The organism is Rhodopseudomonas sp. P1, assembly GCF_039642825.1.
In the GTDB taxonomy this organism is placed as follows: Bacteria; Pseudomonadota; Alphaproteobacteria; order Rhizobiales; family Xanthobacteraceae; genus Rhodopseudomonas; species Rhodopseudomonas palustris_H.
In genome coordinates this window covers 1026577-1081338 of the sequence record NZ_CP088006.1, presented here as the reverse complement: position 1 = coordinate 1081338, position 54762 = coordinate 1026577, and the positions used below count along the sequence as shown (strand labels likewise).

The following is a 54762-nucleotide window of genomic DNA, read 5'->3' as shown; positions in this document are numbered from 1 at the left end:
GATTTTCAGCGAGCCCGAGCAGCTGCGGCTCCTGGCCCGGCTCGCAGGCCATTCGGTATTGCCGGCCATTGATGGTGACGCTGACATGGTTGGCGGACCCAGCGGAGTCGCTCGAGCTCATGACTCCTCCTCGGCCGGCTGTGGATCGCCCGCTTCCGTGTCGAGCACGTGGCGAATGGTGTCGATGGCGGAGTCGAGCCGCTGCGCGATCTCGCGATTGACCCGCTCCAGCTTGCGGCTGCGGACCAGCGCACCGTCGAGTTCGTCGGCGAGGCGCGACCGATCGGCGCCGAGCGCCTGGATTCGCGATGCCAGCTCGTCCTCGTCGCGGTCGGCCTCGGCACGCCGTTCCACCGCGCTTTCCAACGCTTCGAGCGCCGCCGCAAGGCGGCGAGCCGCCGCGACGATCTCGGCCGGTGCCTGATCGGCAGCGATGGAACCGTGGGCAGGACGATCCGTCATGCTCGTTGCGCGACCCCTCGCAAGCTCCCACACCCGAGGTCTCTGGGGACCCCCACAAAAGCCACGATTGAACAAGCCTTTAGAGCATGAAATTTACGTGGCGCAGAAGCCCAGCGCAACGCTGCCGCTGCACTATGCACTGCAAAGCACCCGCCAAAGCGCCGGTTCCGGGTCAAAATGTTGGCCATAGCGGTATCGGGTGCTATGCCGAACTGGCTTCCCCGGCTGTCCAGCCCCATCTGTTCTGTTCATCGCCCTGCCATGGAGGCAGGGCACGTTCCGATTCTACCGGAACAACCGCAACCCTCATTTTCAGGCGAGATCCAGCATGGCGCAGGTCGATCATTCCCGTATGGCAAACGCAATCCGGGCGCTGGCGATGGATGCGGTGGAGAAGGCCAAATCCGGCCATCCCGGGCTGCCGATGGGGGCCGCCGATGTCGCGACCGTGCTGTGGTCGCAGTTTCTGAAATTCGATGCCGCCGATCCGCACTGGCCGGACCGCGACCGCTTTATCCTGTCGGCCGGCCACGGCTCGATGCTGCTCTATGCGCTGCTGTATCTGACCGGCAACGAGGAACTGACGCTCGATCAGATCAAGAATTTCCGCCAGCTCGACTCCAAGACGCCCGGCCATCCGGAGAACTGCATCACCTCGTCGGTCGAGACCACCACCGGCCCGCTCGGCCAGGGCGTCGCCTCGTCGGTCGGCACGGCGCTGGCGGAGCGGCTGCTGCAGGCGGAATTCGGCGACATCGTCGATCACTACACCTACGTGCTGTGCTCGGACGGCGACCTGATGGAAGGCGTCAGCCACGAGGCGATCGCGCTCGCCGGGCACCTCAAGCTGTCGAAGCTGATCTTCCTGTACGACGACAACGGCATCTCGATCGACGGGCCGCTGTCGCTCACCGACAATGTCGACCAGGTCGCGCGCTTCCAGGCGCATGGCTGGAATTCGTTCCGGATCGACGGTCACGACCACAAGGCGATCGCCGACGCGATCCGCAAAGCCCAGGCCTCCGACCGGCCGACCATGATCGCCTGCAAGACCACCATCGGCTTCGGCGCGCCGCATAAGGCCGGCACCTCGAAGGCGCATGGCGAACCGCTCGGAGCCGAAGAGCTTGCCGGCGCCAAGAAGGCGCTCGGCTGGGATTACGGCCCGTTCGAGATTCCGGACGACGTGCTCGGTGCCTGGCGCAATGTCGGCAAGCAGGGCGCCTCCGCCCGCGCCGACTGGCTGGCCCGGTTCGACGCGCTGCCGGCGGACAAGCGCGACGATTTCAAACGCCGGGTGATCGACCGTAAGCGGCCGGCGGCGATTGCGGATGCGATCCGTGTGCTCAAGGATAAACTAGTCGCCGAACCGCAGACCATCGCCACCCGCAAGGCCAGCGAACTGGCGCTGGAAGCGCTGACGCCGGTGGTGCCAGAACTGCTGCTCGGCTCCGCCGACCTGACGCCCTCCAACAACACCCGCGTCAAGCAGGCCAAGGACGTGACCCCGGACGATTTCTCCGGCCGCTACATCCACTACGGCATCCGCGAGATGGGCATGGCGGCGGCGATGAACGGCCTTGCGCTGCACGGCGGGTTCGCGCCCGCTGGCGGCACCTTCCTGTGCTTCACCGACTATGCGCGCCCGTCGATGCGGGTCGCGGCGCTGTCGCATGTGCCGGTCGTCTACATCATGACCCACGATTCGATCGGGCTCGGCGAAGACGGCCCGACGCATCAGCCGGTCGAACACCTTGCTGCGTTGCGGGCGATGCCAAACATGCGGGTATTCCGCCCGGCCGACGCGGTGGAAACCGCCGAGTGCTGGCAGCTCGCGCTGGAGAACACCAACGGGCCGACCGTGCTGGCGCTGTCGCGGCAGAACCTCGCTCAGGTCCGCACCGCAACCTCCGAGGCCAACCTCTGCGCCACCGGCGGCTATGAGCTGATCCCGGCGCCGGGCAAGGCGCAGGTGTCGATCTTCGCCACCGGCTCCGAGGTCGAGATCGCGGTCGCGGCGCAGAAGCTGCTCGAGGTGCAGGGCGTCGCCGCCCGCGTCGTCTCGGTGCCGTCGCTCGATCTGCTGCTGGCGCAGGACGACGCCACCCGCGCCGCGATCATCGGCGATGCGCCGGTCAAGGTCGCGGTCGAAGCCGCGGTGCGGTTCGGCTGGGACGCGGTGATCGGTCCGGACGGCGGCTTCGTCGGCATGACCGGGTTCGGCGCCAGCGCGCCGGCCAAGGAGCTCTACAAGCACTTCGGAATTACCGCCGAGGCCGTGGCGGACGCCGCTAAGCGTCGGCTCGCCGCCTAATATCGCGGCGCCCGCACGCGGACGATTAAGGATCGCGCAATTATTCGGGCGCGGCAGTTCACCGCATCAGGTGGGCCGCGCCTGCGGTAAGTCTTTGATCTGAATCATGAACGAGCGGATTGCAACCGCTCGGTATTTTGGGCATGAAACCGCGCAAGAGTACGGGGATTGCCCCGTCGTAGAATTGAAAATCATCTGCAGCGAGGAGAAGTTGGATGGCAGTTCGGGTCGCGATCAATGGGTTTGGCCGCATCGGCCGCAACGTTATGCGGGCGATCTACGAGTCCGGTCGTAAGGATATCGAAGTCGTTGCGATCAACGATCTCGGCCCGGTCGAGACCAACGCCCATCTGCTGCGCTTCGATTCCGTCCACGGCCGCTTCCCGCACGAAGTCAAGGTCGACGGTGACACCATCGATGCCGGCCGCGGCAAGATCAAGGTGACGGCGATCAAGGATCCGTCGGCGCTGCCGTACAAGGAAGTCGGCGTCGATATCGCGCTGGAATGCACCGGCATCTTCACCGCGCGCGACAAGGCCGCGGCGCTGCTGACCGCCGGCGCCAAGCGCGTCCTGGTCTCGGCTCCGTCGGACGGCGCTGACGCGACCATCGTGTACGGCGTCAACCACGCCACCCTGTCGAAGGACCACATGGTCGTTTCGAACGGCTCGTGCACCACGAACTGCCTGGCTCCGGTCGCCAAGGTGCTCAACGACACCGTCGGCATCGAAACCGGCTTCATGACCACGATCCATGCCTACACCGGCGACCAGCCGACGCTGGACACCATGCACAAGGATCTCTACCGCGGCCGCGCTGCAGCGATGTCGATGATCCCGACCTCGACCGGCGCCGCCAAGGCGATCGGCCTGGTGCTGCCCGAGCTGAAGGGCAAGCTGGACGGCGTCGCGATCCGCGTGCCGACCCCGAACGTCTCGGTGGTCGACCTCAAGATCATCGCCAAGAAGGCCACCACCAAGGAAGAGATCAACGAAGCGATCAAGCGTGCCGCCGAGCAGGAGCTGAAGGGCATCCTCGGCTACACCAACGCGCCGAACGTCTCGATCGACTTCAACCACGATCCGCACTCGTCCACCTTCCACATGGACCAGACCAAGGTGCAGAACGGCACGCTGGTGCGCGTGATGTCGTGGTACGATAACGAGTGGGGCTTCTCCAACCGCATGGCCGACACCGCCGTCGCGATGGGCAAGCTGATCTAATCGACCAAGTCTCGATCTAATCGACTGAGCCGCTCAGCGGCGAAGTCGACGACGACACGGCGCCTCATGGACCAAGCTCGGGTTATCACCCTCTTCTGCCATGAGGCGCCGCATTCGACGCGCCGAAGCTGTTCTTCGTGCGCCCATCATCCTCCCTCATCCTGAGGAGCCGAGCGCAGCGAGGCGTCTCGAAGGATGACACCCAAGGCACCGGGTTCATCATGACAAAGACATTCCGCACCCTCGACGACGTCGATGTGAAGGGCAAGCGCGTGCTGCTGCGCGTCGATCTCAACGTGCCGATGGACGCCGGCAAGGTGACCGACACCACCCGGCTCGAGCGCGTGATGCCGACCATCACCGAGCTGTCGAGCAAGGGCGCCAAGGTGATCCTGCTGGCGCATTTCGGCCGGCCCAAGGGCCGCGACGACAAGAACTCGCTCAAGCCGGTCGCAGCCGCGCTGGCCGACGTCATCAAGAAGCCGGTCGGCTTTGCTGATGACTGCATCGGCGAGCCCGCCGCCAAGGCGATCGCCGCGATGAACGACGGCGACATCCTGTGCCTGGAAAACACCCGCTTCCATCCCGAGGAAGAGAAGAACGATCCGGCGTTTGTCGACAAGCTCGCCGAGCTCGGCGACATCTGGGTCAACGACGCGTTCTCGGCCGCGCACCGCGCCCACGCCACCACCGAAGGCCTCGGCCACAAGCTGCCGGCCTATGCGGGCCGCACCATGCAGGCCGAGCTGGTGGCGCTGAACAAGGCGCTGGAAGCGCCGGTGAAGCCGGTGATCGCGATCGTCGGCGGCGCCAAGGTCTCGACCAAGATCGACCTGCTCGAAAACCTGGTCACCAAGGTGCAGGCGCTGGTGATCGGCGGCGGCATGGCCAACACCTTCCTGCACGCCCAGGGCGTCAAGGTCGGCAAGTCGCTGTGCGAGAAGGACCTGGCCCCGACCGCGCTGCGCATCCTCGATAAGGCCGAAGCCGCCAACTGCGCTATCATCCTCCCGGTCGACGCCACCGTGGCCTATCACTTCGAGGCCAACGCACCGTCGTTCGCCTACGGCCTCGACGCGATCCCGCCGGACAGCATGATCCTCGACGTCGGCCCGCGTTCGATTGAGCGGATCCACGCCGCGATCGACGACGCCGCCACCCTGGTGTGGAACGGCCCGGTCGGCGCGTTCGAGCTGACGCCATTCGACAAGGGCACCGTCGAAGCCGCCAAGCATGCCGCCAAGCGCACCAAGGCCGGCAAGCTGGTGTCGGTGGCGGGCGGCGGCGACACCGTCGCAGCCCTCAACCACGCCGGCGTGGCCGACGACTTCACCTACATCTCGACCGCCGGCGGCGCCTTCCTGGAATGGATGGAAGGCAAGCCGCTGCCGGGCGTGGAAGTGCTCCAGGTCAAGTGAGCCTTATGGCCGGCGCCCCCGCGGCGCCGGCTTGCGACCGCCTCCACCGGAGCCTATCTTGCGTTACATGTAACGCTCCGGTCGGAGGAGGCCTGCGATGGACCAGCCGGTCGACAAGCCCGCGAAGGGCAAGCGCGCTGCCGCCGCCGGCGGAGCCTCGAAGCCGCGCAGCGCCAGCGCGGAACGGGTCCGCCGTCACCGCGACAAGATGAAGGCCATGGGCCTGAAGCCGGTCACTCTCTGGGTTCCGGAGAACTACAACTCGCAGGAATACAAGGCCGAGATCAGGCGGCAGTGCCTGCAGCTCAAGAACGATCCCCACGAACAACAGATTCTTGCCGAAACTGAAGACTGGTTCGATTCAGAAGGCTGGAAGTGACCCGAGGCGACGTCGTTCTGGTCGCGATGCAGGGCGACTACGGCAAGCCGAGGCCTGCCGTCGTCGTGCAGGTCGACGACTTCGAGGAGGTCCCCTCCCTCGCAGTTTTGCCCCTCACAACTGAATTGCGCGATATCCCGGCGATCCGCCTTGTCGTCGAGCCGACCCCGGACAATGGCCTGCTGCAACGGTCGCAGATCATGGTGGACAAGATCACGGCGGTCGCGCGGCGCCGGGTTGGCCAACGGATCGGTTCCCTCTCCACTGGCGACATGGCCGCGGTCAATCGCGCCCTCGCCATCTTCCTCGGCATTGTCTAAGACCCTGTCCGAACGGCTTCCCACCTCAACAAGAACAGCCAAAGGAGAGACGCGATGAACCTCGCTGACTTGAACCAGATCGCTCGCGCCATGGTGGCGCCCGGCAAGGGCATTCTCGCTGCCGACGAGTCGTCGGGGACGATCAAGAAGCGGTTCGACGTCATCGGGGTGGAGTCGACCGAGACCAACCGCCGCGACTATCGCGAGATGCTGTTCCGCTCCAAGGAGGCGATGAGCGACTACGTCTCCGGCGTGATCCTGTACGACGAGACGATCTGGCAGAACGCCGCCGACGGCACTCCGCTGGTGAAGCTGATCGAGCAGGCCGGCAGCATCCCCGGCATCAAGGTCGACGAAGGCACCCAGCCGCTGCCGAACTGCCCGGGCGAGACCATCACGGTCGGCCTCGACAAGCTCGCCGAGCGGCTCGCCAAGTACTACAAGCAGGGCGCCCGCTTCGCGAAGTGGCGCGCGGTGATCGACATCGACACCGCCCGCGGCGTGCCGACCCACACCGCGATCATGACCAACGCCCATGCGCTGGCGCGCTACGCTGCGCTATGCCAGCAGGCCCAGATCGTGCCGATCGTCGAGCCCGAAGTCCTGATGGACGGCGCCCACGACATCGACACCTGCTACAACGTCACCGAATGGGTGCTGAAGGAAACCTTCCAGCAACTCTACTTCCAGCGCGTCGCCCTCGAAGGCATGATCCTGAAGCCGAACATGGCGGTCCCCGGCAAGAAATCGGCTAAGAAGGCATCGGTGCAGGAAGTCGCCGAGAAGACCGTGAAGCTGCTGAAGGCCTGCGTGCCGTCGGCGGTGCCGGGCATCGCCTTCCTGTCCGGCGGCCAGTCGGACGAAGAAGCGACGGCGCATCTCGATGCCATGAACAAGATCGGCGGCCTGCCCTGGGGCCTCACCTTCTCGTACGGCCGTGCCCTGCAGGCCGCGCCGCAGAAGGCGTGGTCGGGCAAGGCCGAAAACGTCGCGGCCGGTCAGGCCGCGTTCACGCACCGGGCCCGGATGAACTCGCTCGCCGCCAAGGGCGAGTGGAGCGCCGAGCTCGAAACCAAGAAGGCCGCCTGAGCCGTATGAACGCCAAGCCTGCTCCATCGCGTCCGGCGCCGCGCCTGTATCTGGCGACGCCGGTGACTGCCGATCCCGCCGCCCTGGTCGCGGCTCTGCCGAAGCTGCTCGCCGCCGCCGATATCGCGGCGGTGCTGCTGCGGTTGGAGCCGTCCGATCCGCGGACCCTGACGTCGCGGATCAAGGCGGTGGCGCCGGTGGTGCAGGCAGGCGGCGCGGCGCTCCTGGTCGACGGCCACGCCGACCTGGTGGCGCGCGGCGGCGCCGATGGAGCGCATCTGTCCGGCCTCAAGGCGATGCAGGAATGGCTGCCGCAATTGCAGCCATCCCGGATCGCCGGCGTCGGCGGGCTCGAAACCCGGCATGATTCGATGATCGCCGGCGAAGCCGGCGCCGATTACGTGCTGTTCGGCGAGCCCGGCACCGACGGCACCCGGCCTTCGGCCGAGGCGATTGCCGAGCGTTTGGACTGGTGGGCCGAGTTGTTCGAGCCCCCTTGCGTCGGCTATGCGACCAGCCGCGATGAAGTCCATCAATTCGCCACAGCAGGTGCCGATTTCGTGCTGGTGGGCGACTTCATCTGGAGCGCCGACGTTCCCACGGCCGCGCTGGCGGACGCCGGCGAAGCGCTGCGCCAAGGCTTCGCTGCCGCCCCCCGGCAATAACACATTGGATTCCAAGATGAAGGCGCTGCGCGCGTTCGCGATTGTTGCGGCTTCGTTGCTGCTTGCCACCGGCGCAGCGGCGCAAGTCTCGCTGTCGCCGCCGTCCGGCCCCAACCCGTTCCCGAAGCCGCTGGAGCCGGAAAAGCCGAAGCCCCGGCCGCCGGCCCCGGCCAAGGCCCCCGCCACCGAGGCGAAGGACAAAGCCAAGAAGCCGGCCGACAAACCCGACGCCAAGGCTGCCCCCGAGGGCGGCGGCGCGGCCGCGGCCGAAGATCCCAATGTCGACCTGGTGTACGGCGCCTATCAGCGCGGTTTCTACAAGACGGCGTTCGAGCTGGCTCAGAAGCGCGCCGCGGATAACGACGCCAAAGCCATGACCATGCTGGGCGAGCTTTACGCCAACGCCCTTGGCGTCAAGCGCGACTACAAGAAGGCGGTCGAGTGGTATTCGAAAGCGGCCGACCTCGGCGACCGCGAGGCGATGTTTGCGCTCGCCATGGCCCGGATGGGCGGCCGCGGCGGCCCGCCGAACCGTGAGGAAGCTGCCAAATGGCTGGCGCAGGCCGCCAAGCTCGGCGAGCCGAAGGCTGCCTATAATCTGGCGCTGCTCTACCTCGACGGCCAGACCTTCCCGCAGGACGTCAAGCGCGCCGCCGAACTGCTGCGGATGGCGGCCGACGCCGGCAACCCGGAAGCCCAATACGCGCTGGCGACCTTCTACAAAGAAGGTACCGGGGTAACAAAGAACATCGAGCAGTCGGTGCGGCTGCTGCAGGCCGCCGCGCTCGCCGGCAACGTCCCGGCCCAGGTCGAATACGCCATCGCTCTGTATAACGGCACCGGCACTCCGAAAAATGAGCCGGCCGCCGTAGCCCTGCTGCGCAAGGCGGCGCGCGCCAATAACCCGATCGCTCAGAATCGCCTCGCCCACGTGCTGGTCTCCGGCCAGGGCGCGCCGCGCGACATCAACGAAGCGATGAAATGGCACTTGGTCGCCAAGACCGCCGGCAAGGGCGATCTGCAGCTCGACCAGACGCTGGCGCAGATGTCGGCCGAGGATCGCGCCAAGGCCGAAGAGGCGGCGCGGACCTGGATCGGCGGCGGCAAATGATCCGGGTTGACGCCGCCCGCCGCACAGGGCACCCCTTGCGGCCGCAAACCCGACACATTCCCTTCCCGACCAGACCGTTCGCAGGTCGTCACGAGACCAGACCATGATCCATTCCGCTCTCATCAACGTCATGGTCAAGGCGGCGCGCCGCGCCGGCCGCAGCCTCAAGCGCGACTTCGGCGAGATCGAAAATCTCCAGGTGTCGCTGAAGGGTCCGGCCAACTTCGTGTCCCGCGCCGACAAGCGCGCCGAAGAGATGCTGTACGAGGACCTGTCGAAGGCGCGCCCGGGCTACGGCTTCCTCGGCGAGGAAGGCGGCACCCGCGAAGGCGCCGACAAGACCCATCGCTGGATCGTCGATCCGCTCGACGGCACCACCAACTTCCTGCACGGCATCCCGCATTTCGCGATCTCGATCGGCCTCGAACGCGAAGGCACGATGATCGCCGGCGTGATCTACAATCCGGCCAATGAGGAGCTGTACATCGCCGAGCGCGGCAAGGGTGCGTTCCTCAACGACACCCGGCTGCGCGTCGCCAACCGCCGCGAACTCCACGACTGCGTCATCGGCTGCGGCCTGCCGCATCTCGGCCGCGGTGACTTCGCGCAGAACCAGCGCGAGATGGCCGCGCTGCAGCCCAAGGTCGCCGGCCTGCGCCGGTTCGGCACCGCTTCGCTCGACCTCGGCGCGGTCGCGGCCGGCCGCTTCGACGGCTTCTGGGAACGCAATCTGTCGCCGTGGGACATCGCGGCCGGCATCGTGATGATCCGCGAAGCCGGCGGCACCGTCGGCGACATCAACGGCGGCGACGTGCTCAAGACCGGCGACATCGTCTGCGGCAACGAAACCATTCATGCCGAACTCGCGCGTATCCTGAAGCCGCTGACCTGAAGCGCTGAGCAGACGCTGATCGTAAACGGCTCCCCCTAAACAGTCGTCATCGCCGGGCTCGACCCGGCGATCCATCTTCTTCAATTGATGTTGTGAACACGCGCTCACGCGCGGGATGGATGCGCGGGCCTTCGCCGCGCCGAAGGAGCTTCGGCCCCGCAGGCGGGTCAAGCCCGCGCATGACGGACCGAGTGCTGGTCCGCAGTGCACACGACGAGTGCTGGTCCGCCGTGCCACAGCATCGGCCGTCATCGCCCGCGCAGGCGGGCGACCCAGTATTCCAGAGCTTTGCTTCAAGAATCAGCGCACCGCCGTACTGGATCCTCCGCATACGCGGAGGATGACGGTTGGTGATGTGGAGACGGCGCCGAACTTCAAATAATCGCCGCGCTCACGCCGCCGGCACGATCCGCCGCACGTCGCCGGAGTCGGTGACGAACGCCGCACCCGGCTTGGAAAACAGGAAGCCGTTCGACTTCTTCAGCGAATAAAGTTGGTCGAGCTTCTGCGCACCTTCGGCCACCGCGGTCTTGCCGTCGATGACGTCACGATACAGCTTGGCGACCGCCACCATGTCGCACTGCTGCGGTGACAGCCGCATCGAGGAAACGCCGGCGTCCTTCAGCTTGTCGATGTCGCCGAGCAGGCTGGCGCAGGTGTAGGACAGCGTCTGCACGCCGTTCATCGCCAGGAACGGCTCGTCATCGAGCGTGGTCACGGCGAGACCGTCCGGGTCCTGCTCGCAGACGAATTTGCAATTGTCCTTCGCCAGCTTGTTGAGCCGGGCGTGGTAGCAGCGCGCCGAGATCGCCAGCGGCACCCGGCCGAACGAGAACACCTCGAACGACACGTTGGGCAGCGACTTGGCGATGCTGCGGATCGCCGACAGCGGCAGCTCCGGCGGCAGGCAGATGCGGCTGGCGCCGCGCGAGGCGAAATACGCCGCGGTCGCCTCGTTGTAGATGTTGACGAACGGACCGATCGCGTGGGCCTTGCCGCCGAGCATGCCGAGGCAGGAGAGGTCGTTGACCTCCATCATGAAGCCGTCGTCGGCGGCGAGCTCGGCCATCGCTTTGCGCTCGCGCGGCAGCGACATCAGCACCAGCGAGCCCATCAGGACCTTCTTGCCGGCGCCGGCGAGGCGCTCGACCACCGCCGGGATGTGCTCCTCGAGGAACGGCTGGCGCTTCGAGCACACCACCTCGCCGACCACGACGGTGTCGACCGGCGCTTCGTCGGCGATGCGGAAATAGAAGTCGCGCCACTCTTCCGGCTTCCAGTTGAACAGCACCGGTCCAAGCGTGAGTTGCATGGGAGTCGCCTTGCTTTGCAGAAGCCGCTGACGCTCGGAGATCACCGACGCATCAGCGCGAGAATTCGGTCAGCGCCAGGTCTTCTTGTAGGCGCCGGTGGTGGTCGACTGGCCTTCGGTCAGGCCGCGCAGTGCGTCGACCGGCAGCGGCCGGCCGTCGTCGAGCGCGGCGAGCACGTCCTTGAAGGTCTTCACCACCCGCTCGATATAGGCCCGGCCGCGCTGGCGGCCTTCGATCTTGAGCGCCGCAACGCCGGCGGCGCGGAGGTCCGGCAGCATCGTGGTGGCATCGAGGCTGGCCGGGTCTTCGAACAGATAGCCGCAGCCTTCGTCGGTCTGGTAGCGGCCCTTGCACAGCGTCGGATACGCCGCAGCCTCGCCCTTGGCGAATTTGTTGATGGTGAACTCACCGAGCCGCGACACCAGCGAGCCGTTCTGCTCACGATACTGGATCGAGGCTGCCGGCGAACACACGCCGTCCATATTGGGCGACTTCCCGGTGGCGTAGGACGACAGCGAGCAGCGACCCTCTTCCATCACGCACAGGCCGCCGAAGATGAAGACCTCGGTCTCGACCTTCACCTCTTTGGTGATCGCGGCGATTTCCTGGACGCTGAGCACGCGCGGCAGCACCACGCGCTGCGCGTTGAAGCTGTCGACATAGAACCGGATCGAATCCGGATTGGCGGCGGCCGCCTGCACCGAGACGTGCAGCCGCTGCTCCGGATGGGTCTTGGCGCAGTAATCCATCACGCCGACGTCGGCGAGGATCAGCGCATCGGCCTCGGCTTCGACCGCGTCGTCGACCGCGCGCTGCCACAGCTCGACATTGCCGGCACGCGCGAAGGTGTTGATCGCCACCAGCACCTTGGTGCCATAGCGATGCGCGTGCGCGATCGACTCCCGCATCTCGTCGCGGCTGAAGTTCAGCCCCGGGAAGTTGCGCGCGTTGGTTTCGTCATTGAAGCCGCAATAGATCGCGTCGGCGCCTGCGGCGACGGCATCGTGCAGCGCTGCCGGCGTACCAGCGGGACAGATCAGTTCCATGCTCTAACCTCCGCCTCCGACACCCAGCTCTTCGCGATAGCCGGGCTGCGCGCCGACCAGGCTGCGCAAGATCCGTTCGATCGGCGCCGCCAGCGGGCCGAACCACGCCACCGACTCTTTCAGGAAGTCGACGCGGGAATCGTCGATCGCATTACGCAGCGCGACCACCGCTTCCATGTCGCCGTCGATTTCGATGTCGCGCGAGAAGAACAGCGCGTCGCCATCATAGGAGCCGTCGGTCATGCCGATCAGCGCCGACAGCGGCCCCGCGATCCGCGCGTGGATGTTGGTGGGCAGCGTGCGCACCACCGTGACCCGCGGACTCATCCGACGCGGCTCGAGCACGAACGCAATCGGCAGGTCGGTCGGCGCGAGGCCGTAGCGCTTGCCGGTGTGCGGACCGAGGCGATCGAAGATCCGGGGATGGCGCGCGCGAATTTCGCGCAAGCAGATTCCGAGCAACACCTGCAGCGGCAACAGCGGCAACACCCGCGTCGCAAGGGCAAGCGGCGCGGGCATCCTGGAGACGGACGAATTGGATACCGACATGGGCCACCTTATCGTGAACAGTTCGCGTAGCCCGGCCCCGACGGTACTTCTTTGCGCCTGATCAAAGACAGGGTCGATGGCAAGTGCTGACCAATGTTGTCCGCAGGGAGACACCATGCTGAGCCGCGTCAAACCGCCCTTCCCTGATCTGCGTGCATTTAGTGGCTATCTCGAATCACGCGGACAGTTGCACCGCATCCGCAAGCCGGTGTCGGTGGTCCACGACCTCACCGAAATCCATCGCCGCGTGCTGCATGCAGGTGGCCCGGCACTCCTGATCGAAAACCCGATCAAGGCCGACGGCAGGCCGTCGGAGATGCCGATCCTGGTCAATCTGTTCGGCACGGTCGAACGGGTGGCCTGGGGCCTCGGCATCCTGCCGGAAAACCTGTCGCGGCTCGGCGAGGCGCTCGCCGAAATGCGCGAGCCAGCGCCGCCGCAGAGCCTGACCGACGCTTTGAGCAAGCTGCCGATGGCCAAGGCCGCGCTGGCGATGCGGCCCAAGATGGCGAAATCGGCGCCGGTGCAGGAAGTGGTGCTGACCGGCGACGCGGTCGATCTCGGCCGGCTGCCGGTGCAGATCCCCTGGCCGGGAGAGCCGGCGCCGCTGATCACCTGGGGCCTCGTCTTCACCAAGCCGCCGCCCGGCGCGCACGGCACCGACAATGTCGGCGTCTATCGGATGCAGGTGCTGGGCAAGGATCGCCTGATCATGCGCTGGCTGGCGCATCGCGGTGGCGCCAAGCACCACCACCAGTGGAAGGCCGACAAGCGCGAGATGCCGGTGGCGATCGTGATCGGCGCCGATCCTTCGATGATTCTCTCGGCGGTGCTGCCGCTGCCGGAGACGGTGTCGGAAATCAAATTCGCCGGCCTGCTCGGTGGCGAGCGGCCGAGCCTGACGCCGTGCCAGACCATTCCGATCAGCGTGCCGGCTGATGCCGAGATCGTGCTCGAAGGCTTCGTGTCGCCGACCGAGACCGCGCCGGAGGGGCCGTATGGCGACCACACCGGCTATTACAATGCGGTCGAAGAATTCCCGGTGATGCGGATCACCGCCATCACCATGCGCCGGCATCCGATTTATCTGTCGACCTACACGGGCCGGCCGCCGGACGAACCGTCGCGGCTCGGCGAAGCGTTCAACGACGTGTTTCTCCCGGTCGCGCGGCGACAATTCCCCGAGATCGTCGATCTGTGGCTGCCGCCGGAGGCGTGCTCCTATCGGATCGCGGTCGCCTCGATCAAGAAGCGCTATCCCGGCCAAGCGCGCCGGCTGATGATGGGGCTGTGGTCGATGCTGCCGCAGTTCAGCTACACCAAGCTGCTGATCATCGTCGACGACGACGTCGATGTCCGCGACTGGGCCGACGTGATGTGGGCGGTGTCGACACGCTGCGACACCTCGCGCGACATGGTGTCGATCAGCGACACCCCGATCGATTATCTCGACTTCGCCTCGCCGAAATCCGGACTCGGCGGTAAGCTCGGCATCGACGCCACCAACAAGATCGGCACCGAGACCGAGCGCGAGTGGGGCAAGGTGCTGGAGATGGACAAGGACGTGATCGCACGGGTCGATGCGATGTGGACCAGCCTCGGACTGTCGCCGGAACATCAACCGGCGGCCGGGCAACGCCGGCTGATCCGATGAGCACGCAGCACCGCATCGTGGTCGGCATCAGCGGCGCCTCGGGCGCCGCGGTGGGGCTGCGGGTGGTCGAACTGCTGGCCTCAGTCGATTGCGAAGTTCATCTGGTGGTGTCGAAAGCCGCCCGGCGGACCATCGCCTATGAGGTCGGACCAAACGCGCTCGATCACGCCGCCGACCTGGTGCATCGCTTTCACAAGATCGACGACGTTGGCGCCTGTATCGCCTCCGGCTCGTTCCGCACCTCGGGCATGATCGTGGCGCCGTGTTCGATCCGCACCCTGTCGGCGATCGCCCACGGCGATCTCGACAATCTGCTGGTGCGCTCCGCCGACGTGCAGCTCAAGGAGCGGCGCCGGCTGGTGCTTATGCTGCGTGAGACCCCGCTGCATCTCGGCCATATCCGTAGCATGGCGCAGGCGACCGAGATCGGCGCAATCGTGGCACCGCTGTCGCCGGCGTTCTATCAGCGGCCGCGCTCGATCTCGGAAATGGTCGACCACATGGCACTGCGCGCGATCGGTTTGCTCGGCCTAAACGATCTGGAGTTGTCGGCTCCAGAATGGTCCGACGAGACCCCGCCGACCTGTCCGAAGCCCTGAGCCGTTCCTTCGCTGCACGGCCTGCTCCTTATCCCCGCGCGTAGGGAGAATTGAAGAACTTCCCGCTTTAGGTGCACAGCGGAATGCGGTCGGGCACAGCCTCTTTCGGCACGTCCTTGCGGAGGTCGACGTCGCGCGTCAGCGGGAAGAAGTCGCCGGCGCGCTCGGTCTTCAGATAGGTCGTGACCAGAGTCTTGGCCGGCAGCGTGCCGGTGCGGCAGGCTTCGGCGCCGACCCCGATCGTCAGCGAGCCGCGCTCGCCCTTTGCCTTGTGAGCCGCCATTTGATCGCGGACCGCGAGCAGCCGCGGCACATCCTCGGGTGCGATCCGGAAGGCGTAGATCATGGTGTCGTTCGTCACTTCGTCCTTCAGCGACAACAGTTCGCCGGGATCGTCGAGATCGGCCAGCACGAACGCCTGCTCGCGTTTATCCGCGCCCACCGCCACGGTGACGCGCAGGGTGACCCGGCGCGGCCGCAGCCCTTGCGGCAACCGCACGGCAATGCGCAGCGCGGCCGGATCGGTTGCAGCCAGATCGGTACGCACCAGCTTGACCATCGAGGTGATCGGAACGGAGCTGCAGGCGGTCAGGGCACCGAGCGCCATGGCGGCGGCAGCAAATCTGAACGAGGCGGAGAAACGCATGGATCTCATCCTGTCTTGACGATGATAAATTATCGTTTTACGATAATTTCATCTCGAAATAGATGATGGAGCCTTGCAATGCAAGCACGACTATCCGGCACCTCGATCGGACTGACCGGTCCGGCGGCCACCAAGCTGGTCCGGCTGTCGCGCGCGATGGAATGGATGAGCACGATCGGGATCGTACTGATCGTGGGGCTGATCGGCGCCGTCTTCCTGGTCCCGAGCTGGACCCGCAATCTGCTGCTGACCAAGCTCGGCGAGATCGGCACACGGCTGCCGCTCGACGCCGGCAATCAGGCACTCGCGGCTGTCATCATCACCGTGCCGGTTGCCGTGATGCTGTGGGGGCTGCTCAATGTCCGAGCGCTGTTCGCCGAGTTCGCGCGCGGCCAGGTCTTCACCACGGCAGCGGCCACCCACCTGCAGCGCTTCGGCATCGCCGTGCTGGCGCAGGGCCTGCTTGGCCCCGTTACCGCGACCGCTCTGGCGCTCGCGCTGTCGCTGAGCAATCCTCCCGGCCAACGTCTGCTGGTGCTGACGTTCTCCAGCAACGACTATGTTTCGGTGATCGTCGGCGGCGTGCTGGTGGCGGTCGCGGCGGTGATGCGCGAGGCGGCGCGGTTGGCCGACGAGAATGCGAGCTTCGTGTAGGCGATGGCGATTGTGGTCAATCTCGACGTGATGCTGGCGCGGCGCAAGATGCGCTCGAAGGAGCTCGCCGAGCAGATCGGCATCACCGAGCAGAATGTCTCGCTGCTGAAATCCGGCAAGGTGAAGGGTATTCGTTTCGAGACGCTGTCACGGATCTGCGCGGTGCTGGAGTGTCAGCCCGGCGACATTCTCGAATACGTCGAGGACAAGTAGCACCGAACAACAAAAGGCCGGCAGCTGCGAGGCGCAGATGCCGGCCTTCGAATTTTCAAGTTGGCGCCGCGATCGGCGCGGGCGGATCGACGTCCGATCAGGCCGTCGCGGGCCGCGAGGCGTGTTCGTGCGGCCGCCAGTCTTCCGCCGCTTCGTCCCAGTAATGGGCTTCGTCGAAGCGCTTCCAGTGCGCGTTCTGCGCCACGACCTCACGGCCGCCGATGATCAAGGCCACCAGACCGATCAGGCCGACCAGCCCGTAGATCGCTGCGATCAATGCAACAATGGTCAAGGCTCTTTCCTCACTGTTTGCGATGAGCACCCTGGAAGCTCGACGGCGGGTGCGCCCGTCTTGAACTCGTAGCTTAGTTCACCGAACTCAGTTCGCCCACGCGAACCAGCCGAAGCGCCGCTCGGGTGCCTGCTTGGCGGTCACCACCGGAGCCGGGGGCTGCGGTTGCGCACGCTGAGTTGCCTTACGCCACAGATCGTCGACGACGAGATACGCAATCAACGCAGGGCCGACGGCGCACGTCAGGAACAACACGAGCGATCCGACAGAATCTAGAAACACGTCACACCTCCTGCTTTCGTCGAAGGCAAAACTAGGGAAAGTACCGCTGCCCGCATTGCGCCGGATCAATTTTGCCGACCGGGTTCAGGAACCAAGAAGTGATTAGTTCCATGTAGTTAGCTGTTTATTAAGCGGGATTTTTGGACCCAGAACCGCTTGAAAACACTACTGCTCACTGTGTTGTGAATTGGCCGCGAGAGCGGCGCCACAACGAGTGCGCGCATCGTCGAGCTTTGCAGCACACGCAGAGCGACAACACGTCGCGCCCCGTTGCACGAGCAATCAGGCCGGCTTCAGGCGGTAATGACTCACGCCCCATTCGTCGCCGTCGGAGTAGCCGAACAGGCCGGAGGTTGCGAGGAAGAACCAGCGCCAGCGACGCATCCACAGCGCGGTGTCGTCGCCATAGACCGGGCGCAGGATGGTTTCGATCTCCGCGCGGTGACGATCGAAATTGACCAGCCAGTCTTCGGCCGTGCGCTGGTAGTGACGCCCGCTCCAACGCCACTGCTCATCGATTTCGAACAGATCGGCATATTGCCGGATCAGCCGGTGGCTCGGCATCACTCCGCCGGTGAAGAAATGCTGCGCGATCCAGTCGGATGGGTCGGTGCGGTCGAACAAGTAAGTGCCACGGCGGTGACTAAAGACGTGCATGAAGAACAACCCGCCCGGCTTCAGCCAGCCGCGGACCCAAGTCATCAGCTTGCGCCAGTTCATCATGTGCTCGAACATCTCGACCGAGACCACGCGGTCGAATTTATCGTGGGGTTCGAACGCATTCATGTCGCAGGTGACGACGCGCAGGTTCATCAGCCGCCGCGCGGCGGCCTGAGCCTCGATGTACTGCCGCTGCGACGCCGAGTTCGAGACCGACAGGATCCGCGCATAGGGAAACCGCTCGGCCATCGCCAGCGACAGCGAACCCCAGCCGCAGCCGAGTTCGAGGATCGCCTGGCCGTCGCGCAGGTCGGCGTGCTCTATCGTCAGCCGCAGCGCCTCCGCTTCGGCCTGCGCCAGCGTAGTCTCGGCGTCGCGATAGAAGCAGGACGAGTATTTGCGGTGCGGCCCGAGCACCTTGCCGAAGAATGCCGCCGGCACCTCGTAGTGCTGGGCGTTCGCCGCGTCGGGATGCTCGGCGACCTCGCGCGCCGCCATCGCGTGGGCGAATGCCGCGTCGCTGGCCTCATTGCCGAGCGCCATCTTGGCGGCGGTGCGGGCGCACAGCATGCGGATGCCGGCGCGGATCACCGCGTCCGGCAGCGGCACCCGCTCGGCGATGTCGATCAGCGAGGCGAGCCCGCTCATGGCGTGGCGGAGCGCCGGGGTGGCAGCGGGAAGAACATCGAGGTCCTGGCCTGGTAGTCGCGATAGCGGTCGCCGCGCGATTTCAGCATCTGCTCCTCGAGCGGCGGAATGCCGGTGACGTACACCAGGATCCAGTACATGAACAGCGGCGCTGCCACCGCCGCATAGCCCCAAAGGTAAGACAGCGGCTCGGCGAACGGAATCGCGATCACCGGATAGGCCAGCCAGCCGAACCACTGGAAGAAGTAGTTCGGATGCCGCGACCATCGCCACAGCCCGGCGTCGCACACCTTGCCCTTGTTGGCGGGATCTTCACGGAACGCCTTGAGCTGGGAGTCGGCCAGCCCTTCGCCGGCGATGCCGACGATCAGGATCAGCACGCCGAGATAGTCCTGCAGCCGCAAACTGCCGGCCGGCGCATGCGCCGCGACGAAGATCGCAAACACCAGCGGAATGGTGGCGTAGGCCTGGTTCTGCAGGAAGAAGAACATCTTCTTCGGTGCATCGGCGCCCCATTCCGCCGCGTAGGCGGCGTAGCGCGGATCGTCGCTGATGTGCTGGGTGCGGGCGGCGATGTGCGAGCCGAGCCGCAGCGACCACGCCGCGACCAGCACCGCCACCAGCCATTGCCGCGCATCCGGCGCCGCGCCATCGATCGACCACAGCGACGACACCGCGCCGGTCAGCCCGAGCGAAAACGTCCAGATGGTATCGACCCAGCCGGAGTTGCCGGTCCGCTGCTGCACCACCCAGGCGCCTGCCATCAGCACCGCCAGCGCCACCGCGATTCCCGCCAGCGCTCCGAGATACACACCCGTCATCATCCACCCGTCGTTCGACTGCCATGCTGAGACGGCAGATACGTTCAGCGCCACGTCGGAGTTTCGATTCGAGTTCCCCCGCGACGCGGTGGCGGATAACCGCCGCAACGGCTTTCTTCCGCGCCGTGCTGTGCCATATTGGGTGAAACAGCCGCTTCCGGCAAACCGGAGACCAAACCGACGATGGCTTCAGGCCCTTCCCCGCGCCACGCGATGGAGATCGAACTCGACAAGCTGTCGTCGCCGCGAATCTTCCTGGTGCGGATGCTGGTGTTCCTGGTGCTGTGCGCGCTGATCGTGGTGGTGCTGTACAAGCAGGTGCTGGCCGCGTTCATGGCCAATCCTGGCCTCAACGGCCTGATCGGCGCGGTGCTGGTGATCGGCATCGTGCTGGCCTTCCGCCAGGTGATCCGGCTGTATCCCGAGGTCGCCTGGGTCAATAACTTCCGCATCAACGATCCGGGGCTGGCGCTCGACCGGCGGCCGAGCCTGCTGGCGCCGATGGCCGCGATCCTCGGCGGCGAGCGCTCCGGGCGGATCGCGATCTCGCCGCAGACAATGCGCCACCTGCTCGACTCGATCGCCACAAGGCTCGACGAAGCGCGCGACATCTCGCGCTACATGACCGGGCTTTTGGTCTTCCTCGGCCTGCTCGGCACGTTCTGGGGCCTGATCGAGACCGTCGGCTCGATCGGCGGGGTGATCGGCAGCCTGAAGGTGACCGGCGACGCCGGCTCGCTGTTCGACACGCTGAAGGAAGGCCTCGCCGCCCCGCTCGGCGGCATGGGGATTTCGTTCTCGTCGTCGCTGTTCGGTCTCGCCGGCTCGCTGATCCTCGGCTTCCTCGATCTGCAGTCCAGCCAGGCGCAGAACCGGTTCTACACCGACCTCGAAGACTGGCTGGCCTCGACGGTGCGCAGCTCGGCCGGCGATGGCGCGCTTGCCGGCAGCGCCGACCTGCAGGCCGCGCTGGAGCGCCTGCGGCTGACGCTGGAGGACGGCGGCGCCAACCGCGCCACCACCGCCGCGATGGCCAATCTTGCCAATGCGATCCAGAGCCTGGTCGCGCACATGCGCAACGAGCAGCAGATGATCCGCGAATGGGCCGACGCTCAGGGCGAGCAGAACCGCGAGATCAAGGAGCTGTTGTCCGCCCTGGTGCAGCGGCCGGAGAAAAGCCTGCGCGAGCCGGAGAAGAGCTGATGGCGCTGGCCCGCGGCCGCCGGCAGGAGTCCGGCTTCAATTACTGGCCCGGCTTCGTCGATGCGCTGTCGACGCTGATCCTCGGCATCGTGTTCCTGCTCACCGTATTCCTGGTGGTGCAGTTCTTCCTGTCGCAGGAGGTCACCGGCAAGGACAAGGCACTGGCCGAGCTGAACGCCAAGATCGCCCAGCTCAACGACATCCTGTCGCTGGAAAAGCTCGGCAAGCTCAATCTGGAGGAGCAGCTCGCGCAGATGCGCGCCGGGCTGTCGGCCGCCGAGAGCGAGCGCGACCGGGTCAAGGGCCTGTACGACGGCCTCGCCGGCGCCGGCAACGACGCTGCCGGCCGCGCCACCGAGCTCAACAAGGCGCTGGATTCGGAAAAGCAGATCTCGGCCCGCGCGCTGGCGCAGGTCGAGGTGCTGAACCAGCAGATCGCCGCGCTGCGCCGCCAGCTCGCCGCGCTGGAAGAAGCGCTCGACGCATCCGAAAAGCGCGGCAAGGAATCCCAGAACAAGATCGCCGATCTCGGCCAGCGACTGAACGTCGCGCTGGCGCAGCGGGTGCAGGAGCTGTCGCGCTACCGCTCGGAGTTCTTCGGCCGCCTGCGCGCCATCCTGGGCGACCGGCCCGACATCCGCATCGTCGGCGACCGCTTCGTCTTCCAGTCCGAGGTGTTCTTCGACACCGGCCAGGCGCTGTTGCTGCCGGAAGGCCGCGCCGAGCTCGACAAGGTCGCCGAGGCGCTAAAGGAGCTCGACAAGAAGATCCCGGCCGAGCTGCCCTGGGTGGTGCGTGTCGACGGCCACACCGACAAGCGGCCGATCACCGGCGCCTTCAAGTCGAACTGGGAGCTGTCGAGCGCCCGCGCCATCTCGGTGGTGCAGTATCTGATGTCGCTCGGCGTCCCGGCGCAGCGCCTCGTCGCCGCCGGCTTCGCCGAATTCCAGCCACTCGACACCGCCGACACCGACGATGCCTACAAGCGCAACCGCCGAATCGAACTGAAGCTGACGGAGCGGTGAGGTTGTTGTTGTTGTCGACCTGTCTTTGGTCATTCCGGGGCGCCGCGAAGCGGCGAACCCGGAATCTCGATCGGTGCGCGTGTCAGATTCCGGATTCGCGCGCAGCTGCGCTGCGCCAGCCCCGGAATGACGGTTCATGGTACGTGCGATGACATCACCCACCTTCTCTCTCCGCCCCTACACCAAAGCCGACGAAGACCCCGCGATCGCGCTGTGGCTGCGGACCTGGCAACTCGCTTATCCGGCGATCGACTTCACCAAGCGGGTCGATTGGTGGCGCGAGCGCTGGCGCAGCGAGCTGGTGCCGCAAGCCGCCATCATCGTCGCCGAACAGGGCGCCGCGCTGATCGGCTTCGTCACCATCGACGTAGCCGGTTATCTCGACCAGTTGGTGGTCGAACCCGAACACTGGGGATGGGGTGTCGCCGAAGCGCTGGTCGACGAGGCCAAGCGCCGCTCACCGACCGAGGTCACCCTCAAGGTCAACGCCGACAACTACCGCGCCATCAAGTTCTATCGCCGCAACGGCTTCGCGGTGACCAGCGAGGAGCTCAATAGCTCCGGCCGGCCGGTGCTGAACATGTTGTGGCGGCCCTGAGCTTCCGCAAGCCGCCGCGAATTGCTAGTCTCATGCGATGACCAAGCTGCTCGATCAAGCGCTGGAAGTGGCCCGCAGTCTTCCTGCCGAACTGCAGGATGATATTGCGCGGGTGGTGCTGCAGCTCACCGGCGATGATGACGTCGTCGTCGGTTTGTCGGACGACGAGCGGGCCGCCATTGAACGCTCGAAAGATGCGGCCAAGCGCGGAGCCTTCGCATCTGACGAGGATGTCCGCGCGCTCTGGGCCAAGTACGACCTGTGAAGGTCCGCTTCACCGAGCCGGCCCTCGCCGATCTCAGTGCCGTCCTTGCTTATATTGCCGAATACTCGCCGCAAGGCGCAAAGCGTGTCCAAGCGCGGATTCGAACCGCGATCGAACTCCTTCGAACGCATCCGAGAGTCGGCACGCGAACAAGCGATGCCACGGTCCGACGTTTGGTCACGACACCCTATCCGTATCTGATCTTCTACGAGGTCGGCACCGAGGAGATCGTCATCCATGCCGTCCGCCATGCGGCGCGAGATCCGAATCTACCCGGCCGATCGAAGTAGAGGCGAATTACGCCGCCTCGAACTGCAGCTTGGCGAGGCGGGCGTAGAGGCCGCCGCGGGCCACGAGCTGGGCGTGGGTGCCTTGCTCCACGATGCGGCCGTGCTCCATCACCACGATGCGGTCGCACGACAGCACGGTGGCGAGGCGATGGGCGATCACCAGCGTGGTGCGGTCGCGCATCAGTTGCTGCAGCGCGGTCTGCACCAGCACTTCGCTTTCAGCGTCGAGTGACGAGGTCGCTTCGTCGAGCAGCAGCAGCGGCGCGTCACGCAGGATCGCGCGAGCGATGGCGATGCGCTGGCGCTGGCCGCCGGATAGCGTCACGCCGCGCTCGCCGAGCCGGGTGTCGAAGCCCTCCGGCAGGCGAGAGATGAATTCGGTCGCATGGGCCTGCTGCGCGGCGCGCTCGACGTCGAGCTCGCTGGCGTCATCGCGACCGAACCGGATGTTGTCGCGCGCGGTCGCGGCGAACACCACCGAGTCCTGCGGCACCAGGGCGATCCGCTCGCGCACCGCCTGCGGATCGGCGGCGTTGATGGCGACGCCGTCGAGCGAAACCGTGCCGGAGGTCGGATCGTAGAACCGCAGCAGCAGGTGAAACAGCGTGCTCTTGCCGGCGCCGGAGGGGCCGACGATCGCGACCTTCTCGCCTGCGCGAATGCTCAGCGACAGGCCGTCGAGCGCCAGGAAGTCCGGCCGGGTCGGATAGGAGAAGCTGACATTGTCGAACACCACGTCGCCGCGCACCGGCATCGGCAGCGCCTTCGGCTGCGCCGGGGCCGCGATCTCCGGCTTGACCCGCAGGATTTCGAACAGCCGTTCGGCTGCACCCGAGGCTGCCGACACTTCGCCCCAGACTTCGCTGAGCTGGCCGAGGCTGGAAGCCGCGAACACCGCGTACAGAATGAACTGACCGAGCCGGCCCGGCGACATGGCGCCGATGGCGACGTCGTGGGAGCCGACCCACAGGATCGCCACCACGCTGGCGAACACGATGAAGATGATGATCGCGGTGAGCAGCGCCCGCGCCCCGGTCGAGCTGCGCGCCGCCTCGTAGGACTCTTCGACCGCGCCGCCGAACCGCGCATTGGCGACGCGTTCGTTGGTGTAAGCCTGCACGGTACGGATCGCGCCGACCAATTCGGCCGCATAGGCCGACGCGTCCGCCAGCGTGTCCTGCGCGTTGCGCGACAGCCGCCGCACCCACCGCCCGAACGCCACCAGCGGAATCACGATCAGCGGAATCGCCGCCAGCACGAAGCCGGACAGCCGCGGGCTCGAGATCACCATCATCGAGATCGCGCCGACGAACAGCAGCATGTTGCGCAGCGCGATCGACACCGAGGCGCCGACGGCGGATTTGATCTGGGTGGTGTCGGCGGTCAGGCGCGAGATCAGCTCGCCGCTGCGGGCGGAATCGAAGAACGCCGGCGACAGTGCCGTCAGATGCCGGAACACGTCGCGCCGGACGTCGGCGACGATCCGCTCGCCGATCGTCATCACCAGGTAATACCGGGCCGCACTGGCGGCCGCGAGCACCACCACGACACCAAGCATGACACTGAAATAGCCGTTGATCAGCTCGACACCTTCGGCGCTGAAGCCGAAATCGATCAGCCGACGCACCGCGACAGGAACCACCAGGGTCGTGGCAGCCGCAACGATCAGGGCGATCAGCGCCAGCGTGGCGCGGCCGCGGTAGCGGGCCACATACGGCATCAGCGAGAGCAGCGGCTTCAGCCGGCTGCGCTTGGCGACGGCCGCGACCTCCTCGACCTGGCTCGGATCGGCATCGGCCCGCAAGGTGCCGGTGCGCGGCCCGACATTCTCGGTCGCCGCGATCGCATCCAGCGACAAACTGATCGCCGACGCGTCGGAGTTGGAGCTCTGCGGTTTATTCGGTGCCGTCATTCGGAACTGCCAAATCGATGAAAACGCTTTAGCCGGCACCACATAGGCCGCAATGCCCGCGGCTGGCAAATCCGGGACAACCCGGTCACCGGATCGTGTGCTGTGCCTTGTGCATGCGGCGCGCCTGGGATATAGAGCCCGGCAAATTCGCCCGAAATCATCGCGATGCAGGCGCCGGCGAGCGCAAGGGATCACCCATGAAGACCGAAATTCACCCGGACTATCATACCATTACCGTCGTCATGACTGACGGGACCGAGTACCAGACGCGGTCGACCTGGGGCAAAGAGGGCGACAAGCTGAACCTCGACATCGACCCGAAGTCGCATCCGGCGTGGACCGGCGGCACCCAGCAGGTGCTGGACCGCGGCGGCCGCGTGTCGCGCTTCCAGAAGAAGTTCTCGGGCTTCCTCAAGAAGGATTGAGCCGGCGCCGGCTTTTCGCCGGCGGCTCGCCGCTTCTTTCGAGACCCAATACGACAAACGCCCCGCTCGCGCGGGGCGTTTTCGTTGGCGGATCAAATGGCTGCGGGCCTTGGGGCGCTGGGGATAACCGGCCGGTCCCCCAAAAATGCCAATGGCCGGGACGAGCCCGGCCATTGCGACTTTAATCTGATCGACGACCAGAAACGTCAGTTCTCGAACGCGGCCTTCAGCATATTGAGCTGCGGCACCAGCGGGTTGCCGAGTGCCGGCGGCTCCGGCGGGGTGTGCATGGTGGAGTCGAGCCGGCGGATCCGGCTTTGCAGGCTCATCGACCGCGCGATCAGCGACTGCAGCTGTTCCGGCAAGCGCTCCAGCACATCAGGCGCGCCCGGATCGGCGGCTGACAGCTTGACCTTGGTCTTTTCGCGGTTGGCCTGGATCAGCGTCATCTCGCCTTCCTTCACGGCGCGGTGCAGCAGCAGCCAGGAGGCGAGCTGCATCAGCCGGGTGGTCAGGCGCATGCTCTCGGTGGCGTAAGTCAGGCTCACGGCGCGGTCGAGCAGCTTGGCCTCCGCGCGGCCGGAGCCGTCGAGATAGGCGGCGGTCTCTTCGACCAGATCCATGCCCTCCCGAAATAGAGCCGTGAACGCTGCCGAACTGGTCAGCCGTTCGCTGAGCACCACCAAGGCGGATTCGCCCTGCGCGACATCAGACATGGTCAACGCCTCACACTACCGAATACTTGTACCGGCTCGCGAAGCTGCGCACCGGCTTATGATGAACAAATCATTACGCCGCCCATGCGTGGAGTCCAGCGGACCCGCGCGCAAAGGTTAACGCAGCTTCAGAGACAGCATTGTGGCGGTCAATGACCAAAGCGTGACGCCGGCACTGCGGACGATACCGAGGCCAAAAAAGAGCCGCCGTTTCCGGCGGCTTTTAAGTTGATAACAGGGAGGCGTCAAAACAGAGTGGACAGGAGCCACTCGGTCCAAAGATGGACATCCACAGTAATAGGCGGGAAAGCTTAATCGCGCGTAAATGAGTGAATTTGTTTACGGTCGATTTGCCATACCGCGGGCGCTAGCAAATGTCCCAGCATGAGACAGCGGCGCGCCCTGCTATCAACTTTTCGTTCAAGATTTGAAGATGCGATCCGCTGCTTCGCGGGTGGCGCGCTTCATCGTCAGCGCGGTTTCGAGCCGGGCAATTTCGGCTTGCAGCAGAGCGATCCGCCCGCTGAGTTCTTCGACCGACAGCAGCGACAAATCCTGACCGATGTCGTGGCTGATCTTGGTCCTCGGCTTGTCATCTTCTTCAAGCGCCATGTCGTCCTCGCCCGTTCGTGATCTGCTGCGGTTGCCAGCCGCCCTCCGGCTGTCTAATCACAACCTACTCCGCCAGATGACACCCACCCGCCTCGCCAGCCAAGGAAAAATCATGGAACCGATCCCTTCGCAAATGACCGTGGTTGGGATCAGCAAGCCCGGCGGTCCCGAAGTTCTGCTGCCCGAGACGCGCGACGTGCCGAAGCCCGGCCCCGGGGAAATCCTGGTCAAAGTTACGGCCGCCGGCGTCAACCGTCCCGATGTGGCACAGCGCTCCGGCAGCTACCCGCCGCCGCCCGGCGCCAGCGACCTGCCGGGCCTCGAAATCGCCGGCGAAGTGGCGGCGCTCGGCGATGGCGCCTCCCGGCACAAGCTCGGCGACAAGGTGATGTCGCTGGTAGCTGGTGGCGGCTACGCGGAATATTGCATCGCCCAGGACGCGCAGGCGATGAAGGTGCCGGCCGCCTATTCGATGATCGAAGCCGGCGCCACGCCCGAGACGCTGATGACGGTGTGGCACAACGTGTTAGAGCGCGGCGGCTTGCAGCCCGGCGAAACGTTGCTGGTGCACGGCGGCTCGTCCGGCATTGGTACGATGGCGATCCAGCTCGCGGTCGCGCTCGGATCGAAAGTGATCACCACCGTCGGCTCGCAGGATAAAGCCGACGCCTGCCTCAAGCTCGGCGCCAGCCGCGCCATCAACTACAAGACCGAGGACTTCGTTGCGGCGGTGAAGGAAACCACCGGCGGCAAGGGCGTCGAAGTGATCCTCGACATGGTCGGCGGCGATTACATCGAGCGCAATTACGACGCCGCCGCGATGGACGGCCGGATCGTGCAGATCGCGTTCCTCGGCGGCGCCAAGGCCAACGTCAACTTCGTCAAGCTGATGACCAAGCGGCTGCACCACACCGGCTCGACGCTGCGGCCGCGCTCCAACGCCGACAAGGCCGCGATGGTCGCGGCGATCGAAGCCAAGGTGCTACCTCTACTCGAGCAGGGCCGGATCAAGCCGCTGATCGACGGCACCTTCGCGCTGCGGGACGCCGCCGATGCTCACCGGCGGATGGAAACCAGCCAACATATTGGCAAAATTGTGTTGACTGTGTGAGTGGGGCTACCCCGGGGGCCGGCGAGAGAGTCTATGTTTTCACTCGCTTTCATGGCATCTATCCGGGGCTCGTGGCGCGCGGGGCCGCGCCATTTGGACTGGTGTGAACGCGGAGAACCGACTTGCGTCTGATCAGATGCCTCGCGCTGCTGGCGCTGGGCGTGATGATGGTTGCGGCTGTCCCGCAGGCACACGCCCTCGATGCCGTCAGCGTCCGCAGCGACGCGCCGGCGATCGATCTCACCGGTGTGCTGGAGCATCTGCACAGCGATAATGATCGCGTTCAGATTTCCACCGCCCCCGGCAATGACGGCATCGTGCGCCGCGTCGAGGTGCGCGCCCGCGAGGGCGGCCAGAACTGGGTGGTGTTCGCGCTCGCCAACAATTCCGACGACCAGCTCGATCGTTTGATCGTGGCGCCGCACTATCGGATGGTCGGCTCGGGGCTGCTGTGGCCCGACCTCGGCATGTCGCGCATCGCCACCATCACGCCGTCGACCGGCGACCGCCCCGAGCGGCAGGACAGCGCGACCGCCGACATCTTCCGCGTCACGCTCGATCCCGGCTCGGTGATCACCTTCGTGGCCGAACTGCGCACCGACAAGCTGCCGCAGCTCTATCTGTGGGAGCCGGAAGCCTACAAGGACAAGGTCAACTCGTTCACGCTGTACCAAGGCATCGTGATCGGCATCTCCGGCCTGTTGGCGCTGGTGCTGACCATCCTGTTCGTCGTCAAAGGCAGCATCATGTTTCCGGCCGCGGCGGCGCTGGCCTGGGCGGTGCTGGTCTATATCGGCATTGATTTCGGCTTCTGGGGCAAAGTGCTCGACATGTCGTCGGGCGCCGAGCGGGTGTGGCGCGCTTCGGGCGAAGCGATCCTGGCCGCGACGCTGCTCGTCTTCCTGTTCGCCTATCTCAATCTTAGTCGCTGGCACGTCCGCTATTCGCACATCACGCTGGGATGGCTCGCCTTCCTCGGCTCGCTGGTGGCGCTGGCGCTGTTCGATCCTGCGGTGGCGTCCGGCATCGCACGTATCTCGCTGGTGCTGATCGCCTTCGCGGGCTTCGCGCTGATCGTCTATCTGTCGACCCACGGCTTCGACCGCGCGGTGCTGTTGATCCCGACCTGGTTCCTGCTGGTGGTGTGGGTGGTGGCCTCCGGCATGGCGGTGGCCGGCACCGTCACCAACGACATCGTCGGCCCGGCGCTGCTCGGCGGCCTGGTGCTGATCGTGATGCTGATCGGCTTCACCGTGATGCAGCACGCGTTCTCGGGCGGCGGCGCCACCGGCGGGGTGATCTCCGACGTCGAACGCCGCGCGCTGGCGCTGATCGGCTCCGGCGACCTGATCTGGGACTGGGACGTCTCGGCCGACAAGGTGTTCACCAGCCCTGAGACCGAAGCGCTGCTCGGCCTGAAGCGCGGCGCGCTGGAAGGCTCCGCCGCAAGCTGGCTCGAAGTGCTGCATCCGCTCGACCAGGACCGTTTCCGCGCCGCGCTCGACAGCGTGCTCGACCAGCGCCGCGGCCGGCTGACCCAGGACTTCCGGCTCCGCACCCCGGACGGCCACTTCATGTGGTTCTCGCTGAAGGCGCGCCCGGTGGTCGGCACCGACGGCGAAGTCACCCGCGTGGTCGGCACCCTGACCGACGTCACCGAGATCAAGATCGCCGAAGAGCGGATGCTGCACGACAGCGTGCACGACAATCTCACCGGCCTGCCCAACCGCAAGCTGTTCATCGACCGCCTCGGTGCGGTGGCGAACTTCGCCAAGACCATGCCGGCGCTGCGGCCGACCCTGATGGTGATCGACCTCGACCGCTTCAAGCAGGTCAACGATTCCGTCGGCATCGCGGTCGGCGACTCGATCCTGCTGACGCTGGCGCGGCGGCTGAGCCGCATCCTCAAGCCGCAGGATACGCTGGCGCGGATCGCAGGCGATCAGTTCGGACTGATCCTGCTGTCCGAGCAGGACCCGGCCAAGATCACTGCCTTCGCCGAGACCATCCGCAAGACCATCAAGGCACCGATCGCGTTCAACGATCGCGAGATCTTCCTCACCGCCTCGATCGGCCTCGCGCTCTCCGACCCGCAGACCCAGCTGTCCGACGAGATCATCAAGGACGCCGAGCTGGCGATGTATCACTCCAAGCGGATCGGCGGCGACCGCATCGACGTGTACAAGCCGGCGATGCGGGCGCGGAAATCGGACCGGCTGACGCTGGAATCCGAACTGCGCCGGGCGATCGAGCGCAAGGAAATCACCATCCTGTATCAGCCGATCGTGCGGCTCGAAGACCGTTCGATCGCCGGCTTCGAGGCGCTGGCGCGCTGGGATCATCCCAAGCTCGGCCGGATGTCGCCGAGCGAGTTCATCTCGATCGCCGAAGAGATCGGGCTGATCGTCGAACTCGGCACCTTCGTGCTCGACCAGACCGCCAAGCAGCTCTCGATCTGGCAGCGCGCGATGCGCGCCCGCGAACCGATCTTCGCCTCGGTCAATGTGTCGTCGCGGCAGCTGCTGCGCCACGATCTGCTGCACGACATCCGCACCGTGACGTCGCGCTCGTCGGTGGCGCGCGGCACGCTGAAGCTCGAACTCACTGAATCGCTGGTGATGGAGAATCCGGAGCACGCCGCCCAAATGCTGCAGCGGATCCGCGAGCTCGGCATCGGGCTGTCGCTCGACGATTTCGGTACCGGGCATTCGTCGCTGAGCTACCTGCAGCGCTTCCCGTTCGACACCATCAAGATCGATCAGTCGTTCGTCCGCACCACCAGCCGCGGCACCCGCCCGGTGATCCTGAAGTCGATCATCGCGCTGGCGCACGACCTCGGCATGGACGTGGTGGCGGAAGGCGCCGAAACGGATTCGGATGCGGTGGAGCTGTATCAGCTCGGCTGCGAATACGCCCAGGGCTTCGCCTTCGGCGAACCTATGGATGCCGATGCGGCGATGAAGCTGCTGACCGAAGAACAGCGCCTGGAAGCGGCGAGCTGAGAGATCAAGCCGGCAGCCGCTTGTGCAGCAGCGCCTCTCCCCAATAATCCGTCATCCCCCGCGCATGCGGGGGATCCAGTACTGCGGTGCGTTCGTAATTTACAACAGATGCCCTGGAATACTGGGTCGCCCGCATTCGCGGGCGATGACGTTTATGCGTGGGGCGGCCTTGGCGCACGACCCGACGTGCCGACGGCTGGGGCGCTACGCGTGCCCCGCCTCGGCGGACAGCATCCCCGGCTCGATGCCGAGCTTGTGCAGGGCGCGATCGTATTTGTCTTCGATGTCGTCGCCGAAGATCAGGTCGGCATCGGCGTCGCAGTGTAGCCAGCCGTTTTCCTGGATTTCGTTTTCGAGCTGGCCGGGCGCCCAGCCGGCATAGCCGAGCGCCAGGATGGCGTGCTTCGGCCCGGTGCCGCCGGCGATCGCCTTGAGGATGTCCACGGTGGCGGTCAGACAAATGCCGTCATCGATCGGCAATGTGGCGTCCTTGATAAAGAAGTCGCTCGAATGCAGCACGAATCCGCGGCCGGTCTCGACCGGTCCGCCCCTCAGCACCTTCATGGACTCGGCGTGATCAGGAAGCTTGATCTGCTCGGCCTTCTCGACGATGTCGAGCTGCACCAGCAGTTCGGGGAAATCGATGCTGCCCGCGGGGCGATTGACGATGATCCCCATGGCGCCTTCCGATGAATGCGCGCAAATGTAGATCACCGAGCGCGCAAAGCGCTCGTCTTCCATCACCGGCATCGCGATCAGGAGCTGGCCATCGAGATAGCTCGGCCCATCGCCGCGCGCCTTGGTGGCGGCGGGCTTCTTGGCTGCGCCGGACTTCGGCCTTTTGGATGCAGTCTCCATCAGGGGATCCTCGCGTTGCACCATCATCCTGATATCGGGTGCCGATCCTGTCAATCAATCTCGGGACGCCGAATAGTCGCGGTTTCACCGCCATTTCAGTGGCCCCAGCCTCGCGCAAACTCTAGATACGCCAGATGACCGCAATCGTTCCGTCTCGTGCCGTTCTGTTCGCCGCCGCCGTGCTCGCGGCCTCCGCCTGCGGCGCCCGCGCCGACGACGTGTCGCCATGGGTTACCGAGCAACATTCCGCCGTCCGGCTGCTGGCCGGGTCGCGCAGCGGCGGCGTGCTGCTGGGTGGGATTGCCTTCCAGTTGCAGCCCGGCTGGAAAACCTACTGGCGGACGCCGGGCGATTCCGGCGTGCCGCCGCGGTTCGACTTCTCCAAGTCGGAGAACGTCGAGGCGGTGACGGTCCTGTGGCCGGCGCCGCAAGCGTTTCCGGACGGCGCCGGTGGCACCTCGCTCGGCTACAAGGAGCAGGTCGTACTGCCGCTGCGCATCGTGACCAAACATGCCGACAAGCCGGTGACACTGCGTCTCACTGTTGACTACGCAGTGTGTGAGAAGCTGTGTATTCCGGTGGTGGCGAGCCCAGAGCTGGAATTTGCCAGCGTCGCCTCGACCCAGGACGGTGCGCTCGCCGCGGCGCTCGACACCGTGCCGGTGCCGGCGAGCGTCGGCGACAACAACCCGGTGACGATCCGCGACGTCGTCCGCAAGGGCGACAAGGACATCGAAGTCGATGTCGTGGCGCCGACCGGCGCCAAGGTCAGCCTGTTCGTCGAAGGCCCGACGGCCGAATGGGCGCTGCCGGTGCCGAAGGAAATCAAGGGCGCGCCGCCCGGCCTACGGCGCTTCAGCTTCGCGCTCGATGGATTGCCGTCGGGCGCCCAGGCCGCCGGCGCCGCGCTGAAGTTCACCCTGGTCGGTCCCGACAAGGCCTACGAGTTCAACGTCACGCTCGAATAACGCGGACGCGCGGATCAGCGCGCGCTGCGTCGCTTGCGGCCGAGACGGCCGAGCTGGTCGGCGAGAAATTCCGACAGTACCTCGACCCGCGCCGGCCGCGGCCCGCCCGGCGGCGTCACCAGGTGCACCGCGCTCTCGCGCTGATGCCAGCCATCCAAGATCACTTCGACTTCGCCGGCCGCGATCGCATCGCCGACGATGAACTCCGGCAGATCGGCGATGCCGAGCCCGGCGATCACCGACGGCAGTAGCGCCTCGCCGTTGTTGACCCGCAGCGGCCCGCCCGGCCGTACCGCGACCTGATCGCCGGCATCGTTAGTGTAGTGCCAGGTGTTCGGCGTCGACAGATAGGCGTAGCCGAGACAGCGGTGTTGGGCGAGATGCATCGGATGCGTCGGCCGGCCGTGCGCCTGCAGATAGGAGTTCGACGCCACCGTGTAGCGCGGCATCGCGCACAGCCGCCGCGCCACCAGCGAGGAATCCGGCAGCGTGGCGATGCGGACCCCGGCATCGAAGCCGTCGCCGATCAAATCGACCATCGCGTCGGACAGATGCAGGTCAATCGACACGTCCGGATAGGCGGCGAAGAACTCGGGCAGCAGCGGCGCGATCACCTTGACGCCGAACGTCATCGGCACCGCCAGCCGCACCAGGCCGCGCGGTGCCGCGGATTGCGCCAGCGCTTCGGCCTCGGCGGCCTCGCCGTCTGCAAGCAGCTGGGCGGCACGCTCGGCGAGCCGGTGACCGGCATCGGTCAGCGCCAGCCGCCGGGACGTGCGGTTGAACAGCCGCGCGCCGAGCCGCGCCTCCAGCCGGGTCACTGCCTTGGAGACCGTCGCCTTCGACAGCCCGAACTCGGCCGCGACCGCCGCAAACGAGCGCAGCTCGACCACCTTGGCGAAGATTGCCAGTGCTTCGAAGTCCGGAAGCTTGCTCATGCTACCGCTTTGGCTAAATTTCAGAAACAATGAGTTTCGATCATTTCTATTTATGAAACGATTGGGCATCCTTATTCAAGAGCCAACGCAAGTCACTGGCGCCAACCCGGCGCCCGACATGAGGAGGCTTCAATGATTGAACTCCGTCCCTTCGACCGGCTCGGCGGCGCCGACCATGGCTGGCTCAAGGCCAAGCATCACTTCTCGTTCGCCAGCTACTACGACCCCAACAACATGGGCCACGGCGCCTTGCGGGTCTGGAACGACGACGAGATCGCCCCGGATACCGGCTTTCCGCCGCATCCGCATCGCGACATGGAAATCATCACCTATGTGCGCGACGGCGCAATCACCCACCAGGACTCGCTCGGCAACAAGGGCCGAACCGTCGCGGGCGACGTCCAGGTGATGAGCGCGGGTTCGGGCGTTCGGCACTCCGAGTACAACCTCGAGCCGGAGACCACACGGATCTTCCAGATCTGGATCGAGCCGACGCAAGGTGGCGGCCAACCGACTTGGGGCTCCAAGCCGTTCCCGAAGGCCGACCGCTCCGGCAAGCTCGTCACCATCGCGTCGGGCTTTGCGACCGACACCGACGCGCTGCCGATCCGCGCGGACGCCCGAGTGCTGGCGACGACGCTGAAGGCGGGCGAGACCGCGACCTACGACGCCGAGAAGGCGCGGCACCTCTATCTGGTCCCTGCCGTCGGCAGCGTCGAGGTCAACGGCGTCCGCGTCAACGCTCGCGACGGCGCAGCGATCCACGGCGAGACCAAGCTCACCATCACGGCGCTCGCAGACGCCGAGCTGGTGCTGGTCGACGCGGCGTAAGGCCGTGCAGCCTTTCGTCACCCACAAACGTCATGCGCAGGCTTGACCCGCGCATCCATCCTACTTCGCAACAGTTCTCACGAAGAGGATGGATGGCCGGGTCAAGCCCGGCCATGACGGATAACTAACAACAATCACTCCCCACCCAATCACCCACCAAACGGAGACTCCCCATGGCGAAGGTTCTGGTTCTTTACTACTCGGCTTACGGTCACATCGAAGCGATGGCCAACGCGGTCGCCGAAGGCGCGCGTGAGGCCGGCGCGCAGGTTGACATCAAGCGCGTGCCCGAACTGGTACCGCCGGACGTCGCCAAGGCGTCGCACTACAAGCTTGATCAGGCTGCGCCGGTCGCAACCATTGAGGACCTCGCCAATTACGACGCGATCGTCATCGGCACCGGCACCCGGTTCGGCCGCATGGCGTCGCAGATGTCCAACTTCCTGGATCAGGCCGGCGGCCTGTGGGCGCGCGGCGCGCTGAACGGCAAGGTCGGCGGCGCCTTCACCTCGACCGCGACCCAGCACGGCGGCCAGGAGACCACGCTGTTTTCGATTATCACCAACCTGCTGCATTTCGGCATGGTGGTGGTCGGCCTCAACTACGGCTTCGGCGACCAGATGCGGCTCGACCAGGTGACGGGCGGCGCGCCCTATGGCGCCACCACGATCACCGGCGGCGACGGCTCGCGCCAGCCGAGCGAAACCGAACTCGCCGGCGCGCGCTACCAGGGCAAGACCGTCGCCGAAACCGCCATCAAGCTGCACGGCTAACGACAACAAGGAAGGCGTGGCGGGGCGCTTAAACGCACCACGCCACGCCTTCGGCCCAATTCAATGCAGATGCATGTATCGCATGCCTGCTGCGCTGCAGCGGGGCTACTGCGCCCGCTGCTTCGGCCCCATCTCACCCATTGCTAGTGGGGAGACGACGACATGCTCGAGATGGTGTTCATGCTTCAATTGGCGCGCAGCCCGCTGCAGGCGATGGCCAAGCGTTTAGTTTGCAGGAGCCTCAGCATCGCAACCTATGGCAAGCGGCAGTGCCGAAGCTGCACCGGCGCCACGCAGCCGGACGCGGACTGATTTCCACGGCGGCCGCCTGGACTTAGCCCGCTCATCAGCGCGCAGTTCAAGCAGCTTTCTCTTTGCCGAATCGAGCGGCCCCGCGCCCTTTGAGGCGTTCATCCGTTTCACCTCGGACCATAAACCCCCGTCATTGCGAATCCAGCAGCTCGGTGAACCGAGCCATGGATTGCTTCGTCGCTTCGCTTCTCGCAATGACGGGCATGATTTCGCGACGCGGTGGAACGTTGATCGCCGCGAGCAATGGCGGGCCGCGAGCATCGTTACGGCCCGCCTTCTCTTACATCAGCTTATCGAGCGTCAGCGGCAGATCGCGGATTCGCTTGCCGGTGGCGTTGAACACGGCGTTTGCAACCGCTGCGCCGACGCCGGTGATGCCGATCTCGCCGATGCCGCGTGCGCCCATCGGCGCGCGCGGATCGGGAATGTCGGTCCAAATCACATCGATATCCGGCACGTCGAGATGCACCGGGATGTGATACTCGGCCAGACTCGGATTCATGATCCGGCCATTGCGCTCGTCGAACTGCGTCTCTTCCATCAGCGCCAGGCCGAGGCCCATGATGATGCCGCCGCGGAACTGACTCGCTGCCGTCTTCGGATTGAGGATACGGCCGCAATCGTAGGAGCCGAGGAAGCGCCGCACGCGGGTCTCGCCGGTAACGCTGTTGACGCCAATCTCGCAGAACAGCGCGCCGAACGAATGCATCGACCAGTGCATGGTTTCAAGCGGCGCCGAAGCGCTGCCCTCGGCCGAGACGTGATCGCGGCCCGAACGGTTCAGGATCGACACGTAGCTCTCGTGACGCGACGTGTCGTCGAGCTTGGCGAGGCCGCCATTCACGGTGCCGACTTCCTCGGCGCTGAGGCCCGCCAGCGGCGAGTCGTTGCCGGCGAGCTTGAGCAGTTCCTTGATCAGTACGTGATGCGCGGCGATCACCGAGGCGCCGATCGATGCGGTCTGCTGCGAGCCGCCGGCCAGCACCACGCCGGGGAACATCGAGTCGCCATAGGCAAACGTCACCTGATCGCGCGACAGGCCGAGCCGCTCCGCCACCACCTGCGTATGAGCCGTCGCCGTGCCCATGCCCATTTCGTGCGCGGCGATCTCGACCCTGGCGCCACCGTCGCGGGTCAGCGTGATCCGCGCCGCACCGCCCGGCATGCGGTGATACGGATAGGTCGCAGTGGCGCAGCCCATGCCGACCAGCCACTCCCCGTCGCGAACGCTAGCGGCGGTCGGATTGCGCTTCGACCAGCCGAAGCGTTCGGCGCCGGCACGCCAAGCCTCGGCGATATGCCGCGATGAGAACGGTGTGCCCTTCAGCGGGTCTTCTTTCGGCTGATTGAGAATGCGCAGCTCGACCGGATCGATGCCGAGCGCCACGGCCATCTCGTCGATCGCCGACTCCATCGCGAAGGTGCCCACGGATTCGCCCGGCGCCCGCATGAAGGTGTTGGCCAGCATGTCGAGGTGTACCGTCTCGACGTCGAGCTTGATGTTGGGCGAGCCGTAACTACTCATCGTCGGCAGGATGAAAGGTTCCGGAAACGCGTTCTGGCGCGAGGTCGGGGCGGTGCCGGTGTGGATCAGCGAGACGAAGCGACCGTCCGGCTCGGCGCCGATCGCAAAGCGCTGCTCGGTGAGCGTGCGGCCGCCGATCAGCCGGTACACGCCCTCGCGCGACAGCGCGATCCGCACCGGCCTGCCGGCAAGCTTGGCGGCCGCAGCGCCCAGCACCTGATGCTGCCATAGACACTTGCCGCCGAAGCCGCCGCCGACGAACGGCGAGGTGACATGGACCTGCTCCTCGGCAATGCCGAACACATCCCCGAGCGACCACGCGGTGTGCTGCACCGCCTGCGAGGCGTCGTGCACGATCAGTTTGTCGCCTTGCCACATCACCGTGGCGGCGTGCGGCTCAATCGCATTGTGATTGTGCCGCGGCGTCGAGTAGCGGCCATCGACTCGAACCGGCGCTTTGGCGAACGCCGCTTCGGCGTCGCCTTTCTGCGCCTGGAGCGGCTGCCCCATGAACAGCCCGGGCTCGGTGCCCTTGGCCTTGGCAGCGGCGTAGCTGGTCAGCGCGGGTTCTGCCTCGTAGGTCGCTCGGATCAGCGAGACGGCGTAATCGGCCTGCTCCTGCGTGTCCGCCAGCACCACGGCGATCGGCTGGCCGTTCCAGTGGATGCGGTCGTCCTGCATGATCGGCAGATTGTCGCCGCCGCCAGCCTTCTCGGCGGTCATGAACAGCGGCATCGGCTTCATTCGCGGTGCGTTGCGGTGAGTCATCACCAGAGCGACGCCCGGCGCGGCTTCGGCCGCGGCAGTGTCGAGCGTGGCGATCCGGCCTTTCGGCACGGTGCTGAACATCAGCGCGGCATAGAGCATACCGTCGAGCGCGAACTCAGCCGCGAACGGCGCGGCGCCGCGCACCTTGAGCGGGCCGTCGATCCGCGAGATCGAGGCGCCGATCGAGCCGCGTTTGGCGCGGATCAAAGGATCGGGATCGCCGCCCGGCATCCAACTATCGGGCGCCAGCGCAACGGCTTTCTCCATCACGTCCATCGCGGCACCGCGCACGGCTTGTTTGGCTTCGTTGATGATGCTCATCGGGCATCTCCTGCGAGTTCGCCGAAGACGGCAGTGATCGTTCGTTTGGCCAGTTCGATCTTGAAGGCGTTGTCGCGCAGCGGGACCGCATCGGTCAGCTCGGCTTCGGCGGCCGCGCGGAACGCATCCATGGTGGCCTCTTTGCCGCGCAGCGCCTGCTCGGCCTTCAGCGCCCGCCACGGCTTGTGTGCGACGCCGCCGAGTGCGAGCCGGACGTCCTTCACCTTGCCGTCTTCAAGCTCGATCGCGGCCGCGACCGATACCAACGCGAACGCGTAGCTCGAACGGTCGCGCACCTTGCGATAGGTCGAGCGCGCGGCGATCGGCTGCGCCGGCAGTTCGATCGCGGTGATCAAGTCGCCGGGCTGCAGCACTGTCTCAAGGTCGGGCCGATCGCCCGGCAAACGATGGAAGTCGCCAAACGGCAACGTCCGCTTCCCGGCTTGCCCTTCGACATGAACCACCGCATCGAGCGCCGTGAGCGCGACGCACATGTCGGACGGATGGGTCGCCACGCAGGATTGTGACGCACCGAGAATTGCGTGATTGCGGTTGAAGCCTTCGATGGCGTCGCAGCCCTGACCCGGATTGCGCTTGTTACAGCGCGAGCCGGCGTCGTCGTAAAAGTAAGTGCAGCGCGTCCGCTGCAGCAGATTGCCGCCGACTGTTGCCATATTGCGGATCTGCGCCGAGGCGCCCGCCAGAATGGCGCGCGACAGCATCGGATAGCGCCGGCGCACGGCGGGGTGCTCCGCGAGCGCAGTGTTGCGCACCGCGGCACCGATCAGCAGGCCGCCACCCTCGCGCTCGGTGATGTCGGCCGGCAGGCGGGTGATATCGACCAACGCCGCCGGACGCTCGATCGTCTCGCGCATCAGGTCGATCAGATTGGTGCCGCCGCCGAGAAATTTGGCCTGCGCGGCGGCGCCAAGCCGCAGCGCTTCGGCAACGTCGCCGGCGCGTGAGTAATCGAAGGGAGTCATTCTGCAGCCTCCGCGTAGGTGTCGCGGATCGCCGCGATGATGCCGTTGTGCGCACCGCAGCGGCACAGATTGCCACTCATGCGTTCGCGGATTTCATCGTGGGTCGGCGCGATATGGTCGGCTGCCAGATCGCGGGTGACGTGGCTCGGAACGCCGCGCTGCAGTTCGGATGCCATGCCGATCGCCGAGCAGATCTGCCCGGGAGTGCAGTAGCCGCACTGGAAACCATCGTGTTCGATGAACGCCTGCTGCAGCGGATGCAGCCCCGCCTCGCTTGCGAGACCTTCGATGGTGGTGACGCTACGGCCGGCGTGCTGCACGGCCAGCGACAGGCAGGACAGGATGCGTTCGCCGTCGACCAGCACCGTGCAGGCGCCGCAGGCGCCCTGATTGCAGCCCTTCTTGGTGCCGTGCAGATTCAGCGTCTCGCGCAGCAGGTCGAGCAGTGAGACCCGCGGATCGGCGGGAACCGGACAGTCCACTCCATTGATGCGGATCGCCGCGGCGGGCGCGACAGTTCGATCAGCGGTCATATGACCTCCTTGAGGACGTGATGAAGCAACGCGCGCGGATCCGTATTCGCGCGCACATTGTGCGGAACGGAAAATCGCTAACCGCCGAGCGGCTTATTAGTTCGTGGCGTTGGTTGGCATGGCCGATGCCGCGTAGCCCGGCCGGCATCGATGTGAGATAACGGACCTGCAACTCCTTATACGGAACATCGTTCCGTTTATCAAGAGGTATTCCTGTGCCCGAAAAGCGGCTGCGCAAAGACGCCTCAGCGGCCGGTACGCCGCGTCGGGTCCGGGCGGACGCGCAGCGCAATCTGAAGACGCTGCTCGAAGCGGCACTGGCGGTGTTCGCGACGGCAGGCGTGGATGCGCCGGTGCGCGACATCGCCGAGAAAGCCGGCGTCGGCGTTGGTACGCTGTATCGGCACTTCCCGCAGCGATCCGACCTGATCGTGGCGGTGTTCCGCAACGAGGTCGATGCCTGCGCCGATGCAGCCGCAGCCCTGACGGCGGACTATCCGCCGTTTGAGGCGTTGTCGCGCTGGATGCAGCGCTATGTCGACTTCATCGCGACCAAGCGCGGTTTGGCGGCGGCGCTGTATTCGGGCAATCCGGCCTATGACAGCCTGCCAGTCTATTTCGAGCAGCGGCTCCGCCCCGCGCTGCAATCGCTGCTGGATGCGGCCGGGGCTGCCGGCGAGGTTCGGAGCGACGTCGACCCGTTCGATTTGCTCAAGGCGGTGGCGCAGCTCTGCAATTCGGCGCCGGGCGCCGATCCCGACCACACCAGCCGGATGGTCGGGTTGCTGCTCGATGGCCTGCGCTACGGCGCAGCTGGCAGCAAGGCCAGACCAGGTTCTTAAGGAGACGCCTGCGGCCGGCGCCGCTGGGATTCCACCCGAAACGAAAAAACGGCCTCCGCGAGGGAGGCCGCTGGTCGTCTTAATCGTCATCGTGCTCGATGATCACACGGCGGCGGGGTTCTTCACGGTATTGCCGGCGAACCACGACGGTCTCATCGGGCTCACGCTCGCGATAGATCCGGCGCTCGCGCACGTACCGGTCTTCTTGGCCGTAATACGGGCCGTGACTGGTGCCGACGGTGACACCTGCCGGCCCCACTCCGATGCCGACTTCATCGGCGTTGGCCGGCGCAGCGGCGGCGGTGGAAATAGCCGCCAGCGCAGCGGCGGTGATGGCAATCTGCTTGATCATCGTGTCGCTCCATGCCGAATGGCGATGTTGAGCCAATTCGTCGCAGGCGGCTTCGTTCCGCCAAAGCAAACCGGCCGCCGAGCGGTCAGACACGAGATCGGGAAGGTGGAAGTCGACGATGCTGGGGAATGGTGGGCGCGACAGGGATCGAACCTGTGACCCCCTCGATGTCAACGAGGTGCTCTCCCGCTGAGCTACGCGCCCTCAGATCGTCTTCACGGGTGGCGTCCCTATATCGGCTCCGAGCCGGTCAGGCAAGGACACCAAAGCAGGATTTCGACGCCAATTTTACGCGGCCAGCATCTTATTCACTTCGCTGACCAATTCCCGCAGGTGCACCGGCTTGGCCAGAACCTTGGCGTTCTTCGGCGCGTCCGAATCGGAATTCAGCGCCACCGCGGCGAATCCGGTGATGAACATGATCTTGATGTCGGGATCGAGTTCGGAGGCGCGACGCGCCAGCTCGATTCCGTCCATCTCCGGCATCACGATGTCGGTCAGCAGCATTTCGAACGGCTCTTCGCGAAGCCGCTGGTAGGCCGACATGCCGTTGTCGAACGAGGAAACCTGGAAGCCGGCGTTTTCCAACGCCTTCACCAGGAAGCGGCGCATGTCGTTGTCGTCTTCGGCGAGGAGAATTTTGTGCATGGTGGCTGGAACTTCAAATCCGGGCGAGGAAAACCGATCGATCCAGTTAGACCGAAGTCTGGTAAATTTCGGGTGAAATTCCCGTCGCCCATCAAGTGAGGAAGCGAGGATAATCCTGCGCCCGATCGGGCTCTGAATCAACAAATCCGCAAGCGGGCACTTTTGTTCGGCGCCGGCGTTTCCGACACCGCTCTCTGGAATGATTTTGCTTGGCAGCGCCGGCCCGATTGCCGACAATACCTCTCACTAAATCACCAGATGCGCTGTCGCAGAGGCAGGAGACGGGCGGATTTGACGAGTGGCGGACGACGATGACCGAGTTCGACGGTGAGTTCTCCCCCGCCTTCGAGATCGCCGAACCGGCGGTCTGGCGCGCCCCGATCATTTTCAATTCGCCGCATTCCGGCTCGGTCTATCCGAATGCCTTCCTGAACGCCTCGCGGATCGATCTCGAAGCGCTGCAGCGCTCCGAAGATTCGTTCATGGACGAGCTGATCGGCCACCTGATCCACGACGGCTTTCCGGTGGTGCGTGTGCATTTCCCCCGCTCCTATATCGACGTCAATCGCGAGCCCTACGAGCTCGATCCGCGGATGTTCAACGGCCGGCTGCCGAGCTTTGCCAACACCCGCTCGATGCGGGTCGCCGGCGGGCTTGGCACGATCCCGCGCGTGGTCGGCGACGGTCAGGAGATCTACCACGAGCGCATCCATATCGACGACGCGCTCGGCCGGATCGAGACGCTGTACAAGCCGTATCATCGCGCACTGCGCCGGCTGATCAACCAGGCGCACCAGCAATTCGGCTCTGTGCTTCTGGTCGACTGCCATTCGATGCCGTCGGTCGGCATCTCGCGCGACGAGCCGAAGCGACCGGATGTGGTGATCGGCGACCGCTACGGTACCAGCTGCTCGCCGCTGATCGCCGCCGTGATCGAAGAGACGATGGCGGCGCGTGGCTATTCGACCGGCCGCAACAAGCCTTACGCGGGCGGCTTCATCACCGAGCATTACGGCAACCCGGCCACCGGACTGCACACCGTCCAGGTCGAGCTCAACCGGGCGATTTACATGGACGAACGGCTGCGGCTGCGCAGCGACCGCTTTGCCACCGTGGCAGAGGACTTCAGCCGCCTCGCCGAGAGGCTGTCCGAGATACCGCTGGACGATCTCCGCCCGTTTCAGGCGGCAGCGGAGTAGCTGGCTGACGGACCCAAGTGCCGTTTTGCAGGGTAGCCGCGTCAATCGGCGAATCGTGCTCCTAAATTCACGGGAACCGATTCAGCCGGAATTAACGTGGAACCCGCAATCTTCAGTTGTGACCCCCAAACCGCAGGCTATCCTGGGAGAACAACGTGAAGCGTCTTGTTCTGAAATTCTTGTCGGAAGAATCCGGCGCCACCGCCATTGAATACGGTCTGATCGCCGCCGGCATCTCGCTGGCGATCATCGCCGCAGTCACCGGGCTCGGTGACAAACTGAATTCCACTTTCACATCGGTGAAAGACGGACTCACCGGCGGCGGCTAGCAGACGGTCGATCGCGTCAGGACTGCACCTTTAAGAAGCCGGGCTCCACGGCTTCTCGACGGCGTTCTCACCTGCCGCTCTCCGACCTGATGCAGGCCGAGAGAGGTATTGTGCGGCCGAGAAGAGCCGACGAGCCCGCATCGCGGTGGCTGCTGGCGAAGCGCGAGCGGCCACCGATGAGCAGACAGAGCCGTTGGCGCTGCCGAGCCTCGATCCAAAGAAAAGACATCCAAAAAGAAAAAAGGGCCGCTTGCGATGGCAAGCGGCCCAAGTCTAGGGAGGAAACGCCCAAGGAGGGCAGCGATAGCGCGAGGCGCTACCGCACCGCAACAATATGCGACCGCGCCGCACAAAGCGCAAGTGTTTTCAGGCGATTTTCCATGCAAAAAACGCATGTCAGAACACCGTCCACGCCGCGGAACTGCTGAAATTATTTGAGACAGATCAATGAGATGAATGAGGTCGCGACCAAAGCCCGCACCGCATCCTCGGGCGATTCCGGGCGGTCTTGTCGCACCAGGTTCCCGCAGCGCCGCTAGCCGGTTCAAAGCTGTGAGTGCGGCTTATTGCCGACGATTCAGACTATGGACCGGGAGTCACCCGCCATAATAAAGGAGCAAGGGTTCGGCCGCTCCCGTCTACGATGGTGGCGCGGTTCCATGTCCCGCCCGCAATGCTCGCAAAGGATCGCTCCGTGACGGTCATCGATTTCGCCGCCTTTATCGGCCGCCTTGCGACCTCGTCGGGCGACACCATCCTGCCGTTCTTCCGCACCTCGCTGACGATCGACAACAAGCAGCCCGGCCGGGATTTCGATCCGGTGACCGAGGCCGATCGGGCCGCCGAGGCGGTGATGCGCAGGCTGATCAAGGCGAGCTTTCCCCAGCACGGCATCATCGGCGAAGAGTTCGGCAACGAGCGCGAAGACGCCGATTACGTCTGGGTGCTGGACCCGATCGACGGCACCAAATCCTTCATCGCCGGCTTTCCGGTGTGGGGCACGCTGATCGCGCTGCTGCACAAGGGCGCACCGGTGTTCGGCATGATGCATCAGCCTTTCATCGGCGAACGCTTCTCCGGCGACAATGGCTCGGCGACGTACAAAGGCCCGTCCGGCGAGCGCAAACTCGGCGTACGCCGCTGCGCCGCTATCAAGGACGCGGTGCTGTTCACCACCTCGCCGCTGCTGATGAACGACAGCGACCGCAGCATTTTCGAGAAGGTCCAGGCCGAGGCGCGACTGACCCGCTACGGCGGCGACTGCTATTCCTATTGCATGCTGGCCGCCGGGCAGCTCGACCTCGTGATCGAAACCGAGCTGAAGCCCTACGACGTCGCCGCGCTGATTCCCATCATCACCGGTGCCGGCGGCATCATCACCACCTGGGACGGCAAGCCGGCGCAGAATGGCGGCCGGATCGTCGCGGCGGGCGATAAGCGCGTGCACGAAGCTGCGATGAAGATCCTCAACGCCTGAACCACGCCTTAGCGGTCATCGCCGCAGCCCTTCGATCAGCGCCCGCAGTACAGCGAGGCAGCTCTCGCGGTCGCCTCCTTGCGCAATCTCCAGCGCGGCACGATCGAATGCCGCGCCAAGCAGCTTCGCGGCCGCCTCGACCGGAATCGGTGCGATCGCCTGCTGTTCGATCGCCGCCTCCAAGCCCTCCCGCAGCGTCCTAGCGCCGTGCCGCGCATCGATCGCGTCGGCCTCGGCGCGGCCGAGCACCGCGGGCGCCTCAATCAGCAATAGCCGCGTGCGGCCCGGCACGGCCATCGCGGCCAGATAGGCTTCCCCCCGGAGATCAAAGCCTCGAGCGGCGACCCGTCAGCAGCACCAGCCTCGACCTCCGTGGCCACGGCAGCGGATTCGGCCTCGACGACGGCCCGGAACAGCGCCTGTTTGTCGGCGAAGTGGTGATACAGCGCACCGCGCGTGACGCCCGCGGCCTCCACCAGATCCGGCGTGCTGGTCTCCGCATAGCCGCGGACCACGAATGCCTCGCGGGCCGCTGCGATCAGTGCCGCCTGGGTGGCACTGGACCGTTCGGGGTTGGTGCGTCGCTTCGCCGCCTTCATACATACAGCCTGCATGTTTTATACATACACACTGTATCTTTTTGTTGGCGAGGAGGAAAGCGATGCGATCGACCAGCTACTACCCGGTGATCATGACGTCGGATGTCGTTGCCTCGGCGGCGTTCTACTGCCGGCATTTCGGCTTCCGTCCGCTGTTCGAAGCCGACTGGTACGTGCACCTGCAGTCGGCCGAAGATCCTGCCGTCAATCTGGCGATCCTCGACGGCCAGCATGCGACGATTCCCGAAGCCGGCCGCGGCCAGGTGTCAGGCCTGATCCTGAATTTCGAAGTCGACGATCCGGACCGCGAATATGCCCGGCTGCAGCAGGCTGGGCTGCCGATCCTGCTGTCGCTGCGCGATGAAGATTTCGGCCAGCGCCATTTCATCACCGCCGATCCGAACGGCGTGCTGATCGACGTCATCAAACCGATTCCGCCGAGCGCGAACTACGCGGCGCAGTATGCAGGTGGCGCTACTGATGCACAGCCATGAGTGAAGTACGGGTTGTGTGAAGCTCGGCGAGTGTGCAATCTGCGGCCGTGTTCGATCCATTTCTCCTCATCATCGCTGCGGTCTTCGCGTTCGCCGGGTTCATCAAAGGCGTGATCGGTCTCGGTCTGCCGACGGTGTCGATCGGATTGCTCGCCGTCGCCATGCCGCCGGCCCAGGCGGTCGCCATTGTCATCGTGCCGGCGATCGTCACCAACATCTGGCAAACCTTCGCCGGCAGCTATCTGCGTGACATCCTGCGCCGGCTGTGGCCGCTGCTGCTCGGCACCGTGATCGGCATTCGTCTCGGCGCCGGGCTGATGACCGGCCCCTATGCCCGCTACGGGTCGCTGGTGCTCGGCGTGCTGCTGGTCGCTTATGGCATTCTCGGCCTCAGCAAGCGCAGCTTCCACGTCGCGCCGAACCGCGAGAAATGGATCGGCGGTCCGGTCGGACTGATCACCGGGGTGATCTCGGCGGCGACCGGCGTGCAGGTGATTCCCTCGATGCCGTATCTGCAGGCGATCGGGATGGAAAAGGACGAGCTGGTCCAGGCGCTCGGCGTATTCTTCACCACCGCGACGCTGGCGCTGGCCGTCAACCTCACCGACGCCGGGCTGCTGTCGACCGCCACCGCCCTGCCCGGCCTGATCGCGCTGGCGGCCGCGTTCGCCGGCATGTTCGGCGGCCAGGCGGTGCGCACCCGGATGCATCCAGACACATTCCGGCGCTGGTTCCTGATCGCCCTGATGGGGCTCGGCCTGTATCTCGCCGCCACCACCCTCGTGAAGCTCGTCGGCTAGCATCGCGTCCTCGGTCAGGCGCGCGCCAGCGCCACCCGGATGCCGAGCGCCACGAACAGCGCCCCGAGACCGCGATTGATCCATTGCAGCACCGAGCCGGAGCGTCGCAGCCGATCCGCTGCCCGCGCCGCGAAGGCCGCGAGCGCCAGGCAATACAGCGTGCCGTTGACCACGAAGATCAGCCCGAGCACCAGAAACGCCAGCGCCTTGTTCGGCGCATCGGCGGCGACGAATTGCGGCAGGAAGGCGAGAAAGAACAGCGCCACCTTGGGATTCAACACATTGGTGAGCATGCCCTGGCGAAACACCGAGCCCAGCGACAGCGCCGGGGCAGCGCCTGCGGTCGCGGTGAAATCGCTCGGCGTCGACAGCAGCATGCGTAATCCCAGCCAGATCAGATAGGCGGCGCCGACCCACTTGAGCACGCTGAACGCCAGCGTCGAGGCCATCAGGAGCGCCGACAGGCCCGCGGCCGCCGCTGCGACGTGGACCAGGCAGCCGGTGCCGACGCCGAGCGCCGCAGCCGCCCCGCCGCGCCAGCCGAACTGCAGACCTCGGCCGACGATGTAGGCGGTGTCCGGCCCAGGCGTGACATTGAGCAGCAGCCCGGAAGCGACGAACAGCCAGAAGTCGTGAATGCCGAGCATATCGGTCCCAGTCCCATGCGCGTTTCCCACCATCCTCCGGCGATCGCGCCGGCCGTCAAGGGCCACCGCCGCACGCGAAAACTCGGTACGGGCGCGGGCGGCCGGACGGCAAAAAGCCGCTTTGTTAAGCTGATGGAAACCATCACGGCGCCTCCTGCCCCGGGGGCCTCGCAACAGGTGGGATGCAATCGGCGATGACGGGACACAACCGGCTGGCAGCTGCCGCGCTCGCGGCATGGTTCGGCGGCGTGGCGCTTTCGGCCACGGCGGCGCAGGCGCAATCCGGCAATCCTCTGAACTTCCTCGACAGCATTTTCGGCAATCCGTCGCCGAGCCGTCCAGCCGCGCCCGGCGTGAGCGCGCCCTCCGGCGGCAGCTCCGCCGCACAGCCCTGGAGCGGAGAGGACGGGGCCTCCGGCCATCCGCTGATGACCGCCGCCGCAATCCGCGAGGCCGCGGCGAATTTTGACAATTGCGTCGCGGCGATGTGGCCGGACGCGTCGCGCCGCGGCATCTCGCGCGAGTCGTTCGAACGCTACACCGCGGGCCTGTCGCCCGACCTGCGGCTGATGGACCTGATGGATTCGCAGCCGGAGTTCACCAAGTCGATCTGGGATTATCTCGACATCCTGGTCAACGATACCCGCCTCGCCAGGGGCCGCGAAATCCTGGCGCAGTACAAGCCGCAGTTCGACGCGGTCGAGCGCGCCTATGGCGTCGACCGCTACATCATCGCGTCGATCTGGGGCATCGAGTCGAACTACTCGACCCAGATGGGCGATCGCTATGTGGTGAACTCGACCGCGACGCTGGCCTGCGTCGGCCGCCGCCAGGCGTACTTCAAGGACGAATTCCTCACCGCGCTCGAGATCCTGCATCGCGGCGACCTGCGGCCCGAGCAGCTGCGCGGCTCATGGGCCGGCGCGTTCGGCCCGACGCAATTTATGCCGACGGCGTTCAAGCGTTTCGCGGTCGACGCCGATGGCGACGGCCGCCGCGACGTGGTCGACAATCCCTACGATCTGATCGCCTCGACCGCCAATAACCTGAAGAAGGACGGCTGGCAGGCCGGCCAGACCTGGGGCTACGAGGTCGTGGTGCCGCGCGGCTTCAACTACATGCTGGCCGACCGCCGCCAGACCCAGACGCTGGCGCAGTGGGAGCAGATGGGCCTGCGCCGCGCCGGCGGCCAGCCGTTTCCACGCGCGAGCGAAAAGGCCTATCTGCTCGCCCCCGCCGGCGCCGCCGGACCCGGCTTCCTGATGCTCACCAATTTTCGGGTGATCATGAAGTACAACCCGGCCGAGGCCTATGCGCTGGCGATCGGCCATTTCGCCGACCGGCTGCGCGGCGGCGCCCCGTTCGTCCAGGACTGGCCACGCCAGGAGCGCGCCCTGTCCCGCACCGAAAAGCTGGAGTTGCAACAGCTCCTCGCCCAGCGCGGCTTCTACCGCGGCACTCCCGACGGCCAGTTCGGCTCCGAAACCCGCAGCGCACTGCGGAATTTTCAGGCTTCGATCGGAGCACCGGCGGATGGATTTGCGACGGGGGAGATGTTGGAGAGGTTGAGAGGGCGCTAAGTTCAGCGCGTCCCTCGAAGGCCACGTCTGACGAGTGATTACTGCTGCGGGCTCGGCGTTGGTGCGGCACCGGTTGTTGTGCCTGCTCCTCCCGCTGTCTGCGGCGTGGCGCCAGTTGCGGTCACGCGCCACACGGTGTTGCCGACATCGTCGGCGATCAGCAGGGCGCCGGATTTGTCGATGGCGACGCCGACCGGGCGGCCGCGGGCTTTGCCGCTTGGGTCGAGAAAGCCGGTGACGACATCTTCGGCCTTGCCGTTCGGCTTGCCGCCGTCGAACGGCACATACACCACCTTGTAACCGTTGAAGTGCTGCCGGTCCCACGAGCCGTGCTCGCCGACGAAGGCGCCGCCGCGATATTTCGCCGGCAGGCTGGTGCCGGTGGCGAACGCCATGCCGAGCGGGGCGACGTGTGAGCTGAGCGCATAATCCGGCACGATCGCCTTGGCCACCAGATCCGGCCGCGGCGGCTGCACCCGCGGGTCGACGTGCTGGCCGTAGTAACTGTACGGCCAGCCATAGAAGCCGCCGTCCTTCACCGAGGTCATGTAGTCCGGCACCAGATTGGGGCCGAGCTCGTCGCGCTCGTTGACGACCGTCCATAACGCGCCGGTTTGCGGCTCGATGCTGAGGCCGTTGGGATTGCGCAAACCCGTGGCGAACAGCCGCCATCGCCCGGAAGCGCGGTCGACCTCCCAGATCGCGGCGCGGTTCTTCTCCGCCTCGAGGCCGTTCTCGGTGATGTTGCTGTTGGAGCCGACGCCGACATACAGCAGCGCGCCGTCGCGGCTCGCGACCAGGCTCTTGGTCCAGTGATGATCGATCGGGCCGCCGGGCAGCGGCGTCAGCACTGTGCCGGGCTCGCTGATCTGCGTGTCGCCGGGATGGTAGGTGTAGTGCATGATCGCGTCGGTGTTGGCGACATAGAGGTCGTTACCGACCAGCTCCACGCCGAACGGCGAATTGAGATGGTCGAGGAAGGTGCTGCGCACCTCGGGGACGCCGTCGCCATTGGCGTCACGCAGCAGCGTGATGCGATTGCTCGGCTCGTTGGCACCGCTGCCGCCCGAGGTGACGAAGGACTCGACCCATCCCATCACCAGATCCTTCGGCCGCTTGATCGGCTCGCCGGGCGGCTTCTTCGATTCCACCACCAGCACATCGCCGTTCGGCAGCACGTAGAGCTCGCGCGGATGCTGCAGGCCGGTGGCGAGCGCGGCGACCTTGAGGCCTTCCGGCGCGCTCGGCGTCTCGCCATCCTTCCATCCGACCACCGGTGCCAACTTCATCGGTGGAAACAGATATTGCTGCGGCTCGGGCAGATTCGGATTCGGCCCGATCTGGCTGGAGACGTCGAAATGATCGTCGCCGCCGCAGCTGGCGAGCGTGAGCAGCGACGCACAGGCGACGAGCATAGCGGCGCGCTTGAACATGACGGTGCTCATCCGGCGCCTCCGACACGATAGCGATACACCAGCGCCCACCCCATCCAGCCGGTGACCAGCAAGACCATCACCGTCAGCACCGACAGCGTCAGCCCCCACGGCACCACCGAGGTCCAGGCATCGTGGGTGTGCACCAGCATGTTGAGGGTGGCGAGCAGCAGCACCACGAGATTGCCGATGCCGTGAATCCACGCTGCTGTGAGATTGCGGATGGCGCGGCGCGCGAGCAGATCGACGGCGCCGAAGATCGCCGCCAGCCAGCCGATCACCACGCCGGCGCTCACCAGCCAGGCTGAGAAATTCGACCAGGTGATCTCGGCGGTCTTCCAATAGGCGATGTCGGTGAGCAGCGCTCCGACGAAGCAGGCGATCGGGATAGGCACCAGCATCGGATGGATCGGATGCGCGCCGATCCGCGCCGTCGATGCCAGTCGGAGTGAGTTTGCAGGGCCTGAGTTCGCGGGGAATGCGTCGTGCGCCATGGCGAGAATCCGCTACCGTCTTCCTGACAGGTGCGAACACCGGCGGTGCCGCGATGTTCCTGACGACGGCGGAGTGAGCAGGCCCGTTCACGGCATTGTTTGCGGCAGACGCGCAGGCCGAAGACCGGCGCCCAGCTTGACACCCGGCAGCGCGCCGCCCATCCTCCGCGGCATGATCTGCCGTGCCGCTGCTTTGAAATCGAAAGCCCGCGCTCCTTCAGGGGCCGGTAGCTTGCGCGCGCGATAGATCAATCTCGCCTTCACGCATGCACCCAACCCCGCCGGTTTCGACGGGGTTTTTTGTTGCAAGCTCCGCCTCCGGCCCGACCTCTCAGGAGACCGAAGATGGAGACGCCCCTGGACGCGACAGCCGAACAGCCGCGCGGGCTGTGGCTGCCGCTGATCACGCCGTTTCGGGACGGCGCGCTCGACGCCGCATCGCTGCGCCGGCTGATCACCCACTACGCGCGGGCACCGCTCGACGGGCTGATCCTCGGCGCCACCACCGGCGAAGGGCTGACACTGGACGAGACGGAGCTCGAACGCCTGGTGATGCTGACCGCCGACGCGCTGGCGGCGGGCGGCCGCAGGCTTCCGGTGTATCTCGGGCTGTCCGGCAGCGACACGCGCAAGCTGGTGAAGACCCTGGCGCGGACTGCGCGCTGGCCGACCGACGGCGTGCTGATCGCCTGCCCGTATTACACCCGCCCCTCGCAGCAGGGACTGGTGCTGCATTTCGAAGCCGCGGCCGACGCCACCGCGCGGCCGATCCTGATCTACAACATTCCGTATCGCACCGGCGTCAATCTGCAGAACGAGGCGATGCTGCGGCTCGCCGAGCGCGCCAACATCGTCGGCGTCAAGGATTGCTGCGCCGATCCTGCGCAGACCGCCGAGCTGCTGCGGCTGCGGCCGCCGGGCTTTGCGGTGCTCACCGGTGAGGATGCGCTGGCATTCGATGCCTTAAGCCGCGGCTGCGACGGCGCGATCCTGGCCTCGGCGCATCTGGAGACCGAAGCGTTCGCCGCGATGATGCTTCGGCTGCAGGCCGGCGATCGGCTCGGCGGAGCGACCGAATGGCAACGCCTCGCCGACCTGCCGAAGCTGCTGTTCGCCGAGCCGTCCCCGGCGCCGGTGAAACATGCGCTGTGGCGGCGGGGGCTGATCGACAGCCCGGAGGTGCGGCTGCCGATGACACCGGTGTCGCCCGCGCTCGCCGCCGCCCTCGATGCGCGGTTCCTGCCCGGCCGATCCGCGGCTTAGACGGTCCGATGCGGCCCGGCCGAAGCCCTTGACGGGCGCGGCCGGGACCGCCTTATGGAGCCGGCGAAAGCTGCCCGGTTGCGGCCCGAATCCGCTAGTATAGGGATCAGCTTCCGTTCTTCCGGTGGCGATTGCGCAAGATCCGCATGTCCGACAAGCCGAGATCCTTCTTTGGCGTCTTTACCGAGCGCGGCCCGCTGGGCGCGCTCGCGGTCGCCGGCGTGCTGCTGTTCGGCATCGTCGGGCCGGCCTCGGCGCAGTTCTTCGATTTCGGCGGCCCGCCGCCCGCCCGCCAGCAGCGTGGCGGCGGCGGTGGCGGCGGATTCGGCTGGTTCGGCAACGACGTGTTCCAGCCGTTCCATCAGAACCAGCCGCAGCGCCGTGCCGCCCCGCGCGAGGACTATTCCAAGGCGCCCGCGCCCGAGAAGCGCGAGACGATCCCGGATCGGACCGTGCTGGTGCTCGGCGACTCGATGGCGGACTGGCTCGGCTACGGCCTGGAGCAGGCTTACGCCGAGCAGCCCGAAATGGGCGTGGTTCGCAAGTTCAAGACCATCTCGGGCCTGCTCCGCTACGCGCCGAAGGGTGAGCCGTCGGATTGGGTCGCCGCCGCCAAAGAGGTGATCGCCCAGGAGAACCCGGACGCGATCGTGGTGATGCTCGGCCTGTCGGACCGGATTGCGATCCGCGAACAGGCGACTCCCGAGAAGGACAAGAAGAAGGACGACAAGGCCGCCGCCAAGCCCGGCGAGGAGGCCAAGCCGGACGCTAAAACGGACAACAAGACAGATAACAAAACCGACGCGAAGCCCGACGGCAAAACCGACGCCAAGCCGGACGACAAGGCTGCCGACAACGCCGCGGCGGATGACGATGAGGACGACGACGACTCGCTGCGGATCATGAACGAAAAGGGCAAGCGCGCCGCAGGCGGCGTCGCCCAGTTCCGCGAGGATCGCTGGTCGGAGCTTTATGCCAAGAAGATCGAGGACCTGATCAACGTCCTCAAAGCCAAGAACGTCCCGATCCTGTGGGTCGGCCTGCCCGCGGTGCGCGGCACCAAGGCGACCTCGGACATGCAGTTCTTGAACGCGCTGTATCGCGACGGCGCCGCCAAGGCCGGCATCACCTATGTGGACGTCTGGGACGGCTTCGTCGACGAAGGCGGCCGCTACGTGTTGCAGGGCCCGGACTTCGAGGGCCAGATCCGCCGGCTGCGCTCGTATGACGGCGTGTATTTCACCAAGGCCGGCGCCCGCAAGCTGGCGCATTACGCCGAGCGCGAGATCGCCCGCCTGCTGGCAGCGCGCAGCGGCCCGATCGCCCTGCCGACCGAACCGGCCGCGCCCGATACGGCCGCCAAGCCCCCGGCTGGTCCCGCGCCGCGCCCGGCCGCCGGTCCGATCCTGCCGCTGGTCGCTTCCTCAGTGTCGACCGACCGCCTGCTCGGCGGCCCGGGCACCGCGCCGGCGCCGGTCGATGCGCTGGTTGCGCGCACGCTGGTGAAGGGCGAGCCGCTGTCGGCGCCCGCCGGCCGCGCCGACGACGATGTCTGGCCGCGCCGGGAAGTGTCGATTGAAAAGGCCCAGGAGCCGCCGCCGCCGAAGGAACAGCCGAAGCCGGAGACGCCGGTGGCAAGCGCCAAGCCCAGCGGCGGCGCGCCGAGCGCTTCGGCGGGATCGCAGCCGCAGCAGCAACAACAGCAGCGCCGTGTCGCCCGCTCCGCGCCGCCGCCCCCGCCGCCGACCGCATCCGGTTTCTTCGGCTTCGGCGGTCCGCCGCAGCAGCAAGGCCGACGCGCCCCGCCGCCGAGCGCGTCGGGCTTCTTCTCGATCTTCCGCTGAGGCGCACGCCCCTCCTGTGGTCATTCCGGGCCGCGCTGCGCCTGTCCCGGAATGACGACTGGTTAGTTCGCAGGATGGGTTTCGCTGCGCTCAACCCATCCTACGAGCTCCGTTACAAAATCAGCCCGCCGTCGACCACCAGCGTCTGGCCGAGCACATAGGCCGACAGCGGCGACGCCAGAAACAGCGCGGCGCCAGCCATGTCTTCGGGCGTGCCGAGGCGCTTCATCGGAATGCCTTCGATCGCGCCGGCGAGCCGCTTCGGGTTGTCGGTGGTGACCTTGGTCATCTTGGTATCGACCAGACCCGGCGCGATGCCGTTGACGCGAATGCCGTCCTCGGCCCATGCCTGCGCCAGCGTCCGGGTCAGGCCGTAAGCGCCGGTCTTCGACGCGTTGTAGGCCGGGTTGCCCTTGGTGGCGTGGAACGCCGCGGTCGACGACACGATGATCAGCTTGCCGGACGCCGCTTTGAGCTGCGGGTGGAATTTCGCCGCGCAGGCCATCAGGCTCATCAGGTTGACTTCCATCACGTGGCGGAAGCCATCCATCTCGAACTCACCGCGGCGATAGATCACCGCGCCCTGCGCCAGCACCAGAATGTCCAGCCGCTCGATCGGCGGCGCAAATGCGTCGACCGCCTGCGCCTTGCCGACGTCGAGCTGCACGTAAGTCAGTCCGTCGAAATGGCTGCCGTCTTCAGCCGAGTAGTCCGACGGCGCCGCGCGCGTGCCGGTGACGCAGACCTTGGCGCCGCGGGTGCGAAACGCCTGCGCGATGCCGTTGCCGATGCCGCTCGAACCGCCGACCACCAGCACCTGCTGGCCACTGAAATCGAGATCGTTCACGCGCGTCCTCCTGTTTGTTGTTGTTCGTCGTCTGCGCGACGTTTGACCTGTGTGTCGATCGATGCCAGCCTTGTCAATCGGAAGGCACGCGCGCCGCGCGCCCGCACATTCCGCAACAAGAAACAACCGGAGGAAACCGATGTCGTACAAGCCGCTCAGCCGTTCCGTCAAAGGCCTGCGCGTTCTCGTCACAGGCGCCGCGAGCGGCATGGGCCGCGCCACCGCGCACGTGTTCGCCGACGAAGGCGCACGCGTCGCCGTCACCGATGTCACCCTCGCCGGCGCGCAGCCGGTCGCCGACGCCATCAAGGCGCGCGGCGGCGATGCGACCGCGTTTGCGCTCGATGTCGGCGACGCGCAGGCGATCAAGAGCGGCGTCGAGCACATCGCGCAATCACTCGGTGGGCTCGACATCGTCATCAACAATGCCGGCATCTCGGCGGCGCTGCCGATCGATGATACGAACTACGATGCGGTGTGGGAGCGCGCGCTCAACATTCTGCTCACCGCGCATCCGCGTGTGATCCGCGCCGCGCTGCCGTATTTGCGCAAGTCGCAATCCCCGCGTATCGTCAACATCGCCTCGACCGAAGCGCTCGGCGCCACCGCAACTCACAGCCCGTATTCGGCAGCAAAAGCCGGCGTCACCGGACTGACGCGCTCGCTCGCAGTCGAGCTCGGCCCAGAAGGCATCA

Annotated in this window: 59 protein-coding genes, 1 tRNA gene and 1 pseudogene (2 of these 61 cut by a window edge); 35 read left to right on the top strand and 26 right to left on the bottom strand. The window is 66.0% G+C overall.

Annotated elements, in window-relative coordinates; translation table 11 throughout:
- Both LRC39_RS05030 and LRC39_RS05025 read right to left on the bottom strand, forming a co-directional pair.
- Positions 1–121, bottom strand: the start of a protein-coding gene (locus tag LRC39_RS05030) for a cell division protein ZapA (RefSeq protein ID WP_107343097.1). It extends 290 nt beyond the left edge of the window; the window shows 121 of its 411 coding nt (coding positions 1–121); it begins with the start codon at positions 119–121; the stop codon falls past the left edge of the window.
- Positions 118–462 carry a DUF4164 domain-containing protein gene (locus LRC39_RS05025; RefSeq protein ID WP_107343096.1) on the bottom strand — a complete coding sequence of 115 codons (345 nt, stop codon included), beginning with the start codon at positions 460–462 and terminating at the stop codon, positions 118–120. Before LRC39_RS05025 ends, LRC39_RS05030 begins: the two co-directional genes overlap by 4 nt.
- 328 nt (positions 463–790) lie before the next feature.
- Between LRC39_RS05025 and tkt the strand changes: the two genes are divergently transcribed.
- The 9 genes from tkt (at position 791) to LRC39_RS04980 (ending at position 9873) form a co-directional block, all read left to right on the top strand.
- Positions 791–2776, top strand: coding sequence for a transketolase (gene tkt, locus LRC39_RS05020; RefSeq protein ID WP_346296523.1), 1986 nt, complete (start codon positions 791–793; stop codon positions 2774–2776).
- Between the two features lie 215 nt (positions 2777–2991).
- Positions 2992–3999, top strand: coding sequence for a type I glyceraldehyde-3-phosphate dehydrogenase (gap, locus tag LRC39_RS05015; protein WP_107343094.1), 1008 nt, complete (start codon positions 2992–2994; stop codon positions 3997–3999).
- 221 nt (positions 4000–4220) lie between these two features.
- Positions 4221–5417: a phosphoglycerate kinase gene (locus LRC39_RS05010; protein ID WP_107354366.1), complete on the top strand. Its 1197-nt coding sequence runs from the start codon at positions 4221–4223 to the stop codon at positions 5415–5417.
- A gap of 97 nt (positions 5418–5514) precedes the next feature.
- Positions 5515–5796: an antitoxin MazE family protein gene (locus tag LRC39_RS05005; RefSeq protein WP_107354365.1), complete on the top strand. Its 282-nt coding sequence runs from the start codon at positions 5515–5517 to the stop codon at positions 5794–5796.
- A complete protein-coding gene (locus tag LRC39_RS05000; RefSeq protein WP_346296522.1) occupies positions 5793–6116 on the top strand; it encodes a type II toxin-antitoxin system PemK/MazF family toxin in 324 nt (107 codons plus the stop codon). The genes LRC39_RS05005 and LRC39_RS05000 overlap by 4 nt, the downstream gene beginning before the upstream one ends.
- Before the next feature lie 54 nt (positions 6117–6170).
- Positions 6171–7205 (top strand): class I fructose-bisphosphate aldolase, encoded by a 1035-nt coding sequence (locus tag LRC39_RS04995; protein WP_107354363.1) that lies wholly within the window; start codon positions 6171–6173, stop codon positions 7203–7205.
- A gap of 5 nt (positions 7206–7210) precedes the next feature.
- A complete protein-coding gene (locus LRC39_RS04990; protein ID WP_346296521.1) occupies positions 7211–7870 on the top strand; it encodes a thiamine phosphate synthase in 660 nt (219 codons plus the stop codon).
- A 16-nt stretch (positions 7871–7886) separates the two neighbouring features.
- A complete protein-coding gene (locus LRC39_RS04985; protein WP_346296520.1) occupies positions 7887–8981 on the top strand; it encodes a tetratricopeptide repeat protein in 1095 nt (364 codons plus the stop codon).
- A gap of 103 nt (positions 8982–9084) precedes the next feature.
- Complete coding sequence (locus LRC39_RS04980; RefSeq protein WP_263990684.1) at positions 9085–9873, top strand: inositol monophosphatase family protein; 789 nt, start codon at positions 9085–9087, stop codon at positions 9871–9873.
- Positions 9874–10264: 391 nt separating this feature from the next.
- Here LRC39_RS04980 and LRC39_RS04975 read toward each other — a convergent pair whose 3' ends face one another.
- The 3 genes from LRC39_RS04975 to ubiT form a co-directional block, all read right to left on the bottom strand.
- Positions 10265–11185 (bottom strand): U32 family peptidase, encoded by a 921-nt coding sequence (locus LRC39_RS04975; RefSeq protein ID WP_346296519.1) that lies wholly within the window; start codon positions 11183–11185, stop codon positions 10265–10267.
- A 69-nt stretch (positions 11186–11254) separates the two neighbouring features.
- Positions 11255–12232: a ubiquinone anaerobic biosynthesis protein UbiU gene (ubiU, locus tag LRC39_RS04970; RefSeq protein WP_107343087.1), complete on the bottom strand. Its 978-nt coding sequence runs from the start codon at positions 12230–12232 to the stop codon at positions 11255–11257.
- 3 nt (positions 12233–12235) lie between these two features.
- Positions 12236–12781 carry a ubiquinone anaerobic biosynthesis accessory factor UbiT gene (gene ubiT / locus LRC39_RS04965; protein ID WP_346297475.1) on the bottom strand — a complete coding sequence of 182 codons (546 nt, stop codon included), beginning with the start codon at positions 12779–12781 and terminating at the stop codon, positions 12236–12238.
- A 115-nt stretch (positions 12782–12896) separates the two neighbouring features.
- Here ubiT and LRC39_RS04960 point away from each other — a divergent pair, with 115 nt between their 5' ends.
- Together LRC39_RS04960 and LRC39_RS04955 are read left to right on the top strand one after the other, a co-directional pair.
- Complete coding sequence (locus LRC39_RS04960) at positions 12897–14435, top strand: UbiD family decarboxylase (protein ID WP_263990682.1); 1539 nt, start codon at positions 12897–12899, stop codon at positions 14433–14435.
- Positions 14432–15034, top strand: a complete 603-nt coding sequence (locus LRC39_RS04955) for a UbiX family flavin prenyltransferase (protein WP_346296518.1) — start codon at positions 14432–14434, stop codon at positions 15032–15034. Before LRC39_RS04960 ends, LRC39_RS04955 begins: the two co-directional genes overlap by 4 nt.
- Positions 15035–15101: 67 nt before the next feature.
- On the opposite strand, the gene LRC39_RS04950 is transcribed toward LRC39_RS04955, so the two are convergent.
- Positions 15102–15680 carry a hypothetical protein gene (locus LRC39_RS04950; protein ID WP_346296517.1) on the bottom strand — a complete coding sequence of 193 codons (579 nt, stop codon included), beginning with the start codon at positions 15678–15680 and terminating at the stop codon, positions 15102–15104.
- A 78-nt stretch (positions 15681–15758) separates the two neighbouring features.
- On the opposite strand from LRC39_RS04950, the gene LRC39_RS04945 reads away from it, so the two are divergent.
- Both LRC39_RS04945 and LRC39_RS04940 read left to right on the top strand, forming a co-directional pair.
- Positions 15759–16334: a DUF2975 domain-containing protein gene (locus LRC39_RS04945; RefSeq protein WP_107354355.1), complete on the top strand. Its 576-nt coding sequence runs from the start codon at positions 15759–15761 to the stop codon at positions 16332–16334.
- Positions 16335–16337: 3 nt separating this feature from the next.
- Positions 16338–16547 (top strand): helix-turn-helix domain-containing protein, encoded by a 210-nt coding sequence (locus LRC39_RS04940; protein WP_107343082.1) that lies wholly within the window; start codon positions 16338–16340, stop codon positions 16545–16547.
- 97 nt (positions 16548–16644) lie between these two features.
- Here the strand turns inward: LRC39_RS04940 and LRC39_RS04935 are convergent, their stop codons facing one another.
- From LRC39_RS04935 to LRC39_RS04920, 4 genes are all read right to left on the bottom strand, one after another.
- A complete protein-coding gene (locus LRC39_RS04935; RefSeq protein ID WP_011156461.1) occupies positions 16645–16839 on the bottom strand; it encodes a hypothetical protein in 195 nt (64 codons plus the stop codon).
- Positions 16840–16926: 87 nt separating this feature from the next.
- A complete protein-coding gene (locus tag LRC39_RS04930; protein WP_205502341.1) occupies positions 16927–17094 on the bottom strand; it encodes a hypothetical protein in 168 nt (55 codons plus the stop codon).
- Positions 17095–17403: 309 nt separating this feature from the next.
- Entirely contained in the window at positions 17404–18429 is a 1026-nt protein-coding gene (locus LRC39_RS04925; RefSeq protein ID WP_346296516.1) for an SAM-dependent methyltransferase, read from the bottom strand.
- Entirely contained in the window at positions 18426–19253 is an 828-nt protein-coding gene (locus tag LRC39_RS04920) for a DUF1295 domain-containing protein (RefSeq protein ID WP_430624923.1), read from the bottom strand. Before LRC39_RS04920 ends, LRC39_RS04925 begins: the two co-directional genes overlap by 4 nt.
- Before the next feature lie 180 nt (positions 19254–19433).
- Here LRC39_RS04920 and LRC39_RS04915 point away from each other — a divergent pair, with 180 nt between their 5' ends.
- The 5 genes from LRC39_RS04915 to LRC39_RS04895 all read left to right on the top strand — a co-directional run bounded on the left by LRC39_RS04915 (position 19434) and on the right by LRC39_RS04895 (position 22631).
- Positions 19434–20453, top strand: coding sequence for a flagellar motor protein MotA (locus tag LRC39_RS04915; protein WP_164572684.1), 1020 nt, complete (start codon positions 19434–19436; stop codon positions 20451–20453).
- Positions 20453–21478 carry a peptidoglycan -binding protein gene (locus tag LRC39_RS04910; protein WP_107343078.1) on the top strand — a complete coding sequence of 342 codons (1026 nt, stop codon included), beginning with the start codon at positions 20453–20455 and terminating at the stop codon, positions 21476–21478. Before LRC39_RS04915 ends, LRC39_RS04910 begins: the two co-directional genes overlap by 1 nt.
- Positions 21479–21626: 148 nt before the next feature.
- Positions 21627–22076 carry a GNAT family N-acetyltransferase gene (locus LRC39_RS04905; RefSeq protein WP_346296515.1) on the top strand — a complete coding sequence of 150 codons (450 nt, stop codon included), beginning with the start codon at positions 21627–21629 and terminating at the stop codon, positions 22074–22076.
- Between the two features lie 37 nt (positions 22077–22113).
- Positions 22114–22341 carry a hypothetical protein gene (locus tag LRC39_RS04900; RefSeq protein WP_107354348.1) on the top strand — a complete coding sequence of 76 codons (228 nt, stop codon included), beginning with the start codon at positions 22114–22116 and terminating at the stop codon, positions 22339–22341.
- Positions 22338–22631, top strand: a complete 294-nt coding sequence (locus LRC39_RS04895; protein WP_346296514.1) for a type II toxin-antitoxin system RelE/ParE family toxin — start codon at positions 22338–22340, stop codon at positions 22629–22631. The genes LRC39_RS04900 and LRC39_RS04895 overlap by 4 nt, the downstream gene beginning before the upstream one ends.
- A 7-nt stretch (positions 22632–22638) precedes the next feature.
- Here the strand turns inward: LRC39_RS04895 and LRC39_RS04890 are convergent, their stop codons facing one another.
- A complete protein-coding gene (locus LRC39_RS04890; protein ID WP_264075608.1) occupies positions 22639–24543 on the bottom strand; it encodes an ABC transporter transmembrane domain-containing protein in 1905 nt (634 codons plus the stop codon).
- 197 nt (positions 24544–24740) lie between these two features.
- Between LRC39_RS04890 and rpmE the strand changes: the two genes are divergently transcribed.
- On the top strand, positions 24741–24968 hold the full coding sequence (gene rpmE, locus LRC39_RS04885; protein ID WP_011156453.1) for a 50S ribosomal protein L31: 228 nt from the start codon (positions 24741–24743) through the stop codon (positions 24966–24968).
- A gap of 206 nt (positions 24969–25174) precedes the next feature.
- Here rpmE and LRC39_RS04880 read toward each other — a convergent pair whose 3' ends face one another.
- Together LRC39_RS04880 and LRC39_RS04875 are read right to left on the bottom strand one after the other, a co-directional pair.
- Positions 25175–25684: a DUF1465 family protein gene (locus LRC39_RS04880; protein ID WP_107343075.1), complete on the bottom strand. Its 510-nt coding sequence runs from the start codon at positions 25682–25684 to the stop codon at positions 25175–25177.
- 420 nt (positions 25685–26104) lie between these two features.
- Positions 26105–26296: a DUF1192 domain-containing protein gene (locus tag LRC39_RS04875; protein WP_107343074.1), complete on the bottom strand. Its 192-nt coding sequence runs from the start codon at positions 26294–26296 to the stop codon at positions 26105–26107.
- Positions 26297–26408: 112 nt separating this feature from the next.
- On the opposite strand from LRC39_RS04875, the gene LRC39_RS04870 reads away from it, so the two are divergent.
- Together LRC39_RS04870 and LRC39_RS04865 are read left to right on the top strand one after the other, a co-directional pair.
- A complete protein-coding gene (locus LRC39_RS04870) occupies positions 26409–27407 on the top strand; it encodes an NAD(P)H-quinone oxidoreductase (protein WP_346296513.1) in 999 nt (332 codons plus the stop codon).
- 122 nt (positions 27408–27529) lie between these two features.
- Entirely contained in the window at positions 27530–30409 is a 2880-nt protein-coding gene (locus LRC39_RS04865) for an EAL domain-containing protein (RefSeq protein WP_107354345.1), read from the top strand.
- A gap of 204 nt (positions 30410–30613) precedes the next feature.
- Here LRC39_RS04865 and LRC39_RS04860 read toward each other — a convergent pair whose 3' ends face one another.
- On the bottom strand, positions 30614–31267 hold the full coding sequence (locus LRC39_RS04860) for a YqgE/AlgH family protein (RefSeq protein ID WP_107357396.1): 654 nt from the start codon (positions 31265–31267) through the stop codon (positions 30614–30616).
- 134 nt (positions 31268–31401) lie between these two features.
- Here LRC39_RS04860 and LRC39_RS04855 point away from each other — a divergent pair, with 134 nt between their 5' ends.
- Entirely contained in the window at positions 31402–32235 is an 834-nt protein-coding gene (locus tag LRC39_RS04855) for a protein-disulfide reductase DsbD domain-containing protein (RefSeq protein WP_346296512.1), read from the top strand.
- 14 nt (positions 32236–32249) lie between these two features.
- Here LRC39_RS04855 and LRC39_RS04850 read toward each other — a convergent pair whose 3' ends face one another.
- A complete protein-coding gene (locus LRC39_RS04850) occupies positions 32250–33173 on the bottom strand; it encodes a LysR family transcriptional regulator (RefSeq protein WP_107354343.1) in 924 nt (307 codons plus the stop codon).
- A 132-nt stretch (positions 33174–33305) separates the two neighbouring features.
- Between LRC39_RS04850 and LRC39_RS04845 the strand changes: the two genes are divergently transcribed.
- The 3 genes from LRC39_RS04845 to LRC39_RS04835 all read left to right on the top strand — a co-directional run bounded on the left by LRC39_RS04845 (position 33306) and on the right by LRC39_RS04835 (position 35089).
- Positions 33306–34004, top strand: a complete 699-nt coding sequence (locus LRC39_RS04845) for a pirin family protein (RefSeq protein ID WP_346296511.1) — start codon at positions 33306–33308, stop codon at positions 34002–34004.
- Positions 34005–34177: 173 nt separating this feature from the next.
- Positions 34178–34777 carry an NAD(P)H:quinone oxidoreductase gene (gene wrbA, locus LRC39_RS04840; RefSeq protein WP_346296510.1) on the top strand — a complete coding sequence of 200 codons (600 nt, stop codon included), beginning with the start codon at positions 34178–34180 and terminating at the stop codon, positions 34775–34777.
- Between the two features lie 162 nt (positions 34778–34939).
- Positions 34940–35089, top strand: coding sequence for a hypothetical protein (locus LRC39_RS04835; RefSeq protein WP_346296509.1), 150 nt, complete (start codon positions 34940–34942; stop codon positions 35087–35089).
- Positions 35090–35369: 280 nt separating this feature from the next.
- On the opposite strand, the gene LRC39_RS04830 is transcribed toward LRC39_RS04835, so the two are convergent.
- Genes LRC39_RS04830 through LRC39_RS04820 form a run of 3 tightly spaced genes read right to left on the bottom strand, consistent with a single transcriptional unit; the run spans position 35370 to position 39219 of the window.
- Positions 35370–37658 (bottom strand): xanthine dehydrogenase family protein molybdopterin-binding subunit, encoded by a 2289-nt coding sequence (locus LRC39_RS04830; protein ID WP_430624936.1) that lies wholly within the window; start codon positions 37656–37658, stop codon positions 35370–35372.
- A 41-nt stretch (positions 37659–37699) separates the two neighbouring features.
- Positions 37700–38686 (bottom strand): FAD binding domain-containing protein, encoded by a 987-nt coding sequence (locus LRC39_RS04825; RefSeq protein WP_346296508.1) that lies wholly within the window; start codon positions 38684–38686, stop codon positions 37700–37702.
- A complete protein-coding gene (locus LRC39_RS04820; RefSeq protein ID WP_107354338.1) occupies positions 38683–39219 on the bottom strand; it encodes a (2Fe-2S)-binding protein in 537 nt (178 codons plus the stop codon). The genes LRC39_RS04825 and LRC39_RS04820 overlap by 4 nt, the downstream gene beginning before the upstream one ends.
- A gap of 215 nt (positions 39220–39434) precedes the next feature.
- On the opposite strand from LRC39_RS04820, the gene LRC39_RS04815 reads away from it, so the two are divergent.
- Positions 39435–40061 (top strand): TetR/AcrR family transcriptional regulator, encoded by a 627-nt coding sequence (locus tag LRC39_RS04815; protein ID WP_346296507.1) that lies wholly within the window; start codon positions 39435–39437, stop codon positions 40059–40061.
- A 79-nt stretch (positions 40062–40140) separates the two neighbouring features.
- Here the strand turns inward: LRC39_RS04815 and LRC39_RS04810 are convergent, their stop codons facing one another.
- From LRC39_RS04810 to cpdR, 3 genes are all read right to left on the bottom strand, one after another.
- Positions 40141–40413 carry a hypothetical protein gene (locus LRC39_RS04810; protein WP_346296506.1) on the bottom strand — a complete coding sequence of 91 codons (273 nt, stop codon included), beginning with the start codon at positions 40411–40413 and terminating at the stop codon, positions 40141–40143.
- A gap of 129 nt (positions 40414–40542) precedes the next feature.
- Positions 40543–40617 (bottom strand) — tRNA-Val (locus LRC39_RS04805).
- Between the two features lie 84 nt (positions 40618–40701).
- Positions 40702–41061, bottom strand: a complete 360-nt coding sequence (gene cpdR, locus LRC39_RS04800; RefSeq protein WP_011156442.1) for a cell cycle two-component system response regulator CpdR — start codon at positions 41059–41061, stop codon at positions 40702–40704.
- 311 nt (positions 41062–41372) lie between these two features.
- Here cpdR and LRC39_RS04795 point away from each other — a divergent pair, with 311 nt between their 5' ends.
- From LRC39_RS04795 to hisN, 3 genes are all read left to right on the top strand, one after another.
- Positions 41373–42260: an N-formylglutamate amidohydrolase gene (locus tag LRC39_RS04795; RefSeq protein WP_107343062.1), complete on the top strand. Its 888-nt coding sequence runs from the start codon at positions 41373–41375 to the stop codon at positions 42258–42260.
- Between the two features lie 155 nt (positions 42261–42415).
- Entirely contained in the window at positions 42416–42589 is a 174-nt protein-coding gene (locus LRC39_RS04790; protein ID WP_107343061.1) for a Flp family type IVb pilin, read from the top strand.
- Between the two features lie 694 nt (positions 42590–43283).
- The gene (hisN, locus tag LRC39_RS04785) at positions 43284–44066 is read left to right on the top strand and encodes a histidinol-phosphatase (RefSeq protein ID WP_346296505.1); all 783 of its coding nucleotides are present in this window, start codon (positions 43284–43286) and stop codon (positions 44064–44066) included.
- A gap of 15 nt (positions 44067–44081) precedes the next feature.
- Here the strand turns inward: hisN and LRC39_RS04780 are convergent.
- Positions 44082–44665 (bottom strand): annotated as a pseudogene (locus tag LRC39_RS04780) (TetR/AcrR family transcriptional regulator).
- A 62-nt stretch (positions 44666–44727) separates the two neighbouring features.
- Here LRC39_RS04780 and LRC39_RS04775 point away from each other — a divergent pair.
- Positions 44728–45159, top strand: coding sequence for a VOC family protein (locus LRC39_RS04775; protein WP_346296504.1), 432 nt, complete (start codon positions 44728–44730; stop codon positions 45157–45159).
- A gap of 32 nt (positions 45160–45191) precedes the next feature.
- A complete protein-coding gene (locus LRC39_RS04770) occupies positions 45192–45959 on the top strand; it encodes a sulfite exporter TauE/SafE family protein (RefSeq protein WP_107343058.1) in 768 nt (255 codons plus the stop codon).
- 14 nt (positions 45960–45973) lie between these two features.
- On the opposite strand, the gene LRC39_RS04765 is transcribed toward LRC39_RS04770, so the two are convergent.
- Positions 45974–46606 (bottom strand): LysE family translocator, encoded by a 633-nt coding sequence (locus LRC39_RS04765; protein ID WP_346296503.1) that lies wholly within the window; start codon positions 46604–46606, stop codon positions 45974–45976.
- Positions 46607–46800: 194 nt separating this feature from the next.
- Between LRC39_RS04765 and LRC39_RS04760 the strand changes: the two genes are divergently transcribed.
- Positions 46801–48186: a lytic murein transglycosylase gene (locus LRC39_RS04760; protein WP_346296502.1), complete on the top strand. Its 1386-nt coding sequence runs from the start codon at positions 46801–46803 to the stop codon at positions 48184–48186.
- Between the two features lie 38 nt (positions 48187–48224).
- Here LRC39_RS04760 and LRC39_RS04755 read toward each other — a convergent pair whose 3' ends face one another.
- Together LRC39_RS04755 and LRC39_RS04750 are read right to left on the bottom strand one after the other, a co-directional pair.
- Positions 48225–49631, bottom strand: a complete 1407-nt coding sequence (locus tag LRC39_RS04755; protein WP_346296501.1) for a PQQ-dependent sugar dehydrogenase — start codon at positions 49629–49631, stop codon at positions 48225–48227.
- Positions 49628–50020, bottom strand: a complete 393-nt coding sequence (locus tag LRC39_RS04750) for a DUF2231 domain-containing protein (RefSeq protein WP_264054350.1) — start codon at positions 50018–50020, stop codon at positions 49628–49630. Before LRC39_RS04750 ends, LRC39_RS04755 begins: the two co-directional genes overlap by 4 nt.
- Positions 50021–50458: 438 nt before the next feature.
- Between LRC39_RS04750 and dapA the strand changes: the two genes are divergently transcribed.
- Together dapA and LRC39_RS04740 are read left to right on the top strand one after the other, a co-directional pair.
- A complete protein-coding gene (dapA, locus tag LRC39_RS04745) occupies positions 50459–51376 on the top strand; it encodes a 4-hydroxy-tetrahydrodipicolinate synthase (protein ID WP_346296499.1) in 918 nt (305 codons plus the stop codon).
- Between the two features lie 146 nt (positions 51377–51522).
- Positions 51523–53220 (top strand): SGNH/GDSL hydrolase family protein, encoded by a 1698-nt coding sequence (locus tag LRC39_RS04740; protein WP_346296498.1) that lies wholly within the window; start codon positions 51523–51525, stop codon positions 53218–53220.
- 112 nt (positions 53221–53332) lie between these two features.
- Here the strand turns inward: LRC39_RS04740 and LRC39_RS04735 are convergent, their stop codons facing one another.
- The gene (locus LRC39_RS04735) at positions 53333–54067 is read right to left on the bottom strand and encodes an SDR family NAD(P)-dependent oxidoreductase (protein ID WP_107354328.1); all 735 of its coding nucleotides are present in this window, start codon (positions 54065–54067) and stop codon (positions 53333–53335) included.
- 139 nt (positions 54068–54206) lie between these two features.
- Here LRC39_RS04735 and LRC39_RS04730 point away from each other — a divergent pair, with 139 nt between their 5' ends.
- A protein-coding gene (locus tag LRC39_RS04730; protein ID WP_346296497.1) for an SDR family NAD(P)-dependent oxidoreductase crosses the window boundary here: on the top strand, positions 54207–54762 show its 5' portion. The gene runs 221 nt beyond the window's last position; only the first 556 of its 777 coding nucleotides appear in the window; the start codon lies at positions 54207–54209; its stop codon lies beyond the right edge, outside the window.

Excerpts from the sequence above, each read along its gene's own strand:
- LRC39_RS04950 (WP_346296517.1), bottom strand. The coding sequence starts at position 15,680 with ATGCGTTTCTCCGCCTCGTTCAGATTTGCTGCCGCCGCCATGGCGCTC.
- LRC39_RS04870 (WP_346296513.1), top strand. The coding sequence starts at position 26,409 with ATGGAACCGATCCCTTCGCAAATGACCGTGGTTGGGATCAGCAAGCCC.
- LRC39_RS05010 (WP_107354366.1), top strand. The coding sequence starts at position 4,221 with ATGACAAAGACATTCCGCACCCTCGACGACGTCGATGTGAAGGGCAAG.
- LRC39_RS04910 (WP_107343078.1), top strand. The coding sequence starts at position 20,453 with ATGGCGCTGGCCCGCGGCCGCCGGCAGGAGTCCGGCTTCAATTACTGG.
- wrbA (WP_346296510.1), top strand. The coding sequence starts at position 34,178 with ATGGCGAAGGTTCTGGTTCTTTACTACTCGGCTTACGGTCACATCGAA.
- LRC39_RS04855 (WP_346296512.1), top strand. The coding sequence starts at position 31,402 with ATGACCGCAATCGTTCCGTCTCGTGCCGTTCTGTTCGCCGCCGCCGTG.
- LRC39_RS04875 (WP_107343074.1), bottom strand. The coding sequence starts at position 26,296 with ATGGCGCTTGAAGAAGATGACAAGCCGAGGACCAAGATCAGCCACGAC.
- LRC39_RS05025 (WP_107343096.1), bottom strand. The coding sequence starts at position 462 with ATGACGGATCGTCCTGCCCACGGTTCCATCGCTGCCGATCAGGCACCG.
- LRC39_RS04760 (WP_346296502.1), top strand. The coding sequence starts at position 46,801 with ATGACGGGACACAACCGGCTGGCAGCTGCCGCGCTCGCGGCATGGTTC.
- LRC39_RS04765 (WP_346296503.1), bottom strand. The coding sequence starts at position 46,606 with ATGCTCGGCATTCACGACTTCTGGCTGTTCGTCGCTTCCGGGCTGCTG.
- rpmE (WP_011156453.1), top strand. The coding sequence starts at position 24,741 with ATGAAGACCGAAATTCACCCGGACTATCATACCATTACCGTCGTCATG.
- LRC39_RS04795 (WP_107343062.1), top strand. The coding sequence starts at position 41,373 with ATGACCGAGTTCGACGGTGAGTTCTCCCCCGCCTTCGAGATCGCCGAA.
- LRC39_RS04925 (WP_346296516.1), bottom strand. The coding sequence starts at position 18,429 with ATGAGCGGGCTCGCCTCGCTGATCGACATCGCCGAGCGGGTGCCGCTG.
- LRC39_RS04900 (WP_107354348.1), top strand. The coding sequence starts at position 22,114 with ATGACCAAGCTGCTCGATCAAGCGCTGGAAGTGGCCCGCAGTCTTCCT.
- LRC39_RS04980 (WP_263990684.1), top strand. The coding sequence starts at position 9,085 with ATGATCCATTCCGCTCTCATCAACGTCATGGTCAAGGCGGCGCGCCGC.
- tkt (WP_346296523.1), top strand. The coding sequence starts at position 791 with ATGGCGCAGGTCGATCATTCCCGTATGGCAAACGCAATCCGGGCGCTG.
- LRC39_RS04945 (WP_107354355.1), top strand. The coding sequence starts at position 15,759 with ATGCAAGCACGACTATCCGGCACCTCGATCGGACTGACCGGTCCGGCG.
- LRC39_RS04975 (WP_346296519.1), bottom strand. The coding sequence starts at position 11,185 with ATGCAACTCACGCTTGGACCGGTGCTGTTCAACTGGAAGCCGGAAGAG.
- LRC39_RS04985 (WP_346296520.1), top strand. The coding sequence starts at position 7,887 with ATGAAGGCGCTGCGCGCGTTCGCGATTGTTGCGGCTTCGTTGCTGCTT.
- LRC39_RS04960 (WP_263990682.1), top strand. The coding sequence starts at position 12,897 with ATGCTGAGCCGCGTCAAACCGCCCTTCCCTGATCTGCGTGCATTTAGT.
- LRC39_RS04825 (WP_346296508.1), bottom strand. The coding sequence starts at position 38,686 with ATGACTCCCTTCGATTACTCACGCGCCGGCGACGTTGCCGAAGCGCTG.
- LRC39_RS04820 (WP_107354338.1), bottom strand. The coding sequence starts at position 39,219 with ATGACCGCTGATCGAACTGTCGCGCCCGCCGCGGCGATCCGCATCAAT.
- LRC39_RS04860 (WP_107357396.1), bottom strand. The coding sequence starts at position 31,267 with ATGGAGACTGCATCCAAAAGGCCGAAGTCCGGCGCAGCCAAGAAGCCC.
- LRC39_RS04845 (WP_346296511.1), top strand. The coding sequence starts at position 33,306 with ATGATTGAACTCCGTCCCTTCGACCGGCTCGGCGGCGCCGACCATGGC.
- LRC39_RS04940 (WP_107343082.1), top strand. The coding sequence starts at position 16,338 with ATGGCGATTGTGGTCAATCTCGACGTGATGCTGGCGCGGCGCAAGATG.
- ubiU (WP_107343087.1), bottom strand. The coding sequence starts at position 12,232 with ATGGAACTGATCTGTCCCGCTGGTACGCCGGCAGCGCTGCACGATGCC.
- LRC39_RS04775 (WP_346296504.1), top strand. The coding sequence starts at position 44,728 with ATGCGATCGACCAGCTACTACCCGGTGATCATGACGTCGGATGTCGTT.
- LRC39_RS04755 (WP_346296501.1), bottom strand. The coding sequence starts at position 49,631 with ATGAGCACCGTCATGTTCAAGCGCGCCGCTATGCTCGTCGCCTGTGCG.
- ubiT (WP_346297475.1), bottom strand. The coding sequence starts at position 12,781 with ATGTCGGTATCCAATTCGTCCGTCTCCAGGATGCCCGCGCCGCTTGCC.
- gap (WP_107343094.1), top strand. The coding sequence starts at position 2,992 with ATGGCAGTTCGGGTCGCGATCAATGGGTTTGGCCGCATCGGCCGCAAC.
- LRC39_RS04810 (WP_346296506.1), bottom strand. The coding sequence starts at position 40,413 with ATGATCAAGCAGATTGCCATCACCGCCGCTGCGCTGGCGGCTATTTCC.
- LRC39_RS05005 (WP_107354365.1), top strand. The coding sequence starts at position 5,515 with ATGGACCAGCCGGTCGACAAGCCCGCGAAGGGCAAGCGCGCTGCCGCC.
- LRC39_RS04750 (WP_264054350.1), bottom strand. The coding sequence starts at position 50,020 with ATGCTGGTGCCTATCCCGATCGCCTGCTTCGTCGGAGCGCTGCTCACC.
- LRC39_RS04835 (WP_346296509.1), top strand. The coding sequence starts at position 34,940 with ATGCTCGAGATGGTGTTCATGCTTCAATTGGCGCGCAGCCCGCTGCAG.
- dapA (WP_346296499.1), top strand. The coding sequence starts at position 50,459 with ATGGAGACGCCCCTGGACGCGACAGCCGAACAGCCGCGCGGGCTGTGG.
- LRC39_RS04740 (WP_346296498.1), top strand. The coding sequence starts at position 51,523 with ATGTCCGACAAGCCGAGATCCTTCTTTGGCGTCTTTACCGAGCGCGGC.
- LRC39_RS04890 (WP_264075608.1), bottom strand. The coding sequence starts at position 24,543 with ATGACGGCACCGAATAAACCGCAGAGCTCCAACTCCGACGCGTCGGCG.
- LRC39_RS04990 (WP_346296521.1), top strand. The coding sequence starts at position 7,211 with ATGAACGCCAAGCCTGCTCCATCGCGTCCGGCGCCGCGCCTGTATCTG.
- LRC39_RS04995 (WP_107354363.1), top strand. The coding sequence starts at position 6,171 with ATGAACCTCGCTGACTTGAACCAGATCGCTCGCGCCATGGTGGCGCCC.
- LRC39_RS04830 (WP_430624936.1), bottom strand. The coding sequence starts at position 37,658 with ATGGACGTGATGGAGAAAGCCGTTGCGCTGGCGCCCGATAGTTGGATG.
- LRC39_RS04955 (WP_346296518.1), top strand. The coding sequence starts at position 14,432 with ATGAGCACGCAGCACCGCATCGTGGTCGGCATCAGCGGCGCCTCGGGC.
- LRC39_RS04915 (WP_164572684.1), top strand. The coding sequence starts at position 19,434 with ATGGCTTCAGGCCCTTCCCCGCGCCACGCGATGGAGATCGAACTCGAC.
- LRC39_RS04880 (WP_107343075.1), bottom strand. The coding sequence starts at position 25,684 with ATGTCTGATGTCGCGCAGGGCGAATCCGCCTTGGTGGTGCTCAGCGAA.
- cpdR (WP_011156442.1), bottom strand. The coding sequence starts at position 41,061 with ATGCACAAAATTCTCCTCGCCGAAGACGACAACGACATGCGCCGCTTC.
- LRC39_RS04920 (WP_430624923.1), bottom strand. The coding sequence starts at position 19,253 with ATGATGACGGGTGTGTATCTCGGAGCGCTGGCGGGAATCGCGGTGGCG.
- LRC39_RS04905 (WP_346296515.1), top strand. The coding sequence starts at position 21,627 with ATGACATCACCCACCTTCTCTCTCCGCCCCTACACCAAAGCCGACGAA.
- LRC39_RS04850 (WP_107354343.1), bottom strand. The coding sequence starts at position 33,173 with ATGAGCAAGCTTCCGGACTTCGAAGCACTGGCAATCTTCGCCAAGGTG.